General features: G+C 40.1%; 50 protein-coding genes (2 of these 50 only partly in view). 17 read left to right on the top strand and 33 right to left on the bottom strand.

Annotated elements, in window-relative coordinates:
- Both HPC41_RS17440 and HPC41_RS17435 read right to left on the bottom strand, forming a co-directional pair.
- Window positions 1–185, bottom strand: the beginning of a protein-coding gene (locus tag HPC41_RS17440) for a hypothetical protein (protein WP_172395285.1). 1078 nt of this gene lie to the left of the window's left edge; only the first 185 of its 1263 coding nucleotides appear in the window; the start codon lies at window positions 183–185; its stop codon lies off the left edge, out of view.
- Between the two features lie 13 nt (window positions 186–198).
- Window positions 199–1098 (bottom strand): HEPN domain-containing protein, encoded by a 900-nt coding sequence (locus HPC41_RS17435; RefSeq protein WP_172395284.1) that lies wholly within the window; start codon window positions 1096–1098, stop codon window positions 199–201.
- A 128-nt stretch (window positions 1099–1226) separates the two neighbouring features.
- Here HPC41_RS17435 and HPC41_RS17430 point away from each other — a divergent pair, with 128 nt between their 5' ends.
- Entirely contained in the window at window positions 1227–1613 is a 387-nt protein-coding gene (locus HPC41_RS17430) for a helix-turn-helix domain-containing protein (RefSeq protein WP_172395283.1), read from the top strand.
- Window positions 1614–1661: 48 nt separating this feature from the next.
- Here the strand turns inward: HPC41_RS17430 and HPC41_RS17425 are convergent, their stop codons facing one another.
- The 8 genes from HPC41_RS17425 to HPC41_RS17390 form a co-directional block, all read right to left on the bottom strand.
- A complete protein-coding gene (locus HPC41_RS17425; RefSeq protein WP_172395282.1) occupies window positions 1662–2474 on the bottom strand; it encodes a hypothetical protein in 813 nt (270 codons plus the stop codon).
- An 86-nt stretch (window positions 2475–2560) separates the two neighbouring features.
- Entirely contained in the window at window positions 2561–2875 is a 315-nt protein-coding gene (locus tag HPC41_RS17420) for a hypothetical protein (protein ID WP_172395281.1), read from the bottom strand.
- 96 nt (window positions 2876–2971) lie between these two features.
- Window positions 2972–3958: a DUF5712 family protein gene (locus HPC41_RS17415; protein ID WP_172395280.1), complete on the bottom strand. Its 987-nt coding sequence runs from the start codon at window positions 3956–3958 to the stop codon at window positions 2972–2974.
- 3 nt (window positions 3959–3961) lie between these two features.
- Window positions 3962–4510, bottom strand: coding sequence for a BfmA/BtgA family mobilization protein (locus tag HPC41_RS17410; RefSeq protein WP_172395279.1), 549 nt, complete (start codon window positions 4508–4510; stop codon window positions 3962–3964).
- 11 nt (window positions 4511–4521) lie between these two features.
- The gene (locus HPC41_RS17405; RefSeq protein WP_172395278.1) at window positions 4522–4839 is read right to left on the bottom strand and encodes a hypothetical protein; all 318 of its coding nucleotides are present in this window, start codon (window positions 4837–4839) and stop codon (window positions 4522–4524) included.
- 1 nt (window position 4840) lies between these two features.
- Window positions 4841–5104 (bottom strand): helix-turn-helix domain-containing protein, encoded by a 264-nt coding sequence (locus HPC41_RS17400; protein WP_172395277.1) that lies wholly within the window; start codon window positions 5102–5104, stop codon window positions 4841–4843.
- Window positions 5105–5490: 386 nt separating this feature from the next.
- Window positions 5491–5796, bottom strand: a complete 306-nt coding sequence (locus HPC41_RS17395) for a helix-turn-helix domain-containing protein (RefSeq protein WP_172395276.1) — start codon at window positions 5794–5796, stop codon at window positions 5491–5493.
- A 58-nt stretch (window positions 5797–5854) separates the two neighbouring features.
- The gene (locus HPC41_RS17390) at window positions 5855–7033 is read right to left on the bottom strand and encodes a hypothetical protein (protein WP_172395275.1); all 1179 of its coding nucleotides are present in this window, start codon (window positions 7031–7033) and stop codon (window positions 5855–5857) included.
- A 441-nt stretch (window positions 7034–7474) separates the two neighbouring features.
- Between HPC41_RS17390 and HPC41_RS17385 the strand changes: the two genes are divergently transcribed.
- The 8 genes from HPC41_RS17385 (at window position 7475) to HPC41_RS17350 (ending at window position 15858) form a co-directional block, all read left to right on the top strand.
- Complete coding sequence (locus HPC41_RS17385; RefSeq protein ID WP_172395274.1) at window positions 7475–8278, top strand: SDR family oxidoreductase; 804 nt, start codon at window positions 7475–7477, stop codon at window positions 8276–8278.
- 44 nt (window positions 8279–8322) lie between these two features.
- A complete protein-coding gene (locus tag HPC41_RS17380) occupies window positions 8323–9240 on the top strand; it encodes a helix-turn-helix domain-containing protein (RefSeq protein WP_172395273.1) in 918 nt (305 codons plus the stop codon).
- 672 nt (window positions 9241–9912) lie between these two features.
- Window positions 9913–10710 carry a hypothetical protein gene (locus HPC41_RS17375; protein WP_172395272.1) on the top strand — a complete coding sequence of 266 codons (798 nt, stop codon included), beginning with the start codon at window positions 9913–9915 and terminating at the stop codon, window positions 10708–10710.
- A 2-nt stretch (window positions 10711–10712) separates the two neighbouring features.
- Window positions 10713–11282, top strand: a complete 570-nt coding sequence (locus HPC41_RS17370; RefSeq protein WP_172395271.1) for a Crp/Fnr family transcriptional regulator — start codon at window positions 10713–10715, stop codon at window positions 11280–11282.
- Window positions 11283–11358: 76 nt separating this feature from the next.
- Entirely contained in the window at window positions 11359–12177 is an 819-nt protein-coding gene (locus tag HPC41_RS17365) for an alpha/beta hydrolase (RefSeq protein ID WP_172395270.1), read from the top strand.
- Window positions 12164–13027, top strand: coding sequence for an EamA family transporter (locus HPC41_RS17360; protein WP_172395269.1), 864 nt, complete (start codon window positions 12164–12166; stop codon window positions 13025–13027). Before HPC41_RS17365 ends, HPC41_RS17360 begins: the two co-directional genes overlap by 14 nt.
- 205 nt (window positions 13028–13232) lie before the next feature.
- Complete coding sequence (locus HPC41_RS17355) at window positions 13233–14759, top strand: sulfatase family protein (RefSeq protein ID WP_172395268.1); 1527 nt, start codon at window positions 13233–13235, stop codon at window positions 14757–14759.
- Between the two features lie 508 nt (window positions 14760–15267).
- Window positions 15268–15858: a riboflavin synthase gene (locus tag HPC41_RS17350; protein ID WP_172395267.1), complete on the top strand. Its 591-nt coding sequence runs from the start codon at window positions 15268–15270 to the stop codon at window positions 15856–15858.
- 84 nt (window positions 15859–15942) lie between these two features.
- Here HPC41_RS17350 and HPC41_RS17345 read toward each other — a convergent pair whose 3' ends face one another.
- Together HPC41_RS17345 and HPC41_RS17340 are read right to left on the bottom strand one after the other, a co-directional pair.
- The gene (locus HPC41_RS17345; RefSeq protein WP_246250826.1) at window positions 15943–17685 is read right to left on the bottom strand and encodes a chloride channel protein; all 1743 of its coding nucleotides are present in this window, start codon (window positions 17683–17685) and stop codon (window positions 15943–15945) included.
- 63 nt (window positions 17686–17748) lie between these two features.
- Window positions 17749–18687, bottom strand: coding sequence for a hydrogen peroxide-inducible genes activator (locus tag HPC41_RS17340; RefSeq protein WP_172395265.1), 939 nt, complete (start codon window positions 18685–18687; stop codon window positions 17749–17751).
- A gap of 225 nt (window positions 18688–18912) precedes the next feature.
- On the opposite strand from HPC41_RS17340, the gene HPC41_RS17335 reads away from it, so the two are divergent.
- Window positions 18913–21075, top strand: coding sequence for a S46 family peptidase (locus HPC41_RS17335; protein WP_172395264.1), 2163 nt, complete (start codon window positions 18913–18915; stop codon window positions 21073–21075).
- Window positions 21076–21167: 92 nt separating this feature from the next.
- On the opposite strand, the gene HPC41_RS17330 is transcribed toward HPC41_RS17335, so the two are convergent.
- Complete coding sequence (locus tag HPC41_RS17330) at window positions 21168–22340, bottom strand: MalY/PatB family protein (protein WP_172395263.1); 1173 nt, start codon at window positions 22338–22340, stop codon at window positions 21168–21170.
- 233 nt (window positions 22341–22573) lie between these two features.
- On the opposite strand from HPC41_RS17330, the gene HPC41_RS17325 reads away from it, so the two are divergent.
- Window positions 22574–22951, top strand: coding sequence for a diacylglycerol kinase family protein (locus HPC41_RS17325; RefSeq protein WP_172395262.1), 378 nt, complete (start codon window positions 22574–22576; stop codon window positions 22949–22951).
- On the opposite strand, the gene HPC41_RS17320 is transcribed toward HPC41_RS17325, so the two are convergent.
- From HPC41_RS17320 to HPC41_RS17275, 10 genes are all read right to left on the bottom strand, one after another.
- Window positions 22940–23416 carry a hypothetical protein gene (locus tag HPC41_RS17320; protein WP_172395261.1) on the bottom strand — a complete coding sequence of 159 codons (477 nt, stop codon included), beginning with the start codon at window positions 23414–23416 and terminating at the stop codon, window positions 22940–22942. The genes HPC41_RS17325 and HPC41_RS17320 overlap by 12 nt on opposite strands.
- Before the next feature lie 645 nt (window positions 23417–24061).
- On the bottom strand, window positions 24062–25795 hold the full coding sequence (locus tag HPC41_RS17315) for a thiamine pyrophosphate-dependent enzyme (RefSeq protein ID WP_172395260.1): 1734 nt from the start codon (window positions 25793–25795) through the stop codon (window positions 24062–24064).
- Window positions 25796–26040: 245 nt separating this feature from the next.
- Entirely contained in the window at window positions 26041–27822 is a 1782-nt protein-coding gene (locus tag HPC41_RS17310) for a DUF4091 domain-containing protein (RefSeq protein ID WP_216660811.1), read from the bottom strand.
- 68 nt (window positions 27823–27890) lie between these two features.
- Window positions 27891–28679: a M90 family metallopeptidase gene (locus HPC41_RS17305; protein ID WP_172395259.1), complete on the bottom strand. Its 789-nt coding sequence runs from the start codon at window positions 28677–28679 to the stop codon at window positions 27891–27893.
- Window position 28680: 1 nt separating this feature from the next.
- On the bottom strand, window positions 28681–29442 hold the full coding sequence (locus HPC41_RS17300) for a hypothetical protein (protein ID WP_172395258.1): 762 nt from the start codon (window positions 29440–29442) through the stop codon (window positions 28681–28683).
- A gap of 58 nt (window positions 29443–29500) precedes the next feature.
- Window positions 29501–30784: a glucose-1-phosphate adenylyltransferase gene (locus HPC41_RS17295; RefSeq protein WP_172395257.1), complete on the bottom strand. Its 1284-nt coding sequence runs from the start codon at window positions 30782–30784 to the stop codon at window positions 29501–29503.
- Window positions 30785–30790: 6 nt separating this feature from the next.
- Window positions 30791–32203 carry a glycogen synthase gene (locus HPC41_RS17290; RefSeq protein WP_172395256.1) on the bottom strand — a complete coding sequence of 471 codons (1413 nt, stop codon included), beginning with the start codon at window positions 32201–32203 and terminating at the stop codon, window positions 30791–30793.
- A 66-nt stretch (window positions 32204–32269) separates the two neighbouring features.
- Window positions 32270–34228 (bottom strand): 1,4-alpha-glucan branching protein GlgB, encoded by a 1959-nt coding sequence (glgB, locus tag HPC41_RS17285; RefSeq protein WP_172395255.1) that lies wholly within the window; start codon window positions 34226–34228, stop codon window positions 32270–32272.
- A gap of 2 nt (window positions 34229–34230) precedes the next feature.
- Complete coding sequence (locus tag HPC41_RS17280; protein WP_172395254.1) at window positions 34231–36690, bottom strand: glycoside hydrolase family 31 protein; 2460 nt, start codon at window positions 36688–36690, stop codon at window positions 34231–34233.
- A gap of 141 nt (window positions 36691–36831) precedes the next feature.
- Window positions 36832–37305 (bottom strand): Dps family protein, encoded by a 474-nt coding sequence (locus tag HPC41_RS17275; protein WP_172395253.1) that lies wholly within the window; start codon window positions 37303–37305, stop codon window positions 36832–36834.
- Window positions 37306–37454: 149 nt separating this feature from the next.
- Between HPC41_RS17275 and HPC41_RS17270 the strand changes: the two genes are divergently transcribed.
- Together HPC41_RS17270 and HPC41_RS17265 are read left to right on the top strand one after the other, a co-directional pair.
- Window positions 37455–39143, top strand: a complete 1689-nt coding sequence (locus HPC41_RS17270; protein ID WP_172395252.1) for an RluA family pseudouridine synthase — start codon at window positions 37455–37457, stop codon at window positions 39141–39143.
- Between the two features lie 301 nt (window positions 39144–39444).
- Window positions 39445–42042 carry a DUF5686 family protein gene (locus HPC41_RS17265; protein WP_172395251.1) on the top strand — a complete coding sequence of 866 codons (2598 nt, stop codon included), beginning with the start codon at window positions 39445–39447 and terminating at the stop codon, window positions 42040–42042.
- 533 nt (window positions 42043–42575) lie between these two features.
- On the opposite strand, the gene HPC41_RS17260 is transcribed toward HPC41_RS17265, so the two are convergent.
- Entirely contained in the window at window positions 42576–44258 is a 1683-nt protein-coding gene (locus HPC41_RS17260; protein ID WP_172395250.1) for a protein-disulfide reductase DsbD family protein, read from the bottom strand.
- A gap of 125 nt (window positions 44259–44383) precedes the next feature.
- Window positions 44384–45451 carry a PLP-dependent cysteine synthase family protein gene (locus tag HPC41_RS17255; protein ID WP_172395249.1) on the bottom strand — a complete coding sequence of 356 codons (1068 nt, stop codon included), beginning with the start codon at window positions 45449–45451 and terminating at the stop codon, window positions 44384–44386.
- Between the two features lie 158 nt (window positions 45452–45609).
- Between HPC41_RS17255 and HPC41_RS17250 the strand changes: the two genes are divergently transcribed.
- Window positions 45610–46071: an Lrp/AsnC family transcriptional regulator gene (locus HPC41_RS17250; RefSeq protein ID WP_172395379.1), complete on the top strand. Its 462-nt coding sequence runs from the start codon at window positions 45610–45612 to the stop codon at window positions 46069–46071.
- A gap of 83 nt (window positions 46072–46154) precedes the next feature.
- Here the strand turns inward: HPC41_RS17250 and HPC41_RS17245 are convergent, their stop codons facing one another.
- The 3 genes from HPC41_RS17245 to yihA form a co-directional block, all read right to left on the bottom strand.
- Complete coding sequence (locus tag HPC41_RS17245; protein WP_172395248.1) at window positions 46155–47831, bottom strand: PNGase F N-terminal domain-containing protein; 1677 nt, start codon at window positions 47829–47831, stop codon at window positions 46155–46157.
- A gap of 80 nt (window positions 47832–47911) precedes the next feature.
- The gene (locus HPC41_RS17240) at window positions 47912–48766 is read right to left on the bottom strand and encodes a UbiA-like polyprenyltransferase (RefSeq protein ID WP_172395247.1); all 855 of its coding nucleotides are present in this window, start codon (window positions 48764–48766) and stop codon (window positions 47912–47914) included.
- Between the two features lie 101 nt (window positions 48767–48867).
- On the bottom strand, window positions 48868–49497 hold the full coding sequence (gene yihA, locus HPC41_RS17235) for a ribosome biogenesis GTP-binding protein YihA/YsxC (protein ID WP_172395246.1): 630 nt from the start codon (window positions 49495–49497) through the stop codon (window positions 48868–48870).
- A gap of 193 nt (window positions 49498–49690) precedes the next feature.
- Between yihA and HPC41_RS17230 the strand changes: the two genes are divergently transcribed.
- On the top strand, window positions 49691–50626 hold the full coding sequence (locus HPC41_RS17230) for an ABC transporter ATP-binding protein (protein WP_172395245.1): 936 nt from the start codon (window positions 49691–49693) through the stop codon (window positions 50624–50626).
- A complete protein-coding gene (locus HPC41_RS17225; RefSeq protein ID WP_172395244.1) occupies window positions 50619–51944 on the top strand; it encodes an ABC transporter permease in 1326 nt (441 codons plus the stop codon). Before HPC41_RS17230 ends, HPC41_RS17225 begins: the two co-directional genes overlap by 8 nt.
- Before the next feature lie 154 nt (window positions 51945–52098).
- Here the strand turns inward: HPC41_RS17225 and HPC41_RS17220 are convergent, their stop codons facing one another.
- Window positions 52099–52626: a DUF962 domain-containing protein gene (locus HPC41_RS17220; protein WP_172395243.1), complete on the bottom strand. Its 528-nt coding sequence runs from the start codon at window positions 52624–52626 to the stop codon at window positions 52099–52101.
- A gap of 140 nt (window positions 52627–52766) precedes the next feature.
- On the opposite strand from HPC41_RS17220, the gene HPC41_RS17215 reads away from it, so the two are divergent.
- A complete protein-coding gene (locus tag HPC41_RS17215) occupies window positions 52767–53417 on the top strand; it encodes an HAD-IA family hydrolase (RefSeq protein ID WP_172395242.1) in 651 nt (216 codons plus the stop codon).
- A gap of 55 nt (window positions 53418–53472) precedes the next feature.
- Here the strand turns inward: HPC41_RS17215 and rny are convergent, their stop codons facing one another.
- From rny to pheT, 4 genes are all read right to left on the bottom strand, one after another.
- The gene (gene rny, locus HPC41_RS17210; RefSeq protein WP_172395241.1) at window positions 53473–55026 is read right to left on the bottom strand and encodes a ribonuclease Y; all 1554 of its coding nucleotides are present in this window, start codon (window positions 55024–55026) and stop codon (window positions 53473–53475) included.
- Window positions 55027–55302: 276 nt separating this feature from the next.
- The gene (locus HPC41_RS17205) at window positions 55303–55593 is read right to left on the bottom strand and encodes a cell division protein ZapA (RefSeq protein WP_046675831.1); all 291 of its coding nucleotides are present in this window, start codon (window positions 55591–55593) and stop codon (window positions 55303–55305) included.
- Between the two features lie 57 nt (window positions 55594–55650).
- Window positions 55651–55956: a hypothetical protein gene (locus HPC41_RS17200; protein ID WP_172395240.1), complete on the bottom strand. Its 306-nt coding sequence runs from the start codon at window positions 55954–55956 to the stop codon at window positions 55651–55653.
- A gap of 40 nt (window positions 55957–55996) precedes the next feature.
- Window positions 55997–57671, bottom strand: partial view of a phenylalanine--tRNA ligase subunit beta gene (gene pheT / locus HPC41_RS17195; protein ID WP_172395239.1) — the 3' portion only. The gene runs 722 nt beyond the window's last position; 1675 of the gene's 2397 nt are visible here — the last part of the coding sequence; its start codon lies off the right edge, out of view — the gene reads right to left on this strand; the stop codon is at window positions 55997–55999.

Here is a 57671-nt window from a genome sequence, read left to right as displayed (position 1 = left end):
ACCATTTCTTCGGGCTCTTTGTCCAGAATTACACCTATTACAAGCAATTCATTGCTGAAAGATATCTTCCTGATTTTAATTGGAAAATAACCCCTTTTAGGTTTTCTGATCTCGGAATATTGGTTCAGTGTATTTTCTGTAAGTATTCTCGTATTGGGTGTAAAAGGCAAATGAAAGAAGTTCATCGATGGAATATTTTTATCCAGCATGATCCACCTCACTTTCTTTTTTTAATTGTGTGTAGGATTCTGCCACTATTGCAAGAGATTTTATCTTTTCACCGCACATAATTTCAGTAAGCTTTAGAAAGGTTGAAACACGGGTGAATATTTGTTCAGCATCGGCTTGTTCAACCTTAAAATCATCTTTGTAGCGTGCAGCGGAATAACTTTTTACCATAATGTCAAAGAGCCGTTTATCCTCTTCTCTGCCCGATAAGAAGAGGCTTGATGGTGCCGGAGAAAAGCTATCGCACATCCGAAGCTGTCTATATAGGTTGTGTATATCAGAACGGTAAGCCAAATGAACCCTTATTAAAACTATACAGCATTGTTCTACGACTTGATGCGCCATAAATGCACTTAGATTGTAATGTTGGTTCGTCAGGCATTCTTTTGCACTTTTTAAAAATCCTGTTGCCAATGGAAAGCGGTGGTTGTAATGTTTTTGGGCTTTTACCGCTCCCTGTATGGGTATCAAACTTGTAGTTTGGAAAGTTTGCACCATGCCGTCCCGACTATAAATAATCTGACCATCATTATAAACGGTAATGAAAAACCTGTTATTGGCCTTTAGTGCCTCTCCAACGGTTTCTTTTCCATGAGCCAATATGGTGATCTTGCCGAAAGGATAATGATTATTGGCAAAGTCTTGCACTTCGTGTTCAATTCTCGTAACGCTTTCGGTTACCATCAGCAAAAAATAATGATAGTTTTCTGTACTGTGGTTCTCAATAAAACAACCGTCATTGATTTTAAAATCGATGTTTTTACCAAAGCTATAGATTTGCTCGGGTTTGAATTTTTGAACCAGCTCTTTGATAAAGCCGGAAAAGTTTTCTTTCTGGAACTGGCCAGATTGCGAGAATTGTGTTTCCATGATTGCTACATTTTTTGATTAACAGGTTAAAATTGCGGACATGGCTTGCCGTAACCTACCAATAAGGCTGGTATCTTACTACAACACATTGGTTCATTACTATATTAGGAATTTATTATATTTGCTTTATGGAAACGCCTACAAAATCTAACAAAGTGCACATCGGCAGAAAGATCAGTCGTATCAGGGAAATACGTGGTATCAAGCAGGACTATCTTGCTATTGAACTAGGCGTAAGCCAGCAGACCATTTCCAAGATAGAGCAGAGTGAGGAAGTTGAAGATGCAATGTTGGAAAAAATTGCGGGTGTACTTGGTGTGAGCGCTGAAGCAATAAAGAATTTCAGTGAAGAAGTTCTTATATTCCATATTCAAAATATGCATGATAACGCATCAGCATACCAGTATAATTACCAATGTCATTATAATCCTTTAGATAAAGTGGTAGAACTTTATGAACGACTGCTTCAAAGCGAACGTGAAAAAGTAGAATTATTGAAAAAAGGAAATCAATAATTTTTCTATTTAACTTTTTAATCTGCTTGATCGCTCAAAGGTCTTTAGCTATTGTGTTTTTTTGTAAAGCTTCATTCTATCAGTCAGCCTTTTAGGGTAAAAATTTTTATCTAGTTTAAGTTGATGGCAAATTATAAAATCACAAACTTCAACTAAATAGATTGAAAGAACAGAAAGTCTGTTGTAAAAATACTCCCATTGGCTTTCTATATCATCAATGGTTGAAAAAATAAAGTTTAAGTTTTGTATACCTGTTAGGTTTTGTTTGTTCCTTGTGGTTGATGGATGCAAAGCTTTATTAGATATATTTATAAGGCTATCTGGTAATTCTTGGTTAAATACAAAATCAAAAATGTCGTCTTTTGTTATTGATGTTGTTAGTAGTGCTGATGTTGATAATTCAAGTAGTTCCAATAAATCTTGCTTTGTGATTTTCGTACTATCAAAGCCATCATTTGAATTAAATTCTTCCAAAAAATCTGTAGTAAAAAAAATTCTAAGCAAAACAATCAAGTCATAAACAAAGGGTTTTCTTATTAGGGAGAATGAAACTGTTAATCTTCTTTTTGTGGATGCACTTAAAGCCTCTTTTAAAAAGTATAAAATATCGATTAGGAGACCATATATGATATGATTTGTTAGATGTTTGTCATGAAATTCCTTTTCGCCGATACGAAGTAAATAATCTAAAATATGTTCTCCCTTTTCAATGTTAGGTTTTCCTTGGATATTAATACTCTGAATTCTTAACTCAGCATACTCTTCATCCACTATCAATTTTTCTATCTCGTTAACCAGCCCCAAACAGAAGTCATGCTGTTCATGGAATTTTTTTGGGAGGAGATTGTAGTTGTTTTCCAAAGTATCGAATTTAAGGTACGGCTAACTTGTTAGCTTTCAAATGTTCACTTACTCACATGAGTAATGGCAGGTATTTCGGTTTTTTGCTAAAATAGGCAAAAGCCGTAAACATATTCATTTCCGTGAACATCATCTTTGAATAATATTCCATATTCAAATTTTCCAGCGAATACATCAGTAGGTGAGAATTTCGAGGCAATCACATCATTTATTGAATGTTCAATTCCACCCGTAGTTAAAGTAGCATCACAGTTGACTTGATTATCATCCTCCAATTGAACCTTGCAAACGCCTATTTCATCAAATAAACCAGCATTTTTTGCACTTTGCCAAAATAAGGGATATTCATCATTTTTTATTAATTCCGGTTTTTGTGTCTTTATTTTAAAATTAAATTCCATTTTTATTCTATTTGTTCCCTACTATTAGCGCAATTTACTGATGTAAAGATGATAAACAAAACTGGAAACCATAAGATCTTCAAAAGACTTAGAGGATTAGAGCCCTCGTCCTTGCGAAATATCTTTTTTCGCCTTTTTTCTTCTGCGTTTTTCAGCTTCTTCAATCGGATTTATTTGAGGTAGCTCGTAAATAGGTTCCATCAGAATGCTGAGCAAATCACAGCCAGATTTACCTGCGGTACTAATCATTTGGCCAATATTTTTAAATAGATCTTCTGCCACTCCGATACTTAGTTCTCTGAGTATTTTAGAAGATTCAGGTTGCTGGTTTTGAATACTTTCCAAAATTTGCATTTGCGTTTTTTGTTCGCTTGTTCCATTCTTCATGATATTGGCATAGACAAGGGTATCTTTTACACTCCTGTCAAAGTCAAAAACCTGATCAAATAGCTTTTCCCCCGACTGCTTGAAAGCTGTCCGGTTAAACTCGCCAAGTTTGGCTGAATGCTCTTTATTTTTACCCTTTGATGTATTTTGTGGACTAAGCTTAATCTTATTCGTAATATCCTTCCTGCTGACGATGATCTGGATATGATCCTGTCTTCCTTCTTTGCGCTCGCCCTTTTGCCGTGTTCCGTCCTTTACTTCCTTATCTGTATGTTTGTAATAACGGTAGTTTTCGTGCTTTCCATACCAGAGCAAATCTTTATGGCTGTTAATGCCTGGTCTTTTGAAGTTTTTGGCATACTCATCCATTACCTTCACCGCAAATTCCTTTAGCTTTTCTTTTGTACCATTCTTGCCGTACATCTCGTAAAGGTACGCCAGTTCCTTTTGGCTAGGGCTGATATTGATCAGAAAAAATTTACTGTCGCTACGTCCAAGTTTGGCAATGTTGCCGTCTATCTTCATCCTGACTTCCTGCCTGCGGATTTCGTTACCAGTACCGTTAAACCAATTTTCCAGTTCCAGACCTTTGCCCTTTTCGGTCTGCATCTGGTTCTCTTTTTCAAGGTAATTGACCAGCGCACCGCTGCTGCCCTTATTGTCTCCCGTTTCTGATGTGGTGATGTTGATGAACATAAGCTATAGATTTTCCAGTGATTGCCTGACATGGGCTTGCAGTTCCTCTTTTTTAACGTTGGCCGTAGTCCAGCCCAGCGATTCCCTTTGGGTGATGTAATATTCAAGGATCTTGCTAAATCGTAATTTCAGCAACGCTTTGTCTTCCAAATGGGTTTGTGTTCTGGCAATACCACGTTGAAGTGCTGTCATACCCTCTGCAAGCTTTTTCGTATTTTCAAGATCCTGCGCCATATACTTGCCAATATCCTTAATGTACAGTGTGTGTTGCTTTGTAATAGTAACCAGCGTACCTGTATCGCTGAAGATGGGTAACAGGAAATCTTTTTCTTGCGTTTTAAAAAAGCCAATAATCCGGTTGTTTCCGTTGACCAGCTCTTTTTTAAGCAGTTCGTCATTCAGGTCTAAGGGGTCTTTCTTGCTCCGGTAGAAATACTCTACCATTTGTATGACGGTCGTCTTTTTTGTCCTGCCCAACTTGAGAGCGATCTTTTCCAGTTTGATATCGGTGGCTACAGGGTAGCGCACCGATTTTGTATTAATATCCTCCATATCCCGAATGTTTAAGGATGGTTTGGTATTTCGATAATAAACCTTATTTGTGTACCTCTTTGCGGGTGCCATGAGGGATTATATTCTATGTAGCCAAATTCTACAAGGTCTTTGATGTTCTTATGGTAGGTGGCGATAGATCTGATGCGGGAGAACCGCATCAGCTTTGGCCTGCTGACCTGAAAGGTTTTTTCAGGTGCATCGCTGTCGCTGTAGTAGAACAATGCCATCAGCAGGCTGATGTGGGTGGCGTAAAATCGGCTTTCCAGTGCCACCCGTTCAAAATATCCGCTAAGGGCGTGGTGTTGTATATTCAGATAGTTCTTCATGTTATTCCCCTTTCAATATTTTTTCAATTTGCACCTTACTGTAATACATTGTACCCCCAATTTTGCGGAACGGCAATGTCCCGTTGATGCGCAGGTTCTGTAAAGTGCCTGCTGATATGTTCAGCATTTTGCGCACCTGTGCGCTCCTTAACCATTCTCCGTTTTGCTGGTTTTCCGTCCCTTGTCCGATAATGCCTTTCATTTCCTGCAACAGTTCTGTTTTGAACTGGCGGAGGTCTTCCATTGTGATGATGTCTATTTTCATAAATTGCGCTCCTCTCGAATATTTTAATTTTACTGATTAGCTGGCTAATCATATATCTAATTAGCTGGCTAACTGCTTATCTGCTTTGTTAGCTAATTGGTATACCTGAAAGTATACCGTTTATGGTTCCTGTAAGGCTTGCAAGCCCCAAAGTAGCCCCGGAGGCTACTTGAAACCCCTGTAGCGATAGCGTAAGGGCAAGCAAGTAGGGCTCTGCCCAACTTCCGCTTGCTCAGCCCCCGAAAAGGGGACTGACTGCCTGAACCGCCTCTCTACCGCCAATGACAGCTCCCCTGAAAGCCCCACAGGTTTTTGTGCTGTCCTATTTTAACGTACTCTGTCCTTAGTTTTTGTTACACATAAACCGTTGTTAAGTGTATATATAGCTATGTTGGTGGTGGGATTTTCTCCGCAGTCTCGCCTTTTGCGCCTACCCACACTAATAACTTCTTTCGGGAAAACAGCAATTTACCTGCTGTCTTTGAAAAGGGGATTTTGTTCTGTTTAACCAGACCATAAAGCGTCGATGCTTTATAATTAACCAATGCGGCCGCCTGTCTGGTATTGAGCAGTTCGTCAACATCATGCCTTTTTAGGTCGCCACTTGAAATGGCTTTCCTAACAGAATTTTCCATAAGACTGGAAAGTTCGCTGACAGATAATGCGGTAAATAGGATTTTCTCTTTTTCCATAAATTTCGTTTTATGGATACAAAGGAATGGTGAAAAATCCCTTACAAAAGCAATGACATTAATGTAATAATTTATGTTTTTTAAGGATGCTTAGCATTTCTTCGATATGGGGGTTTATCGGCTGGCTTTCCTTGATAACCTTCATGCCTTTCAAGGCATTGGTTGATATGACGTTTTTAATACTTTCCGGTTTAGAGCCATCAAAAACAGGAAAATGCCGTTTTAAGCTAGTGACATATTCAATTTGGTTAACGCTCCGGTTGTATTCATGGTTTAAATTATACGTGCTATACATTAATGCGTTCAGTACACTACGCATATCACCTCTTGACGTTCTTTTAACAAACGGATTTTCAGGGCGCTTTAATATTTGCGGAAATGCATTCGAACTAAATGCAGATCCTAAGAAATCTGTTAGTTCTTTATTGCTTAGTGCAGCTTCCTCTTTGCCCTTGCTGGTGTTCATAGGTGCAGTTAAGACCCGCCATATTGCCTTTACCTCTTCCAAATCACACATCAGTTCAATGCGAGGAAAAGCAAGTGACGGACTTGTTTCTATAACGGGGGTGCTTTTTTCAGGTTCAGGTTGTTCGACTAGCTCCGCTTTAACTATAGCGGGATTTTCTTTTTCAGGGACTTTTGAAATTTCAACTACTTTTAGATGGCTGTCAAAATGTAAACGTAATCCTGGGCTTCCTTCTGGTAGACTGCTGTTGATATTATTAATTTCTATAAAACCCCTGTACAGACTGGCTTGCAAATAGCCTAAATTATAAAACAAATCTTTATCAAGATCACCATCAAAATATAGAAAGTCAAGGCAATGCAGGCAAAACACCTTTAGGTACTGCACTTTCTGTTCGTGTGGGAGTGCCGGATAAGATACGCCCAGATTAAGTTCAAACGTACTAACGCCCTCATTGTAACCATCGAAAAAGCAAAGCTCAAAGATTTCTTTTTGTTTTATATCCCATTCGCCGTAAGATTCATTCGTATAATCGACACTGGTACTTTCTTTCATATTCAGGAAATCGTACAGGTCTGTATCACTGATAAAATAAGCCTTACCATCTCTAATCAATTCCCTAAACGGAAAGTAGCCCAATTTATCAATCAAGTCAAAACGGCTGTCTTTCTTACCAAGATGACCTGACTTTTTATGAACGGAGGAAACTCTCATATCATCATATATATGACCGGAATAAGGACTGAAATTTTTAAGATGGTGGAAAAACATGCCGTTCAGTTTTAGAAGATATTGTTGCTAAATTAATGAATTAGTTAGCCAATAAGCTAACAATAAAACAGATTGATTCTAATAAAAGACATTATTATCCTAAAGCACAATATTTACGGTGCATAAGATTTCTTGATATTTATTGAACAACAAAACCAACAGATTTCCAGTTGGTTTTAACTACTTCGTTTACTAATTCTTGTACTGAAGTAATAATTGTCTTAATTTTTATTGTGAATAATGATTGGTAACTATTCCTTTTTGTTGAGATAAAGTTCGTTCAGCCACTCCCTCACTTCCTAGCACATTTGAGCGGAAGAACCGCACAGAAATACACTTAATTTTAAAAATCAGAGAAATGTATAAGTGTTTCCGTGAAATCATCAAATGCCTCACAATGATTTGAAGGAAATTTGTAATCAGAAAATTAAATCATTTATTATGAAAAAGACAGTATTAATAACAGGTGCATCATCAGGATTCGGAAAAGCGTCTGCAAAATTGTTTCAAAACCAAGGCTGGAATGTCATCGCTGCTATGCGTTCTCCTGAAAAGGAAGAGGAATTAAAGGATAGTGAAAATCTGCTTTTGGTAAAACTGGACGTTACAGATTTGGAAAGTATTAAAAAATCAGTTGAAAAGGGACTGGAAAAGTTCAGTACGATTGATGTTCTGATCAACAGTGCGGGCTACGGTTTGATAGGCGTTTTCGAATCTTCGGACGAAACTCAGATTCAAAAACAATTTGAAGTCAATGTTTTCGGCCTGATGAATATGACAAAAGCCATTTTACCGGCGATGAGAAAACAAAAAAGCGGAGTTATCGTCAATATTTCATCTTTCGGAGGTGTGACAGCCAGTCCTTTTACAAGTTTATACAACAGTTCGAAATTTGCCGTTGAAGGTTTTTCTGAAGCATTGTATTTTGAATTGTCATCTTTTGGGATTTCCGTTAAAATTGTGGAACCCGGAAGCGTTGCGACCAATTTCAGAAACGGAATGGAAATGATTCAGAATACGATTGAGGATTACAATCAGGAACTGGCGTCTTTCATTCCAAAGTTTACAAAACGTACGGAACATGTATCAAATGCTACGACCGAAGAAGTTGCAAATACTATTTTTGAGGCAGCAACAGATGATCAATCCAGATTGAGATACAGTATTGGGGAGGATGCAAAGTTCTATATCGATTTGAAAAATCAAAATTCTGAAGAAGATTTTTTAAGATTTATGCAGGAGTAATTGCTGAAAAAAGATTTAACTTTACCATTAAAAATTCCAACGAAATGCCGGAATCATTCATCAATATTCATTCGATTTCAGAGTTTCATCGATATTATAGTCTTGAAAGTCCAAAACATCCTCTGGTAAGCGTTATCGACCTGACAAAAATCAAAAGAAAAGATACGGATTCTGCCCAGCATTTTCATCATCTGGGTTTATATGCAGCTGTTTACAAAAAATTCGACGGCAGCTTTAAATACGGCCGTTCAGATTATGATTTTCAGGAAGGTGCTTTGATGTTCATTGCGCCTGACCAGATAGTACAGACAAGTTCTGATACCGATACTGAGATTGACGAAGGATGGTTTCTGGCATTTCACCCTGATTTCATCTATGGTTCCGAATTGGGCAAAAAGATTCGGAACTATACTTTTTTCGACTACTCAAGCAATGAAGCCCTGTACGTTTCTGATGAAGAAAAGAAAACGCTCGAGACGATAATTTCTGCCATTCAAACAGAATATTCAAAAAACATCGACCGCCACACACAAGGCTTGATTTTAAATAATATCGAGTTACTTCTCAACTATTGCGACCGCTTCTACGAGAGGCAGTTTTTTACGAGGTCAAAAGTGAGCAACGATATTCTTCATAATTTTGAACAGTTGCTCAATCACTATTTTGATGATGAAAATCTCATTGACAAAGGTATCCCCGAAGTGAAATATTTTGCGGAAAAACTTTATCTTTCTTCTAACTATTTATCCGACCTTCTCACTAAATATTCCGGAAAAACAACGATTGAACATATTCATCTCAGGTTGGTTGATAAGGCAAAAAATCTGCTGCTTGGAACGTCAAAATCTATAAGCGAAATTGCTTATGAGCTTGGATTCGAACATCCTTCACATTTCACAAAAGTATTTAAAACAAAAACAGGGTTATCACCACTTCATTTCAGGAAAAACCAGATTTCGTAGCAAATTGTACCAATTCTATTTCTCAGTGATTGGCGAAAAGACGGCAGGTTGGTCTTTGTTTTCAATAGGGCTACAATTGAGAAATTCCTTATTTCCAATAACGGTATACACTTAAAAGAAATCATTGAAAATTTAGATGAAATTTAAGATGAAAATTCAGTGATATTTAGAGATTAAATTAAGTATTGTGTGAATTAACTCACTTACCAAGTATATAGTATTTCATCAATGAAATTAATCACATAGCTAAAAATACACGAAACAAAACAACTTAAACAAAGGGGGTTAACATCTGATTTGGTGAACTATTCTACAATATCCAGTTTGAATTTTTTAATTATTTTTAATATTTGTTTTTACCGCAGAATTGACTATATTTAAATATAGCAATTGCAGCTAAAACGTATCGAAAAAAACGTGAGTAATTCAATGAGTAGAATTACAAAACAGCCCCAAATACTATTTAAACGTTGGTTTTTACACTAGGTGTGAATCCCAGCGGGATCACAAAGAAAGCTAATCGCAAGATTAGCTTTTCTTGTTTGGTAATATACGAATTCGAAAGAAGGACCAGGTTTGATCCTATGGAAGCTGCGATTAAAAATCCCTGATTTCATGGATATCAGATCCGCTACATTGCTGTATATTTGATATTAGAAAAAAAATAATCAGATGCGGTACGTTTTTATACTCTTGATCACACTGACCTGTGCATTTACATATGCGCAGACCAAGCCCATGCCAAACAATTTGTCCTACCCCGATTTGATTCCGGTATTGGTAAATGATAGCTTATATGGATACTGTGACAGTGTTCTCGACATAAAACTTTCTCCCGTTTACGAAAGTGCAGAGTTATTTGAAGAAGATTTCAATTTTCAGATTTTTCACGTCAACAAACCTGAAATTGTAAAATATGGATCAGCGGAATACGCTTGGGTCCGACACAAAGGAGAGCGTTACCGTATCAACAAAAAAGGCGATCTGGTTTATAAATATAACGAAGCGGATTTCAAAACCGGAGAAACCCTCGTTCAGCTCTTTCAAAAGTCCAGACATACAATAGATAAGGTGGACGAAACAACCTTATTTCAACACATCAAAGACAATCAAACAGGTCAAATTGTGTTCCCTGACGATCAGTCCATCGCCGACTTTAAAGAAAAGAATAAAACCTTTATCGACGAAGGGATACGACTCATCTATTATCCGAGCTTTACAGCACTACCTTATACGAATTTTACCAATGAACAAACGCAACTCCAGGGAATAAAAAATAAAGAAACGGGTGAAATCGTTCTAAAAGCACGCTATGCTTCTATTGAAGAATGCTATAATAATCCCTTACGCGTACATCAATACCCGCTGTTCATTGCCTATCGTGGCGATCTAAATAAGTATGTCTTTGTTGGACTCAATGGAACTGAATTTGTACTATACTCAGCGCAAATAGAATTTAACACAAAATAACGATGGAAAAGCTGCTATTCGAAATGAACAAATACTTTCCGTTAAGTGAACGGACGATGGCAGCATTGAAACAGATCTTTCAAACCAAAAGCTTTAAAAAAAATGAGTTGATCTTGCGCGCAGGTGATTATGCAAGATATTACTATTTTGTATCCAATGGATTATTAGGCTATTATAAGCTAGATACAGAAGGAAATATCATTTACAAATTATTTTTTGAAGAGAACAGCTTCTGTGCATCCACATCGGCAATCATAGAGGAGAAACCAAGTAATTTCAATATTGTAGCTCTCGAAGATGTACTGCTTATTCAGTATTCCGCGAAGCTTTTCCGCGAATTGGTGGTACAATATCACGACTTGGCACTTTTCCAAATCGCCTACCTTGAAAAAAATTGGGTCGTTAAAAAAGAACCTCTCGAAATTAATTTGAAATGGGAGTCTGCCAAAGAACGCTATCTTGAACTTTACAGCAATCAATCACTCTTTAACCGTCTCAAACAACATCATATTGCCTCTTATCTAGGCGTTACACCTACCCAACTGAGTCGTATTCGTAAAGAATTAAAATAATAATTCCATCAACATTTGTACATGTTTTTTAACAATATCCTTGAGAATTTTGCAGTGTACAATAAATCCTCAAGCAATGAAAACAGGAATTACCTTTCTTTTATTGGCACTCTTCTTCTCAGTTAGTGCCCAACAGATCTTACATCAGCAAGTCTACAGTGCCAAGATGCACAAAAACATAGATGCTATCATCGTTACACCTAATATCCAAAAAGATGTACGCTATAAAACCGTTTATATATTACATGGCTATAGTGGAAATCCCACAAGGACAATCGAACAGGACATTCCAAACCTGTCCCAAAAAGCGATTGAATTCCAAACGATTTATATTATTCCCGACGGAAATTATAACTCGTGGTATGTAGATAGTCCTTTGGATAAGCAGCGCCAATATACAACCTTTATCGGAGAAGAACTGGTCAGTTATGTCGATCAGCATTTTCCCACCCAAGCAGATAGAGCTGCAAGAGGCTTGCTTGGATGGAGTATGGGAGGGTATGGTGCATTGCATATTGGGGTTGCCTATTCTCAAATCTTTTCCATTGTTGGCAGTTCCTGTGGAGCAATTGATTTCGACCGCTTTGGAAAAGGATATCAAGGCTACCAGGTGGATAAGGTACTCGGGGAGTTAAAAGATTTATCCCTAAGTTTTCGAATCTATGACAATGCGGATAAAATGATCCATAGTCGACAGCACTATATCCTGGATTGTGGAACTGAAGACACGCAAATGCTGGAAATGAACAGATCCCTACATAAGGTGTTAACGACTAAAAATATCGAACACCTCTATATCGAGTCTCCGGGAGGACACGATACCGCTTACTGGCGTAAATCGTTGATCAATCAATTGGTCTTATTTCAAAATTATTTTGGCCATGAAGGATTATAAATCTATTCTTTACGTCGCCAGTGGCGCCTGCAGCTATGGCCTGCTCGCTACTTTGGTCAAATATGCCAATCAACTGGGGATCAGTACCAGTGTATTGACTTTTCTGCAATTTTTGATAGGCTTCTTGTTTTTGCTGGGGCTCAATTACTTGTCGAAACCTCAACAACAGCAACAGGTAAGCTTGACTGTAAAATTAAAACTAACTGCCTGGGGAACATCCTTGGGTTTGACGTCAACATTGTATTACCTTGCCATACAATACATCCCTGTATCTGTGGGAATTATCCTACTCATGCAATCCATTTGGATAAGTTTAATTGTAGAGGCGTTCATAAGAAGGCAAATTCCATCAAGGGCAAAGATAGCGGGTGTCTTTATTGTCTTATTGGGAACTGCACTTTCAACCAATATCTTTGCAGAAACAAAGGATTTGGATACAAGGGGTGTATTATTGGGGTTTGGAGCTGGAATCAGTTATGCCGTTGCCATTTTTTCATCTAGTAACATTGCTAATAAGTTACCGAGTCCAGTCCGGAGTCAGTTTTTAGTACTTGGTGGACTTCTCTTGATCATTGTATTTTGGAACATTAATATCGTCCAGCAGATGACACTGGAGGCCTTGCCCTGGGGGATACTCATCGCTCTATTTGGGACAGTTCTACCCCCCTTATTTTTTACCCGGGGTATTCCTAAGACCGGTATTGCTTTGGGAAATATAATTTCGAGCCTGGAGATTCCGATATCCACCATCTCCGCAGTTTTATTACTGCACGAGATTGTTTCCGGAATTCAGTGGGCCGGGATATTCCTCATCTTGCTTGCAGTCAGCGTTATCAATCTTCGAAAATAAACACAAAGGAATCTCTATCTTGTTATTCAAAACTAGCAGATGGAGTTTCTTTATCCTCCCGCAAAAGAAGACATAAATCTAAAGGGTGATTAGGCCAATCATTGATCAATTTCTCAAAGTGAAAATGATATCAAATCCAAATTTAAAATAGTATATTGGGCGTCGTCAATAGCATCACGACGCCCAATCAACGTATGTGCATAATATGAAAAAGACCTTATCTCTTATCACCCTACTTTCCGCTAGTCTGGTGGTAACGGTACCACTGACTACGCTAGCCCAAAAACTAAACAAGCCGAACATCATCTATATCTACGCGGATGATCTTGGTTTTGGCGATTTGAGCAGTTATGGTGCCAAACAGATTGAAACTCCGCATTTGGATAAATTGGCCCAGGCCGGTACACGCTTTACCAATGCACATAGTACTTCGTCCACCTGTACCCCATCCCGCTTTGCTTTGATGACCGGTACCTACCCTTGGCGCCAGGAAGGAACGGGTATCTTGCCCGGGGATGCCAAACTGATAGTACCGACAGACAAAATTACGCTACCAAAGGTATTTAAAAATGCAGGCTACACAACAGCTATTGTCGGTAAATGGCACTTGGGGTTAGGAAGTGAGATTAAAAAAGACTGGAATGCAGCAATCAAACCTGGTCCTAACGATGTTGGTTTTGATTATTCTTTTATCTTTCCAGCTACTGCCGATCGTGTTCCGACCGTATTTTTAGAAAATGAACAGGTTGTCGCAGTAGAAGAAAAGGATCCCATCCTCGTCGATTATGAAAAAAAAGTAGGCAATGATCCTACTGGTAAAGAGCATCCCGAATTACTCAAAATGCAGTCCTCCCCTGGGCAAGGACACGATCAAACCATTATCAATGGCATTGGACGAATTGGCTATATGACAGGTGGCACACGTGCTCGTTGGGTAGACGAAGAGCTTTCCACAACATTTCTGCATAAAGCACAAGATTTTATTACACAACATCAAGATAAACCTTTTTTCCTCTACTTCTGTTTGACCGAACCCCATGTTCCGCGGATGCCAGCAACACAATTTAGAGGCAAAAGTAAGCTTGGTTATCGTGGGGATGCAATCCTTCAATTAGACTGGACTGTCGGACAGATTCAACAACAATTACAGCTATTGGGAATGGAAAAAAACACCATTATTATCTTTAGTAGTGACAATGGTCCTGTATTGGATGACGGATATGTGGACGGTGCTGTGGCACAACTCAATGGACACCTGCCGGCAGGACCACTTCGAGGTGGCAAATATAGTATCTTTGAAGGTGGTACGCGTGTACCATTTATCGTTAGTGGAAAAGGGGTAGCCAAAGGCAAGGTTTCCAATGCACTAATCAGCCAAATGGACCTATTGGCAACATGCGCACAACTATTGGGCGTGAAATTAAAAACTGATGAGGCAAAGGATAGTAAGGCCTTATTGAAAACCTTGACAGGAGAAGATCTCAAAGGACGCAGCACCCTGGTTCAACATGCGCAAACATTGGCCATCGTCAAGGATGATTGGAAATATATTGCACCCAGTAAAGGTACCCCATATATGAAATTGACAGATACCGAAACTGGAAATCATCCCGAAGATCAATTGTATGACCTAAAAAATGATATTGGAGAAAAAAACAATGTTGCAACCGAGTATCCTGAAAAGGTGACTGAATTGAAGCAGTTATTGATAGAAGAACAAAAAAATAAATAAGCGAATAAGGCTCGCCCTTTCTCTAATAGGGTGACCACGACTTTCTGTGCAAAAACCGTAGTTGAATAAATAACTGCAACCTAATCGCTTACAAAACAAGACTTTATTTTAAAATAAAAAAAAGCTTAGCATCCGGTCGGGCGACCTGCTAAGCTTTTATAAATACCTCTTTGTTAGAGGCAATCAACCTAAACCTATGACAAAGATAGTGCTTCAAATGATATAAACAAAAATTTTGTAATATTTTTTTTCAACTCCCATAAATTTGCTTTGGCATAGCTGTCACAAAAGGAATAGTAAGTGTATAATATACACACAATCTTTTTGCTATTTGTAACAGAGATTTTTTTATCATACCATACTAATGCAGTTTCTATTACAGTATTTATCTCGGTCATGAATTATATTTACAATAGATTATTCTGTCATCCATGCGTCTATTTTGTTTGTAAAAACAAGGTTTCCTTTGATTATTTAGTAACTTTGATCCAATCAAAAATTTTATTGCATGTTTACTGGAATTATAGAAACCTTAGGAAAAATAGAGCGTATTGAACATGAAAAAAGCAATATCCACTTTTATGTCAGCTCTCCGATCTCCAATGAATTTAAAATAGATCAGAGTGTAAGCCATAATGGGGTCTGCCTGACAGTAGTTGGATTGGATGATCAGATACATAAGGTGACAGCAATCGACGAAACCTTGCAAAAAACTAATCTGGCAGAACTGAAAGCTGGAGATCTGGTTAACATTGAACGGTGTACTTTAGCTGGCGGAAGATTTGACGGGCATATTGTTCAGGGGCATGTTGATCAGACCGCAACTTGCATCAAGAAAACAGATGAAAACGGTAGTTTTATTTTTACCTTTCAGTATGATCCATCCAAACAAAATATTACGGTGGAAAAAGGATCCATCACTGTTAATGGTATTAGCTTGACTGTTTTAGATTCCCGCGATGATCAGTTTTCCGTAGCGATCATTCCTTATACCCTCGAACACACCAATCTTCAACAGGTCGAAGTAGGCACGACTGTCAATCTTGAATTTGATATTATTGGAAAATACGTAACAAAAATTATCGCAATGCGCGCATAATCCAGCTTACCCGCTACTAGCATAGATTTATTTTGGGCGGCACAATAAGATATCCTCATGTCGCCCTATTACAACGATACTTATTTATTCTAGATAGTGTCCCTGACGGATAAGTAATGCACGGTATTTATTAAAAACACTGGACTTGGATACAAAACCCATGTATTTATTTTCATCCCCAAGCACAGGCAATATCCAAGTGTCATCCTTGTTCATCTTAGCCATGACAATTTCCATGTTCTCGTTAATTCCAACGGTATCATTTGGTTTCTGTGCCAATTTTTCAAATGAAGTATCTCCCCCATCCACTTCTCCTAACAAGACAGAAAACAGGAACTCACTATAGAGGAGCCCCATAAATTTACCTTCATAACTTACCACCGGAAAAATATTGCGTTTGCTATGAATAATATCCGACTGTCTACTCTTAGGCGTTTCGTCAGGTCGCAAGATCACAAAATTAGTTTCCAGAACATATTTAATCCGCATCATGCTCAGCACCGAACGATCCTTGTCTTCGTAAGAAATCAGATCACCTGATTCGGCCAATACTTTCGTATAAATGGAGTATTTTAAGACAGCACGATTGATCAGGTAAGAAATTGAACAGACCAGCATCAAAGGAACCATTAAGGTGTAGCCTCCTGTCACTTCCGCGATTAAGAAGATACCCGTCAATGGGGCATGCATAATACCACTTAATGCTCCTGCCATTCCAGCAACCACAAAATTTGGCACATTTAATTCAGCAATTCCAGTCAGGTTGACTCCATAGGAAAAAGCAAAGCCCAATAGCCCGCCCATCACTAGACTAGGCCCAAATACACCGCCGTTCCCGCCCCCATTTAACGTAAATAATGCTGCAAAAGATTTCCCAAATAAGGTCAAAATCGTATAGCCCAGCACCACCAATCCCATATCTTTATAATCAGAAAACAAGCTATTTTTTACGATCGCGTTAAATTGCCCATTCAGAATCTGTTGGATCGTGATGTAGCCTTCACCATAGAGTGCGGGAAATAAAAAAATCATTAGACCCAAGGATATTCCGCTTACCCAAACTTTGCTGTAGGGATTCTTTATTTTGGAGAACCACTTTCCTACCGTATTAGAGACACGGGCAAAATAGATTGTGTACAAACCGATCAATACCGCCAGTAATAAATAAAACAACAAAGCAGAGACCTGCCAGTCCGAATTAAATGTACTGAATAGGGGTTCACTGTACAGGAGACGTGATACCACCGCAGCGAGTGCCGAAGAAATCAAAAGTGGAATAAAGACTGGAATGGAGAATTCTGGAAGCAATATCTCAATCGCAAAGATCATTCCCGCCAAGGGGCTGTTAAACGCGCCAGAAATTCCAGCCGCCGCCCCACAGGCTAAAAGCATGGTGACTTCTTTATATTGCAGACCAAAAAAACGGCCGATATTAGAACCAATTGATGAGCCCCCTAAGGCAACCGGGGCTTCCAATCCACAAGACCCTCCAAAACCAACAGTAATCGCCGAAGTGACCACCTGCGAATAGATATTACTTGGATCCAATCGGCTCCCCTTGCGACTGATGGCATAGATAATCGGCGTAATACCGTGTTCCATCTTCTTGCCCTTTAGAAATTTCCGAACAAAAAACACACTCAGCAATATTCCGATTAAAGGAAAAATCAAATAAACAGAATATTTAACCTTCCAGTCAATGTCATCCTGAATCGTAGCCGCAATAAAATGCGTCAATCTTTTTAATACAGACGCCATCAGACCACCAACAATACCGACTAAAAAGGCCAAGAGAATAATAAAGTTCCGGTTAGAAACTTTTTTCATCCGCCACTGATTAATCTGATCTATCTTCCTAAAAAAACGTACACTGAGATTTGTCATGTCCTCTTATTGAAAGCTCAACACTTCCTTTTTCTTTTTTGTTTTGAACTTATCGGGTACCACTGCTAATATTTCTTTTTCCAATGCCTGGATCGCATGTCGCTTCACATAATTCTGTGTCGTAACCAAAGAGATCTCGCGCACAGGCTCCGGCGATTTGAAATACCGGATCTTATCCAGTTGCTCATCCACATAATCTGAAATCGAAAGCTCGGGTAAGATTGTTATACCATCATTGATATCTACCATTCGTTTAAGTGTTTCTACACTGCCTGTGTAATATTCAAAACGTCCAGACAGATCCTGATTATGTTTATGATGACAAATATTGAGTACTTGTCCACGCATACAATGTCCTTCATTGAGCAACCACAGCTTATCGTCAGCAATATCATCCCCACTCAACACTTTCTTGGAAAATAAGGGGCTATTTTCAGAAATATAAGCAACAAAATTCTCATAAAATAAAGGCGACTCTAATATGCCCGGGTCATTTAATGGTGTCGACAGCACGCCACAGTCTAAAAGACCAACTTTCAGCTCATGCACAATACGCTCGGTTGTATACTCCCAAATCTGCAATTGCAGCTTTGGATATTTCTCCATAAAAGTTGTTAATACCTTCGGCAACAGATACGGTGCAATTGTCGGAATGACACCCACTTTTAACGTCCCTTCGATCTCGCCCTTTTTATCCTGGACAATCTCATTGATCTTCCGGCTCTCTGTTAGGACCAATCTAGCCTGAAGAATAATCTTCTCACCAATTTCAGTGGGTACAACGGGCTGACGGCTCCGGTCAAAGATTTTGGCTCCCAACGATTCCTCCAGTTTCTGGATCTGCATACTTAATGTCGGCTGTGTCACAAAACACTTTTCAGCTGCAGCGACAAAACTACGATAAGTATCAACAGCAATGATATATTCCAATTGGATTAAGGTCATGTTAAAATCTTTAAAGCGCAAAATTACGAATACTCCTGTAAAACGATGGCAAATACACAATTTTTTAGGGCGAACGGTTGCATGTGCTACGATATAATACAATAAATACCTTGCCAAAAGCTGTAATAGCCCTGCAATTATGACAATAGTTGACAGAAAAGTCGAATTCATCAAAAAGCTTTTCTTAAATTTGAAGATTTACAACAGTTGATATTTAAAAATACTATGAATTTTATTCATCATACTACAATTGCATTAGCACTACTTTTAACCGCTACGAACATTCCGCTTGGTAAAGCAAATCCGGATGAAGGAATGTACCCTTTAAGTGATTTGAATAGAGCCGGGCTAAAAAAAGCCGGATTAAAGATCAGTGAAAAGGATATTTATAATCCCGGTCAGGTGGGATTGGTGGACGCTTTGGTTCAGGTCAGTGGGTGTACAGGATCTTTCGTTTCCAATCGTGGTTTGATCATTACCAACCATCACTGTGCATTTTCAGCAGTTCAGCTCGCTAGTACTGCCATCAACAATTATCTAAAAAATGGTTTTGTAGCGCAAAATCAAGAACAGGAGATTGAAGCAAAAGGTCTAAAAATAAGAATTACAGATTCGTACGAAGATGTATCAGCTAAAATACTAAATGCTGTAGCCAATATCAGTGACCCGGTCGAACGCATCAATACGATTAAAAGAAAACAAGAAGAACTTGTTAAACAGGCCGAAAAGGAAGATCCAACGATCAAAGCCGAAGTATCCGAAATGTTCATCGGTAAGAGCTATGTATTGTTTCGCTACAAAACGATCGAAGATGTCCGTTTGGTATATATCCCACGCCAGAATATTGGCGAGTTTGGGGGAGAAACCGACAACTGGGTATGGCCACGCCATACAGGTGACTACTCATTCCTAAGGGCCTATGTGAGTAAAGATGGAAAATCAGCCCCCTATTCGCAAGATAATGTGCCATACCAGCCCAAAAAACATCTGAAAGTCAATCCAAATGGCGTCAAAGAAAACGATTTCACTTTTATCCTGGGTTATCCGGGCAAAACATTTAGACACCGCCCAGCTCAGTATATTAAATATCAACAGGATTATTTATTACCCTATGTTTCTAATCTTTACGACTTCCAAAATAGACAAATGGAAGAAGCTGGTAAAAACAATACAGATATCGCACTCGCTTTAGCAACACGGATCAAACGTAACGCCAATGTGCTCAAAAATTATCGTGGTAAGTTAAAAGGACTGCGCGGTATAGACCTTCTTTCAACAAAAAAACAAGAAGATGAAGCGTTAGCAGCATTTATTTTAAGCAAGCCGGAACTTAAAGATAAATATGGTCATCTATTAAACGATATTGATGCCTACTATCAGGTCAGTAATCAGGATGCATTGAAAGAACTTTGGATTAACAATATATATAACAGCACTAGTTTACTAAAAGTTGCCCGCGATCTCAATACTTTAAAAGCCGCAATAAGTAAAGAACGGTCTTCGCAGTCAGCCAAACAGTTGTTTGATTACAATGTTGAGCAGCTCAAAAAGAGCCTCAAAGAAAGTTATGAAAGTTACAACAAGCAGGCAGACCAACGTATTTTAGGGAAAATGCTTGCCGACGCTTCTGCTTTTCAGGGTAAAAATCAGATTATATCAGTTCAAAAGCTACAATTGAATAGCGAAACGGCCAATGAATATGCAACGCAAATCATCAATGGCAGTAAGTTAAGCGATCAGAACTATATTTTAAATACAGTTTTGGCCAATGTAAATGCTTTACAGCAATTTGATGACAAGCTATTGAATTTTCAAAATGAACTGAACAGTGATATTGTCATCTTCGCTGCCGAACAGAAAAGACGTGAAGGTGTCTTGAATAAACTGATGGGTGATTATGTCGCTGTAAAGGAAGTCTTTCAGTCCAAAAACTTTATTCCAGATGCCAATTCCACCTTGCGTCTGACTTATGGGCACATCAAAGGCTATGCTCCTGCGGATGCAACTTATATGAAACCTTTCACGACTATTGAAGGCATTATTCAGAAAGGGAATCTCGGCCTGCCAGAATTTGATTACCCGCAGGAAATTAAGACCGCTTATCTCAATAAAAACTTTGGCCCGTATCTTAAGAAAGATCTGGGATCCGTTCCGGTCAATATACTGTATGACATGGACACCACCGGTGGCAACTCCGGTTCGCCAATTATGAATGCTAATGGTGAGTTGATCGGTGTAAACTTTGACCGCGCTTACGACGCTACAATCAACGATTTTGCATGGAATGAGAGCTATAGCCGATCCATTGGCGTGGATATTCGGTATGTGCTTTGGGTTGCTGATAAGATTGATAATGCTCATTTTATTTTAAAGGAAATGGGCATATAATACGTTGCTAAAAAACACCTTAAAAAAAGCACCTGGATCAAATTGTCCAGGTGCTTTTTTATATCGGAGTAAGCTAATACGATAATAATTCATTATTCTTCTGGCAAATTCAGCAACACATTTTTCAGTCTGACGAGCCCTTCATCTAGGATAGATCTGGAACAGGCAATATTCAGACGGATAAAACAATCACTCCCCTTACCATACATTGCCCCTACATTCACTTGTAAATGGACATCTTGCAATAACATCTGCCCCAGCTTTCGACTAGAAAGTTTGAAAGCCGAACAGTCTACCCAAACCAAATAAGTTCCCTCCAACGGAACAACTTTCAAGGTTGGCAGATGCTCCGCTATGAAATTTTTCAAATAACTATAGTTGTCATGAATATAGACCAGGACCTGTTTCAACCAGTCCTCACCTTGCTGATAGGCCGCAATTAGCCCCGTGATCGCAAAAGGACTTATACTGGCTATCTCATTGACGAGAAAAGCATGCTGCACCTTCTTGTTGAGCAACGGATCTGGAACGATGACAGTGGCAGCTTGCAATCCCGCCAGATTAAAGGTTTTGCTCGGCGCAATGCAAGTAATCGTATTGGTTAGAAATAAGGGATTGATCGTTCCAAATGGAATATGTTGATATCCTTCAAAAACTAGGTCACAATGGATTTCGTCCGAGATAACGAGGACATCGTGCTTTAAGCAGATCTCCCCAAGGCGTTCGAGCTCCGTCTTGGTCCATACCCTACCCGCTGGGTTATGCGGACTGCAGAGGATAAAGAGCTTCACCTTGGGATCGCTCGCTTTAGTTTCAAAATCATCAAAATCAATTTTATATTGCCCATCTTGGTACAGAAGATCGTTGGAAACTACCTCACAGCCATTACGTTCGATAGATGAAAAAAAACAGTGGTAGACAGGCTCTTGTATCAGCACCTTATCGCCAGATTCTGTCAATGCGGCGACAATAGCTGATAATGCCGGCACTACTCCTAAAACAGGAAGTATCCATTCTCGCTGCAATTGAAAGCCATGTTTACGTTCAGACCAACCTGAAACCGCATCATAAAACGCATCTGGAACTCTGGCATAGCCATAAACGCCATGTTGAACACGCTCAGTTAGCGCCTCTATAACTGGTTGCGATGCTGGAAAGTCCATATCGGCAACCCAAAGTGGAATTAAATCGGCATAGTCCTGCTGGTTCCACTTGACCGAATCTGTGCCCCTACGGCTGATTATTTTATCAAAATTATAGATCATAAAGCAATTTACTCAAAAATAGTGCGTACTTCCAATACCTGCATTGAAATTGCATACAAAGGAATTCAAATCTCACCCAAAACATGGCAGGCCTAACCTATCTCCAAAACAATTACTATCCGAATTACTAGCTACTGGCAAAGACCGCAATTATAACAACAATAGCGGCAAACATAAATCTAAAACAAAGCAAAAACAAAAAGATTATATTTACATAACTTTTAAGGACGACTATGGCAAGAAGCAACTTTTCATGGAAAGATAGAATCCGTAGTTTCAGCTATGCCTTCAACGGATTAAAAATAGTTTGGCAAGAAGAGCACAATTTCAGGGTGCATCTCGTTGCAGCAATTTTAGCGATAATGCTATCTTACCTCCTCCGGATAAGTCACTATGAATGGCTGGCGGTTATTTTCGCCATCGGTTTTGTCCTTGTCTGTGAGTTATTGAACACTGCTGTAGAACATCTCGCTGATTTTGTCTGTCAGGAAAAAAATCCTGACATCAAACGGATAAAGGATATCGCAGCAGCAGCAGTCGTACTAAGCAGCCTAACGGCCTTACTGATTGGACTGATTATATTTATTCCAAGGATCTTGTTATTGTGCTGAGCCGCTTACATGTTCTAGCACAAATTTTTCATCAAAAGCCAATTTGCCAGGCTCAACAAATGACATTTTATTACCTTTTTCTTCCATTTCACCATAGCCTTCAACCGCCCGGTTTTCAGTGAATTTAAAAGCAACTTGACGGATAGATTGCTGTCCTTCGGAAGAAAAAGTGTAATCAGCCAATAATAGGCTATCTTTAAGTACACCGTCAATCGAACCGACGTTTCGGTCTTTTTCTTTCCAGAAATAATTCAGGTCGCCATGTACTTTATCACCATCGATCGCAATTGTTAACGAAATTGTATCTCCATTTTTGAGATATTGATACGTGCCGTTATTTGCTTTTGCTTCAATAGCGCTAGTGGTGTCTGACTGCATTTGTGTTTCGTCCACTTTCTTTTTGCCAGTCTGCTGACAAGAGGCAGCAAAAATCAGTAATGACCATGCAAGATTGATTATTTTCATGTGAATATTTTTTTTATATGCAGCTTAAAAGATAAAACTAAACATTAGAGGAAGTCATTTAGTACGACTTTCCAGACTTTAGAACAGTTTATATCCGCTGTTTTATTTTATTATAATAAATAGCAATCAAAACAACATATTGTTTTAAATAACTAAGATTTAATATTTTGGAATTCAGCAAACAAAAATTGCACCAGTATTGTTTATAAGTTATAATGCGATAAAAGATTAAAAATAAACAATTTAGTAACAATAAAATTATGCATAGCTTATTGTTAAGCTAATTTTTATTAGTAAATTGTACTCTATAAATTCAGGAATGCTTAACCAATATTAGTATGAAAGATGTGAGCTTTAAGAAATTTGATAGTGGGTGTACATCCCTCACTAAATTATCCATTGAAACAGATTTGGCTATTATTGTTAAAGAGAATGTCTCTATTTCTGCCGAATCGAAAATAGAAAAACTTCGACGCTGTAAAGAGGAGTTATTGAAGAGCCTTTGGTTTGTTCAACGCCAGTGTTGATCTGAAATTCATTAAATTCAATCATTAGTCCGAACAATTATTTATTCTTGAAAGAAGGCCTCCCCAATATGATTTATACTGAGGAGGCTTTTTACAATATTGTATCTTTTCAACGCACTCATAGCGACTTCAAATGCTTATAATTGGATTTTATAGTGTCCCAAACTTCTTCAAAGTTACCTGAAAGCATCAATTTAGCCATGCTTTCAGTCATTCCCTTCATTTGACTAAAGGAAATTTTAGGTGGCATGGCCAAGGCATTTGGACTTGTATAAATATCAATCAGCACAGGTTCTTCTGTTATACGAAGCGCTTCGCTAAGCACACCGTCAACCTCCTCTGGCTGAGTCACTGTATATGCACGGATTCCCATCGCCTGTGCGACCATGGCAAAATCCGGGTTGACCATATTGGTTTCTTGATCCTTCAAACCGGATACCTGCATTTCCAGCTTGACCATTCCAAGCGAACGATTATTGAATACAATCAGTTTTATCGGCAAATTATACTGCTTTATCGTAGCCAAATCCCCTAGCAACATCGAAAGTCCACCGTCCCCGCAGAAGGCAATAATCTGTCTCTCGGGATGTGTCAACGCGGCTCCAATAGCCATTGGCATGGCATTAGCCATGGATCCATGATTAAACGAACCAAGCATCTTGCGATCCCGTCGCTGATTGATATAACGCGCTCCCCAAACGCAGGACATTCCTGTATCTACTAAAAAAATTGCATCATCACTTGCTTTTTGATCAATTGCATGGGCGACAAATTCTGGCTGAATTGCGCATTCACTTCCATAATCATCCACATAAATCATCAAATCTTCTTTTACTTTCTCGTAAGCAGCCAGTTGCTTCTCAAGAAAACTTGAATCGCTTCTAGCCTCCACAAACGGTAAAACAGCTTTTAATGTATGCTCAATATCCCCCACTAGGCCATAATCCACAATCGATCTTCGTCCAAGCTTCTCTCCTTCGATATCGATCTGAACAATTGTTTTATTGGTAGGGATAAAATCTTTGTAAGGAAAATCAGTTCCCAAAAGTAGGATCAGATCTGAATGGTGCATACTCTGAAAGGCTGACGCTGTCCCTAAAAGTCCTGTCATACCGATTTCGTTAGGATTATCCCGTTGAATATCCAATTTGGCTTTAAACGAATACCCTACCGGCGCATGAATTTTCTGGGAGAGATCAACAATTTGTTGCTGCGCATTCTTTGCACCAACACCGCAGAATAAAGTTACTTTTTCTGCCTGATTGATATATTGTGCCAACCGGCCGATTTCCAGCTCAGAAGGCCGTATCTGGGGCTGCGTAAAAAACACTTTGGCGGATGTATTCATTTGAACAGCTTCCATTTCGGAAACATCACCCGGCAGGCCGATAACAGCGACATCTCTTTTTGAAATCGCCTGTTGCAATGCATTTTGAACCATACGTTGCACTTGCTCTGGCCGAGTAATCATTTGATTATAGCATGAACAATCATCAAATAATTTGATCGGGTTGGTCTCCTGAAAATAGTCGGTACCAAACTCATAGGTGGCGCAGGTCGAAGCAATTACCAACATCGGAACACGCGTCTTATGTGCCTCATAAACACCATTGATCAGATGTACATGGCCGGGACCACTACTACCGGCGCAACAGGCGATTCCATGTAAATCTGCCTCTGCTGTTGCTGCAAAGGCGCCAACCTCCTCATGCCGCACATGTATCCATTGCATGGTCCCATCCTCATGAACCGCCTCATTGAAAAAATTTAAACTATCCCCCGTTACAGCATAAATACGTTTGATTCCCGCATCCTTTAAAATACCAACGATTTGGTGTGCTACATTTTTCATACCTATATGATGATTTAAGATTTAATAACGCGATGATGTATTTATTACGAGATCGCTTCCTTATAACAACAATATTGGGAAACAATGGTTTTGGGTATTCAGCATTGCACAAAAAAGATAAATGCCAAACTTTTGAAACAGCCGCCTAAATTGAGATGGATTGTACAGAGAAATAACTTTATAAAACAAAGACCGGCTGATTCTTTTGGTGAGCAGCCGGTCTTTTTCAAATCCATTATTTTTTCTTACTTGATTTTGTTGGACAATTCGTTTACAAATGCTTTTGCGTCATTAAGATCATCATTCCAAGCTGCATAGCGTCTTGATTTTTTCAGTTTGGCAAGTTTAGCATTCAACGTTGTCAAATTTCTTTCATCATTGGATTTCTCCAGTTTTTCTTTCAGAATACTTACTTTGGTATAATCTTGAATACCTTCCAACATACGTTCGTAGCGAATGGAACTACGACCTTGCGGATAAACAATATAAGTATCTCCTGCTGGCCAGGTCCGGAATCTTGAATCCCGTAATGGATCGGCAACCCAAGAATTAAAGGCCCAACGCAATGCGCCATCAAAACCTGCTGCTAGTGCATACCAGCCCATATAGGTAGATTCTGCTGGATCAGAAAACGTAAATTGATTTGGAAATTCATCCGAACAGCAAACATAGAATGTAGTAATAAAGCCCTTCTTGCGTCGCTCAATCAGATCATTATGATCGAAAGGATCTCCTACAGCAACGCTGATATCCGTACTTTTTTGGTAGCGCTGGTAGCTTTTATGGTTATCCGCGAAAGCAATCCCAAACTCAGGAGCCACACGTTCCAAAAGTGCTACCGCTGGATCCATCTGCTCCCGCGGCCTTTCATCCATGGCGATATTCGTAATCTTTAACCAACCTTTAGCGCTGAGATGTTTACTAAAATCCTTTAAGAATGGTGTCCAAAGTTCCTCAAATACCGATGTTCCAGGTTTTGCAACTACATTGACTAGTTCATTTTTGACTTCATCAAAATAATGAACTTCGTTATTCCATGGTAATAGGGAATAACAATTGATCTGTTTATTAATTCCCAAATCCATCATAAACTGCACCCATTTGTCAAATACCGCATAATTGTAACTCCATGAGCCATCCTTATTTTTCTTCCAGCTGATCATATCTGCATAGGGATCATAGGTTTGTACATTCCATGCATCCTTGTTAAGGGTCGCTGTAATTACTTTCTGTCCCACTGCAGCCAGCTGTTTCATCGTCGGCTTTAAAGCTTCAAAATGCTCTTCACTCCACATTTTAACATTATTAACACGTGCTACAGCCGATGGATGTTGCCATTGGTCCAAATGAAAGGTCCACTGCGAGGCGGGCGGTAACACATGATCCTGAACATTAAGAGTCAGAGCCAACCTTTGCTGTACCTGTCCATTTTGTTTAACAGCAATTGTTGTTTTATAGTGACCGGCAGCTGCTCCTTCCGGGACCTTTACCGTAATCCAAACGGGGCGCACGGTCTTGGATTCGAGGTTATAACTTTTTAAATCATCCAGCATATCCGGGGATAGGGCAGCCTTAAAGTCTTCAGGCTTGCGGTAACCACATCCTTCCGCAAATTCATCTGTCATCACATAACGAACAAATCGCGCTTGTATAACATCTGCAGGAATGGTTTCCCCGGCAGTTGATTTTAATTCCTCAGTCGAAACAACGACATTTTCAGCAGCTGCGTTTGTCCACAAGAGTATTTGTGCAGACACCCGCTCCCCTTTCCATGCATCTACCGCCATGTTAGGCTGGATGGCAATGTTCGGGTTTAAAGATTTTGGAAAACGCTTATCGATGGTCACAAACGAAGCATGTAAACCCGGTTTAACATTTGACCAATCCGAGCGTATATCCTTTGTCGGATCCGGCATTTCACTAAAAGTTGTTCCTACGGCATAACGCCCCTGGGAAAAAATCTCATTATTGCCGCAAAATAATAGGCATGCAAGTGCAATGGTAGAATAAATAGTAGTTTTAGGCATAACAGTTATAATTAACAAAAAAAGCAAACATTTTCTGTTTGCTTTAAAAATACTAAAATTTCATGTATCTACACTGAACTTTGTTCAAAAATTGCAGAAAGTTTCGCATAAAGCGCCGGATGGTTCTTTTGGAATTTTGCTGGATTCTCGAAAAAGTATTCGGACGCAACCGCAAAAAACTCTCCGGGATTGGTCATGCCGTAAATGTCTATATCGGATTGATGTGTTTTTATCTTGTTAATTTCTTCCCGTATTAAATTCATAAAAGGGATTACGGCGGTCTTATCCAATAAATAAGTTGGCAGACCGTCTACAGTCCCATCTATTTTATCGATGAGATGCACAAATTCATGGATTGCTGTATTCTGCCCATCATTTGCATTTTTAAAACCATACTCCAAAGCTGATTTAGATAAAATCATCTGTCCATTCATGGCACCTTCGCCCACCATTCCCATGATATTTCGGTCTCCATGTCCTTCAAACTGATAATCTGCATTAAAATGGGATGGGTAGACCATAATGTTGGTTAAGTTTGGATAGGTCCAATTCTTAAATACAAATATGGGAATAATTGCACTTGCAGCAATTAACATATAATCTTTTAACTCCACAGTCACCCCCACACCTTCTATTTTGACCGTATCCAAAAACGCTAGGCAACGTGTTTCAAACTCCTGTTTATCCTGGGCCGAAAGACGGCGGTAGTAGTCTACCTCCTGCTCCAAAATATCCTTCCCCTCATTACTTAAGACACGTTTAATCGCTTTATTATTTTTAGCCGTGCGATTTAATAGGTAATAAACAACGTAAATGGTTATTGGGATGAGCAGTACAATAAAAATCTTTCCTAACATATTATTTTATCTTTATCCAACGGGGATCTCTGGCCTGCAAATTACGCAAAAAGCCTTTAAAATGGGATGTACCAAATAAAATTAAAATTTTCTGCTGTGGAGCATCAGCCACCAATGAGGCTAGATTTTCTTCTCTTTGTTGCATAACAAATTCTTTGTCAAACTTATTCTTGAGAGCTGCTTTTATCGGTTTACAGTTATACGGTTCATTTAGCGGGGTATCATAATCGCAGGCGTCCAGCTGTATTGTACCATAACGATATTCAAAATCATCCAATAATTTGTTTTTAGGGATATCAGCATTGACAGCCGTTTCATAGTTAACCAGGAAAAAAGAATAATCCGGCTGACTGATAATACGCTGTCCCAGCTTACGATACAGAGGGGCTCTCAATACGCGGGAGGTATCGCCGGGAATTTCAATACATTGTTGCAACCCCAGACGGTTGCCAGTCAATTTTCTAAACTTGCGGTCATACAGGTCACGTTGCGCTGCGCTATCCACCTGGTAAGCGATACTTTCATAAAAAACGACATATCCTGATTTTTGAAGAGAATCTACCATAGCCTGTATCTGATCATAATATACACGCGTACCTAAATGCCGCATCGGAATATAAATAATACGACGGTCACCGTTATGGAGTTCAAATTTTCGCGATGCATCCCGCAATACACCGGTACTCTGTACCATCAGGGAGGTATCGCAGCCGGCAAGTGCGATTAACACAAAAAGAAAGGAGATAATCTGTTTTAACTGCATTTTTTTATTACAATAACATGCAATTATAACAATATATTATCTCCCTTGTTTAATAAATTTATACTGTTGTCAACCCGATGGTGGTACCACTCGGGATAACGGCATTTTTCTTGATAACGACAATGCCATCACAGACGGTGTAAGTCTGATGATTAGCATTCAATAAATGTGGGCCACCATTGATACGTACATCATTTCCGATGCGACAGTTCTTGTCCAAAATGGCATTTTCGATATAGCAACGTTCTCCTACTCCCACAATAGGCATATTTTTCCTTTTAGCTTCGTCCATATCGGAAAAATCTTCATAATAGTCCGAACCCATCATATAGGTTCCCCTTACTACAGACCCAATGCCAATACGTGAGCGTACACCGATCACTGAGCGGTCAACCTTATCCGCATGGATAATACATCCATCGGAAATAACGGAGTTAAGCAGGGTTGTCCCCGAAATCTTAGATGGTGGTAGCATCCGCGGCCGAGTAAAAACTGTATTTTTATCAAATAGATTAAAGGCTGGGATATTATCGGTCAGTCCAATATTGGCCTCGTAAAATGATCCTATCGTTCCGATATCTGTCCAATAACCCTCATACTGGTAACTGAGTACTTTAATATTTTCGATCGCATCCGGAATAATCTCCTTACCGAAATCCATTCCACTGTTTTCTTCCAGCAGCTGCTTCAGCACACCTTTACTGAATACATAAATACCCATAGATGCCAAGTATTCGCGTCCCTCCGCCTTCAAATGATCATTCACCTCCGAACCCCAGTCTGCCAGCTGCTCCCGGTTGGGTTTCTCTATGAAAGAGGTTATATGGTTATGCTCATCAGATTTGAGGATTCCAAAACCTGTTGCATCTTTACCATTGACAGGAATGGTCGCAATCGTCAAATCACCTTCATTTTGTACGTGAAAATCCACCAGCGCATCAAAATCCATCTGGTAAAGCTGATCCCCCGACAAAATTAAGACGTAGTCATAATCTATGCTTGCCAACTTCCGGAACGATCTGCGTACGGCATCTGCTGTGCCTTCAAACCATTTGTCACCATCATTAGTCTGTTCGGCTGCTAAAATGTCGACAAAACCCTTACTAAAAATACTAAAGTTGTACGTATTCTTAATATGCGAGTTCAACGAGGACGAATTGAACTGTGTCAACACAAAAATCTTATTGAATCCCGAATTGAGACAATTCGAGATGGGGATATCAACCAAGCGGTATTTTCCTGCAATAGGAACAGCTGGTTTAGACCGTTGGTCGGTCAACGGATACAGACGCGATCCCCTTCCTCCGCCCAAGACGATAGCTACTACATTGTGATGTGACATATCAAATTAAATTAATTGGTTATATAGACTTATGTATTTCGCTGCGGATTTATCCCAGGAAAAATCCAAACTCATTATTTTGCGCTGGTTGCCCTCAAATTCAGGCCTATTTTCATAATATTTAACAGCCCGGATAATCGCTGTTCTAATTTCTGTTGTTTCGAGCGCATCAAAACCAACACCATATCCATCGCTTTCCAAATCAATGACCGTATCTTTTAGACCACCTACACGGTGTACAATCGGCAAGGTCCCATATTTCATGGCGTAAAGCTGATTGAGTCCACAGGGTTCAACCCGTGAAGGCATCAAAAGAAAGTCTGCACTTGCATAAAGCCAGTGCGCAAGATTTTCATCATAACCAAAGAACACATCAAAATTTTCTATCTTTTCATCCACAAGTGTTTTTACCCGTGATTGAATCGCTGGATCCCCAGCGCCCAGTATAAATATACTTAATCTGTCCGGAAAATTTTCAGTCAAATCCAAAATTATATCAGGCAACAAATCCGCGCCCTTTTCCATTGCAAAACGTCCTATAAAAACCAATAATGGAAGCTTCGGATCAATATTATACTGCTGAGCCAATGCCTGCTTATTTTTAAGTTTACCGGCAAACGCCGAAGCCATATCATAATTTTCAATCAAGGTATAATCTTTAGCTGGGCTCCAGATATCCCAATCAATTCCATTGACAATACCGACCGACTTATGGCGCTCATCATAAAACAGCTGCTGTAAGCCATTTGCATTCACATAAAGCTCTTCAAGATATCCCTCCGAAACAGTCGTATAGGCATCACAGCATTTGATTAATGCAGCAAGGGGATTGATCAGACCATCCCAGTCCAAAAGCCCCCATTTCCAGCTGTCAAAACCGGGCAGCAAAATCGCCTTGCTCCAATGAGTCCATCCCTGGTATTGGCCATTGTGTACCGTTGCCACAGTCTTTACATCGGCCAGGAAATTATAATCATTGCTATATTTCATCAGAAAAGGCATTAATCCGACATGATGATCATGGCAATGCACAATGTCCGGTACAATAGCTTTTGCCTTAAACCAGTTTAATATAGCATGCTGAAAAGCAATAAATTGCTCTCCCTCATCTGGATAACAATAAACCTCTTGGCGGTCCAATTTATTCGGTATTTTAATCAAATAAAGTTCAAACCCAAGTGTATTATCCTTTTCTCGAAAAACACTATAGTTCAATAATTCGGATCCCTGATAAAAAGTCCCCTCATGAATTATATCAAAGGAATGCTCCTTAACAAATGGGCGATCATACCAAGGCATAATTACGGCTGCATTCACCCCAAGTTTAGTTTGATACTTGGGCAATGCACCAACAACGTCCGCTAGACCACCAACCTTGGCTATTGGGTAACATTCAACACTTAAATGAAATACTTTCATCGCTACATATTTTTCCTCCATCCCTCAGATGGAACTTATCCTATTAAATTTATTTTCTGCATCCCCTCACACGGGAACGCGTTCTGCGCGCTTTACGGCAGGAGTCTCTTTCAAGTCCTTCTTGCGTTTGAGAATATAGCCACCAAGAGGTGGAAGGTGCAACTGAGCGGACTGTACCTGATTCATCCAGTGCAAATGCTCACTTGATACATGTTGGCTACAGACTCCTGAACCGAAATAATGGAGATCATCCGAACTCAATACTACTTCCCATTCACCGGCATAAGGTAGTCCAATACGAAAATGTTCACGGACAATAGGTGTCAGGTTAATCACAATAACAGTATCATCCCAAGAATCAAATGCTTTACGCCAATAAACTAAAATCGAATTTTCACGGTCGCCAGCGTCTATCCATTCAAATCCTGTAGCATCGAAAGCCTTTTGAAAGAGACTAGGCTGTTGCTGATAAGTAGCATTTAAGTCTGCCACAAATCTTTTTATCCCCTGATGCGGCCTATATTCCAACAGATGCCAATCAAGAGACTGATTCACATTCCATTCCGAAGTTTGCCCAAACTCTCCCCCCATAAACAGCAATTTAGTTCCTGAGAAAGTATACATAAACAGGTATAATGCTCTGAGATTAGCAAATTTATGCCACTCATCGCCCGGCATTTTGTAGATCAGAGGTTGCTTACCATAAACGACTTCATCGTGTGATAAAGGGAGCATGAAATTCTCATGAAAAGCATATACCGTGGCAAAAGTAATTCGATCGTGATGGTATTTTCTATTGATCGGGTCCTCCTTAAAGTAATCCAAGGTATCGTGCATCCATCCCATCATCCACTTCATTCCAAAACCCAAACCTCCCGTGTAGGTCGGTTTACTCACCCCGGGCCAAGAAGTCGATTCTTCAGCGATCGTCTGCACATCCGGAAAATGAGCATAAACTGCCTCGTTAAATTCTTTTAGAAATTGTACGGCCTCGAGGTTCTCATTACCACCAAATTCGTTAGGTATCCACTCACCAGCATTTCGACTATAATCAAGGTATAGCATTGAAGCCACAGCATCTACACGAAGTCCATCAATATGAAAACGATCCAACCAATAGAAGGCATTGCTGATCAGAAATGAGCGCACCTCATTACGTCCATAATTGAAAATATAGGATTGCCAATCGGGATGAAAACCTTTCCGGGGATCTTCATGCTCATAGAGACTGGTCCCATCAAAACGAAAGAGCCCGTGGGCATCCCCCGGAAAATGTGAAGGCACCCAATCTAGCAGCACACCAATGCCCGCAGCATGTAATTCTTCGATCAAAAACATAAGATCCTGTGCAGAGCCATACCGTGAGCTTGCGGCAAAATAACCCGTGATCTGGTAGCCCCAGGAAGGATAATAGGGGTGCTCCATCACCGGCATAAATTCCACATGCGTGAAATTCATTTCCTTAACGTAAGCAACGAGCTGCACCGCAATCTCCCGATAGTTTAATAGCGTATCCGGACTCTCGGGATCCCTCACCCACGAACCCAAATGAAGTTCGTAGACTGACCAGGGTTGATCAAGCCTATTTTTCACGATACGCTCCTTCATCCAGTTGCTATCATTCCATTCATACCAGGTCGAATGGACAATGGACGCGGTTTTAGGTGCTACTTCCCATTTGAATGCGAATGGGTCACCTTTTTCCAGCTCTTCTCCTCCGGCAGTTTGAATACAATATTTATAGGTTTCGCCATTGGCTATTCCGGGAATAAATCCTTCCCAGATGCCACTGGTATCCCAACGGACATTTAAGGGATGACTTCCCTTATCCCAAAAATTGAAGTTTCCGGCTACGGAAACGGATTTTGCATTTGGGGCCCAAACCGCAAAATAAACGCCTCTTTCACCCTCTACTTCAAGTTCATGCGAACCAAATTTTTCATACAGTTTGAAATGCCTGCCCGACTGGAACAGTGCGACATCAAATTCCGAAAAAAGACTATGCGGTATTACTTTATAGGCCATGTTTACCCCTCTATTAATATGTTGTCAAATTCACGTGCGACATTAATCCAATATCTTCCCTCCTCATCCTGTTGTACTAGTGTATCAATTCCATCTGTTTTTACTTTTTTTACCGTAAACGGTAGTCCTATCAATTGCAGTTTATACTCTTCGTACCGCTCGGTAAATAACCCGTCACGGGTCTGTTTGATTGACAGGGAATCTTTTAATCCAGACACCGTAAAGCATTTTTCTAAATAAATATCTTGCTCATACGCGAAGGTGTCACCGTGATCAGAATACACATAAGAACGGTGCACACCTACCGAAAAATAGACATTTAATTGCAGTTCCTCTACTTTCTTTTCTCCAGTGTATTGCATGACGGGATATTCTGGAATAACGGATCCACCACGAATAAACACAGGCATTTCATCCAAAGGTGTTGCAATTGTATGCTCCTTACCCCCAATGTAAACCTCATTATTGAAATAATAAAACCAATCTCCGGCAGGAAGATAGACAATCTTGCTTTTCTGGCCAGGTTGCAACACGGGCGACACCAATATTTTATCGCCAAAACAGAACTCCTCCTCCCGCTGCCAATTGGTCGGAATATGTTGCTCAACCATTGAAATCGGACGTAGGATGGGATAACCGTATTTGGTCTGTTCCCAAAAACAGGTATAGATATATGGTAAAAGCTGATAACGCAGCTCAATAAACTTTTTATTTATTTTTTCCCAATCTTCACCGAAGCTCCATGGTTCACGGTCGCGGGTATCCCCTGCAGAGTGCACCCGCATAAACGGCGAAAAAACGCCAAACTGCATCCATCGTGTAAAGAGTTCACCATCCGGTTCCCCTGTAAATCCACCAATGTCGGTTCCGCAAAAAGACATTCCTGAGGTGGATAAGCGCTGCAACTGTAAAGTCCCTAATTTGAGATGTTCCCAGCTGGCTAAATTATCTCCCGTCCAAACCGATGAATAACGTTGTGTGCCTGCATAAGCCGCTCGTGTAATGGTAAATGGCCTTTTATTCTTATACAATTTCTTTAAGCCATCATAGGTAGCTCTCACCATCTGCATTCCGTATACATTATGTGCTTTTCTGTGCGATCCGCGATGGCCGTCATATTGATGCCTGACATCATCCGGAAATGTCCCACGGCCAAAAACTGCAGGTTCATTCATATCATTCCAAAAGCCTGCAACCCCGTCCTCCACTAGCCCCTGGTACAAAGTCCCCCACCACTGCCGGACTTCAGGATTTGTAAAGTCAGGAAATTGGCAACGCCCAGGCCAAACAAATCCTTCCATAAAATAGTCATCTCCCCTCCGACAGAAATATCTATTCTCCTTCCCTTCTCTAAATACCCAGTAGTTTTCATCAACCTTAATTCCCGGATCAATCATGACGACCGTCTTAAAGCCTTCATTGGCAAGGTCGGCAATCATTTTCTTAGGATTTGGAAAATATTGCTTGTTCCAGGTAAAACAGCGGTAGCCGTCCATATAGTCAATGTCCAGGTAAATGGCATCACATGGGATCTGTCTTTTACGGAATTCTTCGGCCACCTTACGTACATTCGCTTCGGGGTAATAACTCCAGCGGCATTGATGGTACCCGATAGCCCATAATGGCGGTAAATAATGTGTTCCGGTTAAGGTATGGTACCTTCGAATTACATCAATAATATGGGGGCCATGAATATAATAATATTGCAATTCACCACCCTCAGACCAGAAACTGGTCTTACTTTGATCCTCAGCAGCAAAATCGAAATATGTTTTAAAGGTATTATCAAAGAAAATACCGTAGGCTTCCCCATCTTTCAGCCCGATGTAAAAAGGGATCGTTTTGTATAAAGGATCCTGATCGTAAGCAAAAGCATAAGTATCCGAATTCCAGTTTTTTAATCGTTTGCCACGAAGATTAAGTTTGGTCGCCTTGTCGCCTAGGCCATAAAATGCTTCGTTTTCAAAAGCAATCTTTGTACTATAGACATAATATCCGCCAAAATCCGGATTTTCCTCCCAATGCATAGGTGCCTGATCCGCATTAAACAATTTCCCGGCCCGATCAGAGAAAGAAATCAAAAAATCTTCTTTATTGATCCGGCAGGAAATCGTGTTCGTATGCACACTATAGTGATCTTCTTCCTCTTTATACTGATGAATACTGACGCGATGATCTTTCTTTGCCAGCGCGTAGGAAAAGTCTTCTAAAAACGTTCCTTGTGGTGCCAATCGAACACGAACAATCTCATCGGTTACGATCTTAATCTCAACTTTTGCCTTACCATCGGAAAAATAGTATGATTTATCGTTTTGATTGTGGGATACAACATTTTCGAGGTATTTCTTTTCAATTTTGGGCAGATCCAATACTGGATTATTCACATGATGCATACTCTCCAAAGTACCATCTTTTTCTTCCTCGTTTAGTGTGGTCTGATTTAGGTTGTCGTCTTCAAGCATAGCTATAATATGTTAAAAGTTTCTGAAGGCTTAATTCCTCTTTAAGATAGAAAAATTATCCCGCGCCGACAACAAATCATGCAAAAAAAATCCCGTCCACTAAAATGGGCAGGATTATTTGTATCAGATGAATCTATCTTACTATTTTATAAAATGGGCACGGAGCATCCAGGCCATTTTTTCATGTTTTTCTAATAAGCCGACCAAAAAATCCTCCGTGCCATTATCCGCTGTACCCTCGACAACTGCAATATCAGCACGTATCGACATGGCAATAGACTCATGATCTGTTAACAGCTCTTTATAATAAGACTGACTATCGGTCTTTTCGGAAGTAGACTCTGTAAGACGCGTTAATTTCAGATATTTATCGAAGGTACCTACCGCATAATGACCCAATGTACGTACACGTTCGGCAACTTCATCAATAACTTCTGCCAGCTCATCATATTGCGATTCTAAAAATAAGTGGGCCGCATGAAAATCGGCTCCCTCGACATTCCAATGCGCGTTGCGTGTTTTCATGTAGATAATATGCTCATCGGCCAATAATACATTGAGCAATTTCGCAACTTTTTTCAAGTCTGCATCTTTAATTCCAATTGAAGTTTTCATATCGTATCTATTTGTTAACTATATCTTTTAATCGCTTAGTTAAATTTACCCAAAAAAGCAGGGAAAACAAAAAAAAGCGGCGTTAAAATGTCATTTCAATAGCATAATAACCGTATTTTTGCGGGCAGATTATTATTAGAGGGAAGACTGTGGGTACTTTAGACAACAACGCTTATTTTCATGCATTCAAGGAGGATATTTCGAACATCGAACTCCCCTTGCGATTCACTTTTCCATTTTGCTATGAACCGCATCCGCTAGCCATTATTGCCGCACAAGAACTCCAGGCTTATCTTGAGACACAAAACGAGTGGACACATAACTTTGGTCTTGAAGAAAATAATGACAGTCTTGCCATAGGCAAGATGTTTGGTATATTGGTTGTCCGCGATCAGCAGCATCGCCTCGGATATCTTGCGGCTGTTTCAGGCAAGCTTGCCGGCAGCAACAAACACAGCTACTTTGTGCCCCCTATATTTGACATGCTGGAAAAGGATGGCTTCTTTTTGAATGAAGAAGTACACTTAAATGCGCTCAATAAAAAAATTGAACTGCTTGAAAACAGTGCAGAACTGGCACAAACAAAAAGCAATCTCAATAGACTAAAAGACCAATGGGACACAGCGCTTGACCCGCTCAAAACAAAACTCAGAAATCAGAAAAAAGAACGTAAGGAAACCCGAACCAGATTGCGTCCTATCCTGTCAGACGAAGCGTATGAAATGCTGATGGAAGATATGCGTAGCCAAAGCTTAAAGGACAAACAAGAACTTCAGCGCTATCAATATGACATGCATCTGGCCCTGGAATCGGAAAACCTTAAGCTCCAACAATTGCTTTCCGATATTTTGGCAATGAAAGAGGAGCGCAAGACCCGATCTGGCAATCTGCAAAGACAACTTTTTGAACAATATAATTTTTTGAATGCTGAAGGGCAGCGCAAGAATGTCATTGCCGTTTTTCAGGATTTTGACCAAAGTACGCCGCCTGCAGGCGCTGGAGAATGTGCTGCGCCGAAATTGTTGCAATATGCCTACAGCCACAATCTTACCCCCATAGCACTGGCCGAATTTTGGTGGGGCTGTTCCCCTGCTTCCGAAATACGCAGACATAAAAACTACTATCCGGCCTGCCGTAAAAAATGTGAACCTATCCTGGGTTACATGCTTCAGGGACTTACGGTCGACCCGAATCCCATGCAACAGGAAACAACTTTGCAAACGGAACTCCCGCAGATCTATGAGGATGAAGATATTATCGTCTTTAACAAGCCTGCAGAGTTTTTATCCGTTCCCGGTATATATGTTAAAGATTCCGTCTATAATCGTGTCCTCAAACGCTATCCAAATGCCGGCCCGATTATTATCCATCGGCTTGACATGTCCACTTCAGGACTTCTGGTGGTAGCCAAAAACAAGATGGCGCATCAATTCATACAGGATCAATTTATACAACATACCATAACGAAGGAGTATATTGCTTTACTCGATGGTGTTATTGAACAGGAATGCGGGCTGATTGATCTGCCCCTACGCGTGGATTTAGACGATAGACCCCGACAAATGGTCTGTTATACTTATGGAAAGCCAGCACAGACCAAATGGGAAAGAATTGCGGTCGAAAATGGTAAAACACGCGTTCGCTTCTACCCATTGACAGGCCGGACACATCAACTCCGCATGCACGCCGTACATCCGGAAGGCCTGAATACACCTATCGTCGGTGATGATCTATATGGCAGAAAAGCACATAGATTACACCTACATGCCTCTTTTATTAAATTTATTCATCCAGGTTCAAAACAGGAAATTAGTTTTGAAATCTTTCCCGATTTTTAGCGCAATTGACTATATCGTTACAAAAGTCAATAAATATTTGACCGGAAAATCATCGTGAAGTCAAAATGTGAACGCTAAATTATTGACCTAAATCAATAATTTAAGACAAATAACTGCAATACAACAACTTAAGCTACAAAAGAAAGAAGTAGGTTTCCTTTATTACATCACAATAAAATTTTAATTATTCTTAATTTTTTGTTTCCTTTGTTCACTGATTTTTTGATTTTAATACTTATAAAGTCAGAAATAAAGTAAAAACAACAAAACAATTTTGAATTTTCAAGATTATAGCAATATAATGGAAGCTAAAATAAACGCACAAACCTTCATAAATAAACTCTTTTTCTCGATAACATTCTTGCTATCAGCATCTCTGGCATTCGCACAGACCAAAACGGTGACGGGTACGGTCAAAGATGCAAAGACAAAGGCCCCCATTGCTTACGCCACCGTTGCGGTCGTGGGCGCGCCTGCTGCTGCAGGAACCTCAACATCGACCAATGCAAATGGTGAGTTTAGGCTGGTTTTCCCGACATCTTATGTCAAAATCAGAGCAAGCTATGTTGGCTATGACAATAAGGATGCTTTCGTTACCAATGATGCTGTACAGACTAAGGAAATCCTAATGGATGCACAGGACAATATGCTGGAGGAAGTTGTTGTCAAAGCCAAAAAGAAAAAATACAGCAACAAAGACAATCCTGCTGTAGCCTTGATTCGTAAGGTTATTGAAAATAAAGACAAAAACCGATTGTCGGGACAACAATATGCAGAATTTGATCAATACGAAAAAATGTCTTTGGGATTGAGCAATCTCTCAGAAAAATTTGTCAACAAAAAAATCTTCAAAAACTACCAATTTCTTTTCGAAACCGACGATTCGGCCAAAACAGCGAATAAATATCTTTTGCCAGCCTTTATCGAGGAGAAAATGTCCAAAGTATACTATCGTAAGGATCCGAGCAAAACAAAACAATATATTTTGGGTAACCAACGCGCACAGTTTGATCCTAAATTTATAGATAATGATGGTCTGACGGCCTATTTTAATAAACTCTATGAACAAGTTGATATCTATGACAACAACATTTCATTGGTAACCAATCAGTTTTTGAGTCCGATTGCGAATTCTGCACCGACATTTTATAAGTTTTTCATTACTGATACCATCAAAACTTCTCAGCCTTGGCTGGTCGAGCTAAGTTTCGTACCCCGTAATAAAGCAGATATGTTGTTTAAAGGGCAATTATATGTCACGCTGGATGGCAATTATGCCGTTCAAGGAGCCAATATGACTGTTGCGGATGATATCAACCTAAATTTTGTACGCGACCTTCAGGTTCAGCTCAAATTCGAAAAAGACAATAAGAGCAGGTTCTATCTGAAGACAAGTACATTGGGAATTGATTTTTCATTAACTGAAAAAGGAATGGGTATCCGCGGAAGCCGAACCGTCGATTATAACAACTATAAAGTCGGTGTGCAACAACCCGACAGCATTTACGATGGTCCATCAACGGTAATCGCTTACAATGTCGAGAATAAAAAAGCGACAAAGTCCTTATTTGAAACACAACGTCCTTTGTCTTTAGCACAGAATGAACTGAATATCTACCACAATATAGATACTTTACAGAAAATTCCTTCTTTCAGAACCTTCATGGATATCGCGGCCCTGCTTCTTTCGGGTTATAAACAAGCCGGTCCGGTGGAAATTGGTCCAGTAAATACATTCTACAGTTTCAACCCTGTTGAAGGCTTTCGCTTGCGTGTGGGGGGGCGTACGACCGAATCACTGAGCAAACGTTTCTATGCGGAGAGTTATGCGGCTTATGGCTTCAAGGATCAGAAATGGAAGTACTTTTTCAGTGGGACTTATGCCTTTAACAACAAGTCGGTATACTCCTTCCCTATGCACTATATCAGAGCCTCCTATAAAAAGGACACCAAAATTCCCGGACAAAAGCTCGAGTTTATTCAGGAAGACAACTTTTTGTTATCCTTCAAACGTGGTGATAACGACCGTTATATCTACGAAACCAACTATGGACTGGAGTATAAAAAAGAATTCTTGAACCACCTGGCTATTGGTGCCGGATTTAATATTAACAAACAAACTCCGGCGGGCAGCCTAACCTATCAAATGTTGGATGAAAATGGACAAAATAAATTATTCAACGAATTAAATACAACAGAATTGTCGGTCAACTTTAGATACGCACCGCATGAGGAGTTTTACCAAGGTAAAATCTATCGTACGCCGATCTTCAATCAATACCCGATATTCACCTTCAATTATACTGCGGGAATAAAAGGTTTGGCAAAAGGAGAATACAACTATCATAGTTTTAATGTAGGTGCATTCAAGCGTTTTTACCTAAGTCAATTTGGTTACGCCGATGTGACTGCAGAGGGAAATTACATCGCTGGAAAAGAGATTCCATTTCCCTTCCTGACAATCCACCGGGCCAACCAGACCTATGCATATCAGTTAAACTCGTATAACTTGATGAACTTTCTGGAATTTGTCAGTGATCACAACGCCTCTATCAATCTGCAGTATTATATGAATGGATTCCTGTTGAATAAGATCCCATTGATCAAAAAGCTCAAGCTACGCGAGGTATTTAGTTTCAAAGGTGTTTATGGTGGTCTTCGTAAAGAAAACGATCCTGACGATCCGAATTACGGTTCAAAAGTCTTTGCATGGCAACGCAATGCACAAGATATCCAAAGTTCATATACCTTCGGCTCTGAACCTTATATGGAAGCCAGTATCGGTCTGTCCAACATCTTTAAAATTTTGCGTGTAGACTACGTCAAACGTTTGAATTACCTTGACCATGTGGATGCTCCGGCTTGGGGGATCCGTGCCCGCGTCAAATTTGATTTCTAATAGTTTCCATAATTTATAATATAATTTTGAGGCCCTGTCAATTGAGAAAATGACAGGGCCTTTTTTCTTATTTACAGCGTCTCCCATTTGATCCTTATCCCATGGTATTTCCCCATCTTTCTTTGTCGATTTATCCGATTGTGGTTCGGCTCGCGGAAAATCTCAAAAACTTTAACCCTCGCTGACTCCAAGTTCGGGGAGTTATTCGGGTCATATTTGTATCTGATTCGGGACAGATTCGCCTCTGCTACCAGGCGTGAGCGTGATTACTACGCAATGAGTATCCGATAAATGCGTCAGAGACTCGGACTCAACACGGACTCATCATGGACTCAATACGGATTCACCCCGACTTTAGGGCGAAGTAGACACGGCACTGTGCCGAAGCGTTATCGAAGCTAATTCGATGGTAAACGAATGAATCCCTAAAAAAGTACTATATTAAGAAGCATTGCATGATCGAAAAACTAAGCTTCCGCAAAAAAATCCCCCTTGCAAACAGCAAAGGGGATAAAATTAGAATATGACGATGGTTAGTTTTTCTTTTTGAATGCATTTACACCGCTCTGTAGAAATGCTTTGTATTGTTCAACATTGTAATTTGCCCCACTTTGAGGAACCAGCACCTGACCGTTTGGATCAACAATCACATACAATGGCTGCGAATTACTATTAAATGAAGCGGCTTGAAAATCGCTATTTTTGTTTCCGATAGTCTTTATTTTTTTATTACTGTATGTGGAAACTATCTGCTCATCGACAGGCAATTCGGTTTTATCATCCACAAATAACTCGGCCATTACAAACTCTTCTTTCAACAACTTGGCTACCGCAGGATCTGTCCATACGTTTGCCTCCATTTTACGGCAGTTAACACAATTCCAGCCTGTGAAGTCAATCAAAACAGGTTTGTTGAGTTCTTTCGCTGTTGCTAAAGCCTGATCGTAATCATAATAGGGATCGAAGCCTTTTGGTGTACCACGCTCGTGAAAAATCTCAGCGTATTTTTTGACTTTTCCATCCGTATGCGCAGCAGTGCTACTGCCAACTCCAGTGGACAAATCAAAATCCTGGGTTGCCGATGGCGGCAAAAAGGCTGAAATAGACTTTAAGGGAGCTCCCCATAAACCGGGAATCATATAAATCACAAAGGAAAAAACCACAATAGCGAGTATTGTTCTCGGAACAGACAGAAATTTGAGGTCGCTATCGTGGGAAAACTTAATTTTACCGATCAGATAAAGCCCCATCAAACCAAATACGGCGATCCATAAAGAGAGGAATACTTCTCTGTCCAACCAGTTCCAATGGTAAGCCAAATCTACATTCGACAAAAATTTCAATGCCAAAGCCAGTTCCAAAAAACCAAGCACCACTTTTACACTGTTCAACCAGCCACCTGATTTGGGCAGCGATTTAAGCATTGATGGGAACATGGCGAATAGGCCAAATGGAATAGCCAAGGCAATAGAGAATCCCAACATACCTATGGCTGGCCCCAATCGTTCACCTTTTGACGCTGCTTCCACCAGGAGCGTTCCGATAATCGGCCCGGTACAGGAAAACGACACTAACGATAAACTAAAAGCCATAAAAAACAGACCTATAAGTCCTCCTTTATCCGACTTGGCATCCATTTTATTCACAAAAGAGCTCGGCAAGGTAATTTCAAATGCACCGAAGAATGAGGCTGCAAATACCACCAACAGCAAAAAGAAAATAAAATTAAAAATCCCATTGGTCGAAAGGGCATTGAGCGCGTCAGAACCAAATGCAATGGTAATGATCATGCCCAAAGCGACATAAATCACGATAATAAACAGCCCGTACAATAAAGCTTTACTTATACCACTCGCGCGACTGCCGGACTGTTTGGTAAAGAAGCTTACGGTCAAAGGAAGCATCGGAAATATACAGGGCATCAATAAGGCTGCGAAGCCCCCAACCAAACCTGCAATAAAAATACTCCAAAGTGAATTTTTTCCACTTTCTGCCGGACCAGCTACTTTAGATATGGCAGCCACCGTCGTCTTACTGGAATCAACACGAGCTGTAACTGTGTCAGGTGACTCTTCAAAAGATAATGAATCCGGGCTGATTGTACCATCCGTGAATTCGACACCTTCCGTGCTAACTGTACTGTCCTGCTGCGCAAACATAGCAAGAGGAAAGATGAGCAGGAATAAAAGGGTTAATAGTTTAAAAATAGTTTTCATCAGAATATCATGTGTTTTTCATAATTTACTTGCTTGGAGACCTGTTCATTTGTTTCTTGTGTAAATAAAACCCGAGGAGCAATACACTCCCCGAGTTCACTATAAACATATGAAACTAAATCTTACTATGCCCCAAATACAGGATTTGGCAGCCTACAAATTGGTTGAAAACCCAGAAAATCAACATCGCTGCATAAATAGCCCGGTTTAACAGGCTCTTCTTTCACCAAATCCGTACTTAAATATTTCTTATTGTCATCACATAGTAGTGTGACGACAACTGCTTCGTCCCCTAACTCATGTTGTAACTTAATCGCTCCAATAACATTTGCTCCCGAAGAAATTCCAACGGCAAGTCCCAATTGCCTTGACAGCTTCTGGGCCATAATAATCGAATCGCCATCGTTGGCACAAACAACACGATCCAATTCATCCAAATTCACAATTGCCGGAATAAATTCATCGGATATACCCTGAATGCGGTGTGAACCAACTTTATGTCCTGTTGTTAATGTTGGACTCTCTGCCGGTTCCAAGGGATGTACACGAACATTTGGATTCGCCTTCCGCAAGCTACGCCCCACACCCATGACGGTTCCACCTGTTCCCACTCCAGCCACAAAGGCATCAGCAATCAAGCCTTGTTCTTCCAGTTGCTTCACAATTTCATAACCGGTCGTTTTCTCATGTGCTTCGGCGTTATATTGGTTTTCAAACTGGCGAGGAAGAAAAACCCCACCAGCGGCAGCAAGCTCTTCGCTCAAACGTATGCTACCCAAAAAACCGCCTTCTTCTTTACTGATCAGCTGAATATCGGCCCCCATGCTTCTGATAATATCGGTACGCTCTTTACTCAACCAATTTGGCATGATGATCTTTACCTCATGTCCCAAAGCTTTACCAATTGCCGAAAAAGCAATTCCAGTATTTCCGCTCGTAGCTTCAATAACAACATCCGTCGGTCTAATTTGGCAATTCATATAGGCTTTATACAGGATATATAAAGCCATTCTGTCTTTGATACTACCTGTTAAATTATAATTCTCACATTTTACGAATACCCGGCCTGGCTTACCTTTGTAGGTATACTGCAATTCTAACATTGGCGTGTTACCGACCAATCTCCACAAATGCTTAAATTTTTTGTCCAATGCAGGCGATAAACATGCACTTAGTAATTCTTGTTCAGCCATTTTTATATAAATGATTATTCTGTTGCAAAATTGGACAATAACAAGATATTATTCAATACAAAACTAAAATTTCAAGAAAAATTCAATAAAAATACATAATAAACAATAAATTGTTCATTCAAACATTGTAAATTTGCAACAACACCGAAAATATTCAGATTATGGATTTAGACGATATCGATCTAAAATTATTGCGCTTATTACAGCATGATGCTTCATTAAGTAATAAGGAACTCTCTTTTGAATTGAATAAATCAATCGCAGCAGTACACGAAAGGGTAAAAAAATTAAAAAGACTGGGTTATATCAAAAAAACGGTAGCGATCCTGGATCGACATAAAATCGGGATTGGACTGATTTCGTTTTCGCAGGTATTCCTGAAAGCACATACCTTTGAGGTTTTGAACGAATTTGAAAAAGAAGTAGCCAAGTTTCCCGAAGTTATGGAATGCTATCAGATGGCCGGATCTTACGATTTCATGTTACGCATCGCTACGAAAGACATGGATGCTTATCACATTTTTTTAAGACACCGTCTGGCGGTGCTCCCGCAGGTTAATACCGTACAGACCTATTTTGTATTGTCGGAAACAAAGAGTGAAACTGCTTATCCATTATAACAGGTACGGACAGGCCAAACACCTAGATAAAACGTATGAGGTATTGATTTTAATAAAATCAATACCTCATTATATCATTCAATCTAATCGAACAGTAAGGTTCCGGTGACGTTCCAGCTGCTGAAACTTGTTCCTTCCGGAGCGCCTTGCGGGATTTGAACCTGCAATTTGTAAGTACCAGCTTTTAAATCACCTAAATCGATGTAAATTGGTGGAGTCACTGTTCCTGGGCACCAGTTGGAACGACTCAAATCGGACGAAGATAATCCCGTGGCAAAATTACCCGAAGCGGGATTGGACAGACGGTAAGAACCGCAATCGTTACGCCAGGGTGTATACTTAAACAGTAAGGCATCATTTAGGAAAATGCGGTTTTCTTTGGGTACAAACTCATCGCCATTTCCCCAACCACCATGACCGGTTGTGATGTAACGCAATTGCACATTTTTGGCATCCTGATCCAAATGGAACGAGAGCGTCAGCCCTTTATCCTGATCAAACATGGATCCATACTCCTGCCCTCCCATTTCCATCACATTGGTCGTTGTGAATAACGGCATCGTCTTTTTTAGATTTCCTTCTGATCCTGCCTCAAAACCTGGGTGAATTGTGAGCTCAACGCTAACTTCATGACCATTCTTGTCATAGTTGCCAATGAAAGCACCTACGTACACTTCCTGTTCGCTCAACATCCCAGCGAGCTCAGACACATCCTGCCGGTAAAGTACCGAATCCTGCCAGACCTTATCCTTTAACTGAAGATAGTTAAACTGCTTAACACCAAAGGGTGTAAAGAATCGCATCAATTCAACAATAGGTTCGAAAGTCGCCGTTCTTACCACCCCTTGATAACTCTTTCCATTTCCATTTTCATACTTTGGCAAGGTTGACATGCCATTTTTCATACCATCCAGAAAACTCTGTGCTTTATTTGCTGGAATAATAAAAACGGATCCGGTACGGTCATACGCATCACCTTTTGATTGCTCCACAAGTTGAACAAACACATTATCGCTAACTTTGATTTTCGGTATTTTGACCTTCTTGACAATGACTGTACCATTGGCGAAACGTAGAATTGAATCAGATTTGACATCATCCGAAAAACGGATGCGCTCTTTTTGAAAGACTGGAAGCTGAATAAAACGGTTTTTCCAAATAAGGTCTTTATAGGAAAGTTCATCATAGTGCTTTTCGCTTCCTTTTAGCTTCAGTTGATCAGGGACAGCATTCACTTTCTCGACTTTCGTTGCGAAGGTCCTTGTATTGCCATTTCTGATAACTTCCAGCACTAAGCCAAGATCCTGCCCCAACTCGGTCGGAGCTCCTTTTACCCCTAGTTTATTCGTATACCATAGCTCAATCTTATTGGAATTGATACTGGTTTCCACTTTTTTACAGGGATAGCCCAAAATCGTCTTAGTCTCATTGGTGGGTGTAAATTTCTGTTTGGAGAGCGCTAAAGAGTCTCTTGTCAGGATAAGGGAACCATCTTTGAGTTTCGCAATTTTAAGCAAGGCATTTCCAGACGATCGGTCCACTAGTACGCGTTCGTAAGGCGGCAACAATTGTCCTTTTATATCTTTTTCCGAACTCACATAAGTTTCATTCGCATTGGCATACACCAACACTGCATTTTGATTTGCAGCTGCATTGCCATTAAAACTTTGGTTATACTGGATGACATAGCTTGTTAGCTTCTGGGCATAAGAGGACAATGACAGACATAAAATTGAAACAAAAAGGATATTCTTCTTCATAGTACGCATATTGGATTAGACACAAAAATAAGAAAGGCTTTAGGAATTCCTAAAGCCTTTCTTATTTTATGCTAAAACGTTTATTTTATCAACCAGATATCCAAAAGATAAAAGAAGGCAAAGATGACCGAAGCGTAACCATTGGTGGTCATGAAATCGCGGTTTACCCGACTTAGATCTGTTGACGAAAACAGTGTGTGTTGATAGATCAGCAATGCACCATAAAACGCAACTCCTAAATAATAAATCCAACCGACGGGCATTAAAAAGGCAGGTATTAAAACAAATATAAAAGACAGCACATGTAAACATTCAGATACCCGCATCGCTCCTTTTGTTCCCAACCAAACCGGAATGGAGTTCAACTTATTGGCCCGGTCAAAGGCCTCATCCTGCAAGGCGTAAATGATATCAAAGCCACTCACCCAGGTCAATACAGCAAAGCCATACAAAACAGGGACAGTTGCAAATTGTCCCGTGATCACCATATATGCCCCAATTGGTGCTAAACCCAATCCTGCCCCAAGTACCAAATGGCACAACGGTGTAATGCGTTTGGTATAAGAATAAAAAAGCACAACAAAGAGTGCAATGGGTGACAGCATAAAGCACAGGGAATTTATAAAATAGGTCGCTGTGACAAAAAGTAAGCAATTGACAATGGTAAAGATCAATGCATTCCGGGCAGAAATCTTCCCCGCCGGAATATCACGCATTGCCGTCCGCGGATTGATAGCATCAATATCCCGATCCAAATACCGATTGAAGGCCATGGCTGCATTCCGCGCCGTTACCATACACAACAGCATCAATAGTAATAGTTTCCAGGAAAAGGCATATTCAGTGGTATGCAGGGCTAAAAAGAAGCCTATAAGGGCAAATGGCAACGCAAATACACTGTGTGCAAATAAAACTAAAGAAAGATACTTCTTCATGAGGTGATCTTAATGGATTTTAAAACGTTCGACACCCTATCCTCGGCAATGACCAGGTTGATCAAGCGATGATGTTAACGAATTTTATTTTTTTGAACTACTTAAAACGGCATTCTTTCTTCCGGCTCAGGCCCTACAAATCGGCGATTGACTTCATTAATGGTTTCCAGAATCGGTTCATGTCCTACTTTCTTCTCTGCCGAGGTCAAAAAGATCGGCGGCACCTCCTCAAACCATTGCAACAGCTCTTTTTTAAATTTTGCAATATTCGCATCAGATTTTACTGCTGATTGCTTGTCTGCTTTGGTAAAGACTAACATAAAGGGTAAACCGCATTCACCCAACCAATAACAGAAATCAAGATCGATCTTCTGTGGTTCAAGACGACTGTCTACCAAAACAAATACACATTGTAAATTGTCTCTATGCGTGAGATATCTGCGAATGAATTTTTCCCATTCATTACGACTTGTTTTGGATGCTTTAGCGAATCCATAACCAGGTAAATCGACCAGATACCAGGTGTCATCTATAATAAAATGATTGATCAACTGAGTCTTACCAGGTTTTTGAGAGGTTTTGGCAAGTCCCTTCTTATTTGTCATGGCATTGATCAAAGAAGATTTACCTACATTAGAACGGCCTATAAAGGCGTACTCAGGCAAATTTGGCGCAGGTAATTTGTCAACTCTCGTGTTGCTACACACGAATTCGGCTTTTTTTACTTCCATGGAACAAAGGTACATTAAATGAATCCGTTTGGCAAGGTTTACAACCTTCTATGCAATAAAAAACTGAACGGCCAATCTGTAACATTTAATGCTCTTCAGATACTAATAGTCAAAATAAACAAGTGTATATTTGATAGCAAACGATATATGCTATATCTTTTCGCCATACTGAATTTAATTAAACCCTAAAAAGATGTTACTTGAAATCAATCATGTTACCAAGGATTACGCCAATCATCGTGCATTGGACGATGTGTCTATTCAGATTCCAAAAGGAAAGATTTTTGGCCTGCTTGGGCCAAATGGAGCGGGAAAAACATCCCTGATCCGTATCATTAACCAGATCACTGCTCCGGATTCGGGTGAAATCCGATTCAATGGCGAATTACTAGGGGCGCAGCATATTGCCCAGATAGGTTACCTCCCGGAAGAACGGGGGCTCTACAAAAAAATGAAAATCGGTGATCAGATGCTTTATCTAGCGCAGTTGAAAGGGCTTTCTAAAAAAGAAGCTTTACATCGGATACACGACTGGTGCGAACGTCTCGATATATCCTCATGGTTGGACAAAAAGATCGAAGACCTCAGCAAGGGAATGCAGCAAAAAGTCCAATTTGTCGCTACCGTCATCCACCAGCCGCAATTGATTATCCTCGACGAACCCTTCTCTGGCTTTGATCCGGTCAATGCCAATATCATCAAAGAACAGATTTTACGATTGAATAAGGAAGGGGCCACCATTATCTTTTCGACACACCGAATGGAAACGGTCGAAGAACTTTGCGATAATATTGCGCTCATCAACCGATCAAAGAAAATACTGGACGGCTCTGTTCAAGCGATAAAAAAAGAATACCGGAATCAGACTTACAAATTGGAATATACAGCAACCGAAGATAATTTTCTTCTGTCTAACGACGCTCTCTTCAAGGTCATAACCTCTACAAGGGTTGAAAAAACATATATCACTACAATTCAGTTAAATAGTAACATTCATATAAATGATGTGTTAATACATTTTTTACCACAAATACAGCTAAATCAATTGATAGAAATCGTACCGTCCATGGGGGATATTTTCATCCAAAAAGTTACTCAAGTCTCACCTAAAGCCAACGATCATGCATAAAATATTACTTATTATTCAACGGGAATATTTGTCACGCGTCAAGAAAAAATCTTTTATTGTGATGACCTTTGCCGTTCCCCTATTCTTTTTTGCATTGTATGCCGGCATGTTTTACCTGACTAAAAAAAGCTTCAAAGATGCGCACACCGAGGTCTTTGTGATTGATGAGCAGGGTGAATTTGGGGGTAAACTCCAGAGCAATAAAAACGTAAGCTATACGGTCAGCAAGTTAGATCTAAAGGCCCAAAAAGCGCAGCTCACGCAGAGCGAAGGAAAACAATCGATCTTATACATTCCCAAGGACATTCTTAGCAGTCAGAAGGCCGAACTGATTACCAGTGGCAAAACTAGTTTTGTCACTCAGGAGATCATCGGCGGACAACTGGAAGAAATCATCCGCGAAAAAGAGTATAAAGCTAAGGGAATAGACTTGCAGATCATCCAGTCCATCAAGCCCAAAGTCGCTATAGATGCCAAAGAGATCACGGCTGACGGTGAAGAGAAAAACAGCAATACTGCTATCGCCATGGGACTTGGTGTCGCACTGGCCATCCTGGTTTATCTCTCCCTGTTTCTGTATGGCGCACAGGTGATGCGTGGTATCATCGAAGAGAAGAGCAACCGTATCATAGAAGTTATTATTTCCTCCGTCAAACCTTTTCAGCTTATGATGGGTAAAATTGTTGGGATTGGGATGGTCGGGCTAACTCAATTTGTGATGTGGCTGCTGCTTACAGCGGGCCTTTTTATAACGGCAACACTGTTGTTTGTTAACCCGCAGGATATGCAAGAGGTTGCTGCCAGTCAGCCCGGAACTGGTAATATGGGAACGGTATCCAAAGCGATCGGACAAGGTGGATCCGCCTCCATTCTCACCTCCATCCAAAGCTTTAATTTCACCGAAGTCATTATCTTTTTCTTTCTGTTTTTTATTGCCGGATATCTGCTGTATAGCGCTATTTTTGCTGCTGCTGGTTCCGCTGTAGACAATGAGACAGAAGCCAATCAGTTTTCCATGCCCATCACCATGCCCCTATTGTTAACGTATATCCTTTCATTTGGTGTCATTATCAACGACCCAAATGGGCCCATTGCCACTTGGTTGAGCTTTATTCCGTTCACATCACCTATTGCTATGTTGGTTCGGATACCTTTTGGCGTGCCGATGTGGCAGATATTAACCTCATTGACCTTGTTGATCCTGACATTCTTATTGATCACTTGGGTTGCCGCACGAATCTACCGTGTTGGCATACTGATCTATGGTAAAAAGGCAAGCCTTAAGGAAATCATCAAATGGTTCAATTATAAAAATTGATCAGGTTGATCACGATAACGAGTCGGAAATAAATAGAAAAGGCCAGATCGCATTGTGCAATCTGGCCTTTCTTATATCAGGTATAGGATAGAATCTTCTCTTATTTTGCTACAAAAGCATGCTTTCCTGGTAAGACACCTATCCTATAGATCGTTTAATACCGAATATTGAACTTCTGAAATACAAAATGCCATAACCATATTGGGCCAATGAGCAGGAATTGCAGAAATTGTTTTCCGCTGATTGCTTTTTTCTCTTTTCCTTTACCAACATACAACGCCGCCAGTGCGAGCAAAGCAATCGCAAGGCATACCCATATCACTGCGGGGCCACCATTTTTTTGCACATATTCCAATTGCACAATAAAGTAGCTCATTGCGCCGATCGAGAATAAAATTGCATAAGACAAGGTTGCGGATAGCTTAAGGTAAAAATAGATAACAACCGCAATGAAGAAAGAACCCCAATTCAAAAAAGTATGCCAATTGAGCTTTACTAAAAATTCAAACTGTGGGAAAGGAATCATCCATATACAGCCCATCACACCGAAGAATAGCAGCGGCAAAAAGATAATCTGAATCGTGCGATTGGTCGGGTCTTGAAAATTAGCATCCAACTCCTCAAAATAGGTATCCACCGGACGCTTCGGTTCTACTTCCTGAACTTTCTTCTTTTGTTTCATTCGGCAAATTTAATAAATATTGATCTGCCCTAATTGCCTGGATCGATAATATTCTTATTTTTTTGGTCTGATGCTTGTCATTAAATGCATTCTTCTGGCTTTAGCTGGCAATCTCCTATCCAATTCCGTAATATTGCAGCATGAAGTCTTATAAACACATCTTATTTGATCTTGATGGAACCTTGACCGACCCTGCTGAGGGCATCACCAAATGCATCGCTTATGCACTCGAAGCCAAAGGAATCATGACGTCCAATCTGGATAGTCTTAAACCGCTGATCGGGCCGCCATTGAAAGATACGTTCATGCACAGCTACGGATTTGAGGAACAGGAAGCTTTGGCCTGTGTGGACAAATATCGTGAACGCTTTGCCATGCAGGGTTTGTATGAGAATATGCTGTTTGATGGCGTTCCCGAGCTACTGCAAAGACTCAAATCGAAAGATTATAAGGTTTACTTGGCAACATCCAAACCCGAAATCTTTGCACGCAGGATATTGCAGCACTTTGCTATAGACCAGTATTTCGATTTTGCCGGGGGAAGTGCCCTGGACGATTCCAGGCCTACAAAAACCAGTGTCATTCAATATGTGATGGAAAATGCTCGACTAACGAGCCCGCATGACTGTATCATGATCGGAGACCGCAAACATGATCTCATCGGTGCCAGAGAAACGAACATGGATGCCATTGCTGTGCTCTATGGTTATGGCAGCCAAGCGGAACTCGAACAAGAATCGCCAGCCTATCTCCTGCACAGTGTTGCAGATTTATTTGAATTTTTTGGATAATAAAAAAGCTCCAACCTATAAGATTGGAGCTTTTTTAAGATCGATCCCTCAGGATCTATTTCGCGTAAGACACGGATCTTGTCTCACGGATAACAGTCACTTTAATCTGTCCCGGGTACGTCATTTCCGTTTGGATACGGTTGGAGATATCGGCAGCCAGTATCTCTGACTGTGCGTCAGATACCTTCTCGCTTTCCACGATAACGCGCAACTCGCGTCCAGCCTGGATGGCGAAGGTTTTTTCCACACCAGGGTACGATAAAGCCAGGTCCTCCAGTTCTTTCAGACGTTTGATATAGCTTTCAACCACCTCACGGCGTGCTCCTGGACGCGCTCCAGAGATAGCATCACAGGCCTGTACTACTGGGGAAATTAATGCTGTCATTTCAATTTCATCATGGTGTGCACCAATGGCATTACACACATCTGGATGTTCCTTATATTTCTCAGCCAATTGCATCCCTAAAATCGCGTGTGGCAATTCCGGATTATCATCAGGCACCTTACCAATATCGTGGAGTAATCCGGCACGTTTTGCGTGTTTAACGTTCAAGCCAAGCTCTGCAGCCATTGTTGCTGCGAAATTGGCTACCTCACGGGAGTGCTGTAAAAGGTTCTGTCCATACGACGAACGGTAACGCATACGACCGACCATGCGGATCAGTTCAGGGTGCAAACCGTGGATACCCAAGTCGATCGCTGTACGCTCACCAATTTCAACAATCTCGTCTTCAATTTGTGTACGTGTTTTTGCGACAACCTCCTCGATACGAGCCGGGTGGATACGTCCATCAGTCACCAAACGATGTAGGGCCAAACGGGCAATCTCACGACGTACGGGATCAAAACCGGACAAGATAATTGCTTCCGGTGTATCATCCACGATGATCTCTACACCTGTTGCCGCTTCCAAGGCACGGATATTACGGCCTTCACGACCAATAATACGGCCTTTAATTTCATCATTTTCGATATTGAAAATAGACACTGTATTTTCGATAGCAGACTCAGTAGCCGTCCGTTGAATTGTCTGGATAACGACTTTTTTAGCTTCTTTTGTAGCGGTCAATTTCGCTTCGTCCACGATATCTTTAATCTGAATCATGGCCTGCGAACGCGCTTCCTCGCGTAATGAATCTACCAATTGATTTTTAGCTTCGTCAGCTGTAACACCGGCGATACTCTCCAATTGTTTGATCTGCTGTAATTTTAAAGCCTCAACTTCTTCGGATTTCTTTTCATTAAGTTCAACCAATTTATCCAGCTGCTTCTTTTTAGTATCCACCTCTTGCTTATCGCGATTGATGTTTTCAAGCTTTTGGTTAATGGATTGTTCTTTTTGTCTCAACGCATTTTCTTTTTGATTGATCGTATTATTGCGTTGATTCACCTCCTTTTCGTGTTCGGATTTTAATTGAAGGAATTTTTCTTTAGCCTCTAATAGGCGTTTCTTTTTAATGTGTTCTCCTTCTTGCTCTGCATCTTTTAGTATGCTATTTACCTTATCTTTGGCTTCCTGCTCTTGTTTTTTGAATAACAGAACCAACAGATAACGACCTATAACTACACCAACAATCAGAGAAATTATGATATAAATTGCGACGTCCATGTATGTATAATTGTATTATATATGTTTGTTTTTATTATTAATATTAAATTTCCTTTACTCAAAAAAAAACCGCAATTAAATTTAAACAGGTCTCATGTATTATTAAACTTCGTGATTACATAATTAGGCTTAGATTATGACCCAGATGGCTTTCGCAAAATGGCCTATATCTTTTTGCGCCTGTAATATTGAAGCGTTAAGTTTAAAATAGTGACAACCCGAATTTAATTGCGGCAAATTCGTCGTTATTAAGCTCTAAATATAAAGAACGTAAATTTATTTTTTAAAGAAATCCGTCAACAACTGATCAAGCTCCTGTACTGAATTCTCCAGCCCTACTTCGTGGTTCTGGGACTGTCGCTCCGCATTTAACATCCGCGTAGCAAACTGCAATACACACATGGATAACAGATCCTGCTTATCTCTCACAGTATAGTTTTCCTGCAATTCCTTTACTTTTTCATTTATCAATTTCGCAGCATGTCGAATCACTTCCTCCTCCGCGCTTTCCACCCGTAGGGGATAAACACGATCTGCGATATTTATTTTTATGGAAATCTCTCCCATTTCTTTGAGCTTTTTAACGTTGTATTAGTTTAAATTCCGATGATCTCCAAATTCCAACTACTTCAACAAACTAATACACTTGTCTATTTCTCGCACAAAATCGTTAATTTTTTGTTTTGTGTCAAGTATTTTTTCATTAATTGCCCCCTTATCCGTTTCAGAATCCAACGTTCGGGCTACTGCCAGCGCCTTGACCTTCTCTTCCAATTGCTTGCTTTTATCGTTGCTCGCATCGAAAGCCACTTTTAAGGATTGTACCTCTAATTTAAGCAAATCATTTTCTTCCTGCAAGACTTCGCACATTTGAATTAAGTTTTTCGTTTTCTCAACGATCAGATTCATTTGTGAAGACAATGTTGCCATAGCGTAAATCGAATGTTACCAATTAATGTTATATCTTTAATTAACCACGCACCTCTGCGCTTAGTTCCTTCTCAAAATTAACAATTAATTTTTGAACTATCGCATCAATTTGTTTATCGGTCAATGTTTTTTCTTCATCTTGCAAGATAAAGCTCAGAGCATAAGACTTTTTCCCTTCCGGAATTTTATCCCCTTTATACACATCAAACACATTTACCTCCTTTAAAAGCTTGCGTTCGGTCTTTTGAGCGACAAATTGAAGTTTGTCAAAGCTCACATTTTCGTCAATTAACAGCGATAAATCGCGGCGTACTGCAGGGAATTTTGACACTTCTTTGTATTGAATACTATTCTTTCGAATGATTTTCATCAAGACATCCCAGTCAAAATCCGCGAAGAAAACCTGTCCTTCAACATCTGCTTTTTTCAAGTTGACATGAGCTACCGCACCGAAAGAAACCAGACATTTCTGACCTTTCATATAACTCAATCCGTACGCAAAATGATTGCTCGGCGCATCTTGTATTTGTATGCCATCAATCTTTAGACGCTTAACAATCGTATCAACTGCCGCTTTGAGGTTATAGAAATTAACATTTCCTTTTTTACTATTCCACTGTTCTGCTTCTGCCCTGCCTGTTATTGCAAAAGTCAAATGCTGCGTTTCTTTATAGCCTTCTCCATCCAACGCATAGGTTTTACCAAATTCGAAGAATTTCAGATCAAAATTTCTGCGCTTCTGATTATATTCAATGGCATTCAACACAGAGAATAACATATTTTGACGCATGGTATCCAAATCCGAACTCAATGGATTGAACAATTTTACCGCTGTCTCGCTGTCATCTGCATAATCAAGCTTTGTCAACGAATTCGCCAATATTTCACGGAATCCATTACCAATCAATAAGTCAGCCAGCTGATTTAAAACCACTTCCTTATCCGGCTTTTCAACAGTGTTTAATGAAGCTTTGATCTGGGATTTTAGTTCAATGTTATTGTAACCATAAATCCGTAATACCTCTTCTACCACATCCACTTCACGAGTTACATCAACGCGATATGCAGGTACTAAGACATCCAGTCCCGCAGCGGTTTCCGAGGCAATCTCAATGCCAAGAGCCACAATAATGGCTTTGATCTCTTCATTTGGAATCGCCTGTCCAATTAAACGCACCACGTTCGCAAAGCTGACATGAAATGAATACGGCTTAACTTCTACGGGATATTCATCTTTTAAGGTGGATGAAATGGTTCCACCAGCTACTTCCTGAATCAATAATGCCGCACGTTTTAACGCTTCCACCGTAATATTAGGATCTGTACCTCGCTCAAAACGGAAAGAGGCATCTGTTTTCAAACCATGTCTTTTGGATGTCTTACGAACTGAAACAGCATTGAAATAAGCTGACTCCAAAAATACATTCGTTGTTTCAGTAGAGACACCAGAGTAAGCTCCACCAAAAACACCTGCAATACACATTGGTTTTTCAATGTCCGCAATCACTAAGTCCTCCGCAGACAAAGTACGCTCAACACCGTCCAAGGTCACAAATTTTTCACCTTCTGTGGCCCTACGGACAAGCACTTTGTTGCCCGCAATTTTATCTGCATCAAAAGCATGCAGCGGTTGACCAAGATCATGCAATATATAATTCGTGATATCTACAATGTTATTGATCGGACGCACGCCGATCACATTTAATTTTTCCTTC

The organism is Sphingobacterium prati (assembly GCF_013167215.1).
Taxonomy (GTDB): domain Bacteria; phylum Bacteroidota; class Bacteroidia; order Sphingobacteriales; family Sphingobacteriaceae; genus Sphingobacterium; species Sphingobacterium prati.
Note: the sequence above shows the minus strand (reverse complement) of the source record. Positions and strands in the feature narration are given on the sequence as shown.

Excerpts from the sequence above, each read along its gene's own strand:
- HPC41_RS17385 (WP_172395274.1), top strand. The coding sequence starts at position 7,475 with ATGAAAAAGACAGTATTAATAACAGGTGCATCATCAGGATTCGGAAAA.
- HPC41_RS17390 (WP_172395275.1), bottom strand. The coding sequence starts at position 7,033 with ATGTTTTTCCACCATCTTAAAAATTTCAGTCCTTATTCCGGTCATATA.
- HPC41_RS17265 (WP_172395251.1), top strand. The coding sequence starts at position 39,445 with ATGGAAGCTAAAATAAACGCACAAACCTTCATAAATAAACTCTTTTTC.
- HPC41_RS17400 (WP_172395277.1), bottom strand. The coding sequence starts at position 5,104 with ATGAAAATAGACATCATCACAATGGAAGACCTCCGCCAGTTCAAAACA.
- HPC41_RS17275 (WP_172395253.1), bottom strand. The coding sequence starts at position 37,305 with ATGAAAACTTCAATTGGAATTAAAGATGCAGACTTGAAAAAAGTTGCG.
- HPC41_RS17240 (WP_172395247.1), bottom strand. The coding sequence starts at position 48,766 with ATGAAGAAGTATCTTTCTTTAGTTTTATTTGCACACAGTGTATTTGCG.
- HPC41_RS17200 (WP_172395240.1), bottom strand. The coding sequence starts at position 55,956 with ATGGCAACATTGTCTTCACAAATGAATCTGATCGTTGAGAAAACGAAA.
- HPC41_RS17395 (WP_172395276.1), bottom strand. The coding sequence starts at position 5,796 with ATGGAAAAAGAGAAAATCCTATTTACCGCATTATCTGTCAGCGAACTT.
- HPC41_RS17205 (WP_046675831.1), bottom strand. The coding sequence starts at position 55,593 with ATGGGAGAGATTTCCATAAAAATAAATATCGCAGATCGTGTTTATCCC.
- HPC41_RS17320 (WP_172395261.1), bottom strand. The coding sequence starts at position 23,416 with ATGAAAATAATCAATCTTGCATGGTCATTACTGATTTTTGCTGCCTCT.
- HPC41_RS17335 (WP_172395264.1), top strand. The coding sequence starts at position 18,913 with ATGAATTTTATTCATCATACTACAATTGCATTAGCACTACTTTTAACC.
- HPC41_RS17435 (WP_172395284.1), bottom strand. The coding sequence starts at position 1,098 with ATGGAAACACAATTCTCGCAATCTGGCCAGTTCCAGAAAGAAAACTTT.
- HPC41_RS17380 (WP_172395273.1), top strand. The coding sequence starts at position 8,323 with ATGCCGGAATCATTCATCAATATTCATTCGATTTCAGAGTTTCATCGA.
- HPC41_RS17405 (WP_172395278.1), bottom strand. The coding sequence starts at position 4,839 with ATGAAGAACTATCTGAATATACAACACCACGCCCTTAGCGGATATTTT.
- HPC41_RS17310 (WP_216660811.1), bottom strand. The coding sequence starts at position 27,822 with ATGCCTAAAACTACTATTTATTCTACCATTGCACTTGCATGCCTATTA.
- rny (WP_172395241.1), bottom strand. The coding sequence starts at position 55,026 with ATGGACGTCGCAATTTATATCATAATTTCTCTGATTGTTGGTGTAGTT.
- HPC41_RS17305 (WP_172395259.1), bottom strand. The coding sequence starts at position 28,679 with ATGTTAGGAAAGATTTTTATTGTACTGCTCATCCCAATAACCATTTAC.
- HPC41_RS17415 (WP_172395280.1), bottom strand. The coding sequence starts at position 3,958 with ATGTTCATCAACATCACCACATCAGAAACGGGAGACAATAAGGGCAGC.
- HPC41_RS17430 (WP_172395283.1), top strand. The coding sequence starts at position 1,227 with ATGGAAACGCCTACAAAATCTAACAAAGTGCACATCGGCAGAAAGATC.
- HPC41_RS17410 (WP_172395279.1), bottom strand. The coding sequence starts at position 4,510 with ATGGAGGATATTAATACAAAATCGGTGCGCTACCCTGTAGCCACCGAT.
- HPC41_RS17325 (WP_172395262.1), top strand. The coding sequence starts at position 22,574 with ATGGCAAGAAGCAACTTTTCATGGAAAGATAGAATCCGTAGTTTCAGC.
- HPC41_RS17225 (WP_172395244.1), top strand. The coding sequence starts at position 50,619 with ATGCATAAAATATTACTTATTATTCAACGGGAATATTTGTCACGCGTC.
- HPC41_RS17230 (WP_172395245.1), top strand. The coding sequence starts at position 49,691 with ATGTTACTTGAAATCAATCATGTTACCAAGGATTACGCCAATCATCGT.
- HPC41_RS17315 (WP_172395260.1), bottom strand. The coding sequence starts at position 25,795 with ATGAAAAATGTAGCACACCAAATCGTTGGTATTTTAAAGGATGCGGGA.
- HPC41_RS17290 (WP_172395256.1), bottom strand. The coding sequence starts at position 32,203 with ATGAAAGTATTTCATTTAAGTGTTGAATGTTACCCAATAGCCAAGGTT.
- HPC41_RS17280 (WP_172395254.1), bottom strand. The coding sequence starts at position 36,690 with ATGCTTGAAGACGACAACCTAAATCAGACCACACTAAACGAGGAAGAA.
- HPC41_RS17360 (WP_172395269.1), top strand. The coding sequence starts at position 12,164 with ATGAAGGATTATAAATCTATTCTTTACGTCGCCAGTGGCGCCTGCAGC.
- HPC41_RS17215 (WP_172395242.1), top strand. The coding sequence starts at position 52,767 with ATGAAGTCTTATAAACACATCTTATTTGATCTTGATGGAACCTTGACC.
- HPC41_RS17245 (WP_172395248.1), bottom strand. The coding sequence starts at position 47,831 with ATGAAGAAGAATATCCTTTTTGTTTCAATTTTATGTCTGTCATTGTCC.
- HPC41_RS17345 (WP_246250826.1), bottom strand. The coding sequence starts at position 17,685 with ATGAAAAAAGTTTCTAACCGGAACTTTATTATTCTCTTGGCCTTTTTA.
- HPC41_RS17260 (WP_172395250.1), bottom strand. The coding sequence starts at position 44,258 with ATGAAAACTATTTTTAAACTATTAACCCTTTTATTCCTGCTCATCTTT.
- HPC41_RS17370 (WP_172395271.1), top strand. The coding sequence starts at position 10,713 with ATGGAAAAGCTGCTATTCGAAATGAACAAATACTTTCCGTTAAGTGAA.
- HPC41_RS17330 (WP_172395263.1), bottom strand. The coding sequence starts at position 22,340 with ATGATCTATAATTTTGATAAAATAATCAGCCGTAGGGGCACAGATTCG.
- HPC41_RS17350 (WP_172395267.1), top strand. The coding sequence starts at position 15,268 with ATGTTTACTGGAATTATAGAAACCTTAGGAAAAATAGAGCGTATTGAA.
- yihA (WP_172395246.1), bottom strand. The coding sequence starts at position 49,497 with ATGGAAGTAAAAAAAGCCGAATTCGTGTGTAGCAACACGAGAGTTGAC.
- glgB (WP_172395255.1), bottom strand. The coding sequence starts at position 34,228 with ATGGCCTATAAAGTAATACCGCATAGTCTTTTTTCGGAATTTGATGTC.
- HPC41_RS17355 (WP_172395268.1), top strand. The coding sequence starts at position 13,233 with ATGAAAAAGACCTTATCTCTTATCACCCTACTTTCCGCTAGTCTGGTG.
- HPC41_RS17365 (WP_172395270.1), top strand. The coding sequence starts at position 11,359 with ATGAAAACAGGAATTACCTTTCTTTTATTGGCACTCTTCTTCTCAGTT.
- HPC41_RS17220 (WP_172395243.1), bottom strand. The coding sequence starts at position 52,626 with ATGAAACAAAAGAAGAAAGTTCAGGAAGTAGAACCGAAGCGTCCGGTG.
- HPC41_RS17375 (WP_172395272.1), top strand. The coding sequence starts at position 9,913 with ATGCGGTACGTTTTTATACTCTTGATCACACTGACCTGTGCATTTACA.
- HPC41_RS17340 (WP_172395265.1), bottom strand. The coding sequence starts at position 18,687 with ATGACCTTAATCCAATTGGAATATATCATTGCTGTTGATACTTATCGT.
- HPC41_RS17255 (WP_172395249.1), bottom strand. The coding sequence starts at position 45,451 with ATGGCTGAACAAGAATTACTAAGTGCATGTTTATCGCCTGCATTGGAC.
- HPC41_RS17420 (WP_172395281.1), bottom strand. The coding sequence starts at position 2,875 with ATGGAATTTAATTTTAAAATAAAGACACAAAAACCGGAATTAATAAAA.
- HPC41_RS17300 (WP_172395258.1), bottom strand. The coding sequence starts at position 29,442 with ATGCAGTTAAAACAGATTATCTCCTTTCTTTTTGTGTTAATCGCACTT.
- HPC41_RS17295 (WP_172395257.1), bottom strand. The coding sequence starts at position 30,784 with ATGTCACATCACAATGTAGTAGCTATCGTCTTGGGCGGAGGAAGGGGA.